This is a genomic window from Desulfovibrio sp. SGI.169 (genome assembly GCF_050313595.1).
Taxonomy (GTDB): Bacteria; Desulfobacterota; Desulfovibrionia; order Desulfovibrionales; family Desulfovibrionaceae; genus Desulfovibrio.
The window spans coordinates 1-56,461 of record NZ_JBNPLS010000005.1 but is presented as its reverse complement, the minus strand read 5'-3'; the positions used below and the strand labels follow the sequence as shown (position 1 = coordinate 56,461).

At 62.5% G+C, this 56,461-nt stretch carries 48 protein-coding genes, 1 CRISPR repeat array and 1 riboswitch (1 of these 50 cut by a window edge); of the genes, 21 read left to right on the top strand and 27 right to left on the bottom strand.

The features are described from left to right. Both ACQRA4_RS04075 and ACQRA4_RS04070 read right to left on the bottom strand, forming a co-directional pair. Window positions 1–25, bottom strand: partial view of a translation initiation factor 2 gene (locus ACQRA4_RS04075; protein ID WP_427821810.1) — the beginning only. Its footprint begins 728 nt before the window's first position; 25 of the gene's 753 nt are visible here — the first part of the coding sequence; it begins with the start codon at window positions 23–25; its stop codon lies off the left edge, out of view. A 225-nt stretch (window positions 26–250) separates the two neighbouring features. Then, on the bottom strand, window positions 251–1,489 hold the full coding sequence (locus ACQRA4_RS04070) for an HD domain-containing protein (RefSeq protein ID WP_427821809.1): 1,239 nt from the start codon (window positions 1,487–1,489) through the stop codon (window positions 251–253). A gap of 301 nt (window positions 1,490–1,790) precedes the next feature. Between ACQRA4_RS04070 and rplM the strand changes: the two genes are divergently transcribed. The 9 genes from rplM to ACQRA4_RS04025 all read left to right on the top strand — a co-directional run bounded on the left by rplM (window position 1,791) and on the right by ACQRA4_RS04025 (window position 12,342). Then, the gene (gene rplM, locus ACQRA4_RS04065; protein WP_427821808.1) at window positions 1,791–2,225 is read left to right on the top strand and encodes a 50S ribosomal protein L13; all 435 of its coding nucleotides are present in this window, start codon (window positions 1,791–1,793) and stop codon (window positions 2,223–2,225) included. Between the two features lie 12 nt (window positions 2,226–2,237). Further along, entirely contained in the window at window positions 2,238–2,630 is a 393-nt protein-coding gene (gene rpsI, locus ACQRA4_RS04060; RefSeq protein ID WP_297849390.1) for a 30S ribosomal protein S9, read from the top strand. A gap of 110 nt (window positions 2,631–2,740) precedes the next feature. Further along, window positions 2,741–4,555 carry a YcaO-like family protein gene (locus ACQRA4_RS04055; protein WP_427821807.1) on the top strand — a complete coding sequence of 605 codons (1,815 nt, stop codon included), beginning with the start codon at window positions 2,741–2,743 and terminating at the stop codon, window positions 4,553–4,555. Window positions 4,556–4,720: 165 nt separating this feature from the next. Beyond that, window positions 4,721–5,869, top strand: coding sequence for an ABC transporter substrate-binding protein (locus ACQRA4_RS04050; RefSeq protein ID WP_427821806.1), 1,149 nt, complete (start codon window positions 4,721–4,723; stop codon window positions 5,867–5,869). Window positions 5,870–6,002: 133 nt separating this feature from the next. Next, window positions 6,003–6,896 carry a branched-chain amino acid ABC transporter permease gene (locus tag ACQRA4_RS04045; protein WP_427821805.1) on the top strand — a complete coding sequence of 298 codons (894 nt, stop codon included), beginning with the start codon at window positions 6,003–6,005 and terminating at the stop codon, window positions 6,894–6,896. Beyond that, on the top strand, window positions 6,896–7,933 hold the full coding sequence (locus ACQRA4_RS04040) for a branched-chain amino acid ABC transporter permease (protein WP_427821804.1): 1,038 nt from the start codon (window positions 6,896–6,898) through the stop codon (window positions 7,931–7,933). Before ACQRA4_RS04045 ends, ACQRA4_RS04040 begins: the two co-directional genes overlap by 1 nt. Beyond that, window positions 7,930–8,748: an ABC transporter ATP-binding protein gene (locus tag ACQRA4_RS04035; RefSeq protein ID WP_427821803.1), complete on the top strand. Its 819-nt coding sequence runs from the start codon at window positions 7,930–7,932 to the stop codon at window positions 8,746–8,748. The genes ACQRA4_RS04040 and ACQRA4_RS04035 overlap by 4 nt, the downstream gene beginning before the upstream one ends. Beyond that, window positions 8,741–9,463: an ABC transporter ATP-binding protein gene (locus ACQRA4_RS04030; protein ID WP_427821802.1), complete on the top strand. Its 723-nt coding sequence runs from the start codon at window positions 8,741–8,743 to the stop codon at window positions 9,461–9,463. Before ACQRA4_RS04035 ends, ACQRA4_RS04030 begins: the two co-directional genes overlap by 8 nt. Window positions 9,464–9,702: 239 nt before the next feature. Then, window positions 9,703–12,342 carry a M16 family metallopeptidase gene (locus ACQRA4_RS04025; RefSeq protein WP_427821801.1) on the top strand — a complete coding sequence of 880 codons (2,640 nt, stop codon included), beginning with the start codon at window positions 9,703–9,705 and terminating at the stop codon, window positions 12,340–12,342. A 243-nt stretch (window positions 12,343–12,585) separates the two neighbouring features. On the opposite strand, the gene ACQRA4_RS04020 is transcribed toward ACQRA4_RS04025, so the two are convergent. Both ACQRA4_RS04020 and ACQRA4_RS04015 read right to left on the bottom strand, forming a co-directional pair. Beyond that, window positions 12,586–12,756 carry a hypothetical protein gene (locus ACQRA4_RS04020; protein WP_427821800.1) on the bottom strand — a complete coding sequence of 57 codons (171 nt, stop codon included), beginning with the start codon at window positions 12,754–12,756 and terminating at the stop codon, window positions 12,586–12,588. A 10-nt stretch (window positions 12,757–12,766) separates the two neighbouring features. Continuing rightward, complete coding sequence (locus ACQRA4_RS04015; RefSeq protein ID WP_427821799.1) at window positions 12,767–13,663, bottom strand: ornithine carbamoyltransferase; 897 nt, start codon at window positions 13,661–13,663, stop codon at window positions 12,767–12,769. A 210-nt stretch (window positions 13,664–13,873) separates the two neighbouring features. Here ACQRA4_RS04015 and ACQRA4_RS04010 point away from each other — a divergent pair, with 210 nt between their 5' ends. The 6 genes from ACQRA4_RS04010 (at window position 13,874) to nifS (ending at window position 18,823) form a co-directional block, all read left to right on the top strand. Next, the gene (locus ACQRA4_RS04010; RefSeq protein ID WP_427821798.1) at window positions 13,874–14,527 is read left to right on the top strand and encodes an HAD family hydrolase; all 654 of its coding nucleotides are present in this window, start codon (window positions 13,874–13,876) and stop codon (window positions 14,525–14,527) included. A 21-nt stretch (window positions 14,528–14,548) separates the two neighbouring features. After that, complete coding sequence (locus ACQRA4_RS04005; RefSeq protein WP_427821797.1) at window positions 14,549–15,265, top strand: ATP-binding protein; 717 nt, start codon at window positions 14,549–14,551, stop codon at window positions 15,263–15,265. A gap of 155 nt (window positions 15,266–15,420) precedes the next feature. Then, window positions 15,421–16,362 (top strand): homoserine O-acetyltransferase MetA, encoded by a 942-nt coding sequence (gene metA / locus ACQRA4_RS04000; protein WP_427821796.1) that lies wholly within the window; start codon window positions 15,421–15,423, stop codon window positions 16,360–16,362. A gap of 39 nt (window positions 16,363–16,401) precedes the next feature. Beyond that, entirely contained in the window at window positions 16,402–16,842 is a 441-nt protein-coding gene (locus ACQRA4_RS03995; RefSeq protein WP_427821795.1) for an RrF2 family transcriptional regulator, read from the top strand. Further along, window positions 16,829–17,665 carry a Fe-S cluster assembly protein NifU gene (gene nifU / locus ACQRA4_RS03990; protein WP_427821794.1) on the top strand — a complete coding sequence of 279 codons (837 nt, stop codon included), beginning with the start codon at window positions 16,829–16,831 and terminating at the stop codon, window positions 17,663–17,665. Before ACQRA4_RS03995 ends, nifU begins: the two co-directional genes overlap by 14 nt. A 3-nt stretch (window positions 17,666–17,668) precedes the next feature. Next, a complete protein-coding gene (gene nifS, locus ACQRA4_RS03985; protein ID WP_427821793.1) occupies window positions 17,669–18,823 on the top strand; it encodes a cysteine desulfurase NifS in 1,155 nt (384 codons plus the stop codon). 195 nt (window positions 18,824–19,018) lie between these two features. On the opposite strand, the gene nrdG is transcribed toward nifS, so the two are convergent. The 18 genes from nrdG to ACQRA4_RS03895 all read right to left on the bottom strand — a co-directional run bounded on the left by nrdG (window position 19,019) and on the right by ACQRA4_RS03895 (window position 45,075). Beyond that, window positions 19,019–19,558 (bottom strand): anaerobic ribonucleoside-triphosphate reductase activating protein, encoded by a 540-nt coding sequence (gene nrdG, locus ACQRA4_RS03980; RefSeq protein ID WP_427821792.1) that lies wholly within the window; start codon window positions 19,556–19,558, stop codon window positions 19,019–19,021. Beyond that, complete coding sequence (gene nrdD, locus ACQRA4_RS03975) at window positions 19,551–19,721, bottom strand: anaerobic ribonucleoside-triphosphate reductase (protein ID WP_427821791.1); 171 nt, start codon at window positions 19,719–19,721, stop codon at window positions 19,551–19,553. The genes nrdG and nrdD overlap by 8 nt, the downstream gene beginning before the upstream one ends. Window positions 19,722–19,926: 205 nt before the next feature. Next, window positions 19,927–22,194 carry an anaerobic ribonucleoside triphosphate reductase gene (locus ACQRA4_RS03970; RefSeq protein ID WP_427821790.1) on the bottom strand — a complete coding sequence of 756 codons (2,268 nt, stop codon included), beginning with the start codon at window positions 22,192–22,194 and terminating at the stop codon, window positions 19,927–19,929. A 124-nt stretch (window positions 22,195–22,318) separates the two neighbouring features. After that, window positions 22,319–22,500: riboswitch (cobalamin riboswitch) on the bottom strand. A 437-nt stretch (window positions 22,501–22,937) separates the two neighbouring features. Beyond that, complete coding sequence (locus tag ACQRA4_RS03965; RefSeq protein WP_427821900.1) at window positions 22,938–23,210, bottom strand: HU family DNA-binding protein; 273 nt, start codon at window positions 23,208–23,210, stop codon at window positions 22,938–22,940. Window positions 23,211–23,520: 310 nt separating this feature from the next. Further along, window positions 23,521–24,360, bottom strand: a complete 840-nt coding sequence (gene rsmA, locus ACQRA4_RS03960) for a 16S rRNA (adenine(1518)-N(6)/adenine(1519)-N(6))-dimethyltransferase RsmA (protein ID WP_427821789.1) — start codon at window positions 24,358–24,360, stop codon at window positions 23,521–23,523. A gap of 5 nt (window positions 24,361–24,365) precedes the next feature. After that, a complete protein-coding gene (gene fusA / locus ACQRA4_RS03955; RefSeq protein ID WP_427821788.1) occupies window positions 24,366–26,408 on the bottom strand; it encodes an elongation factor G in 2,043 nt (680 codons plus the stop codon). A gap of 103 nt (window positions 26,409–26,511) precedes the next feature. Continuing rightward, window positions 26,512–27,372, bottom strand: coding sequence for a hypothetical protein (locus tag ACQRA4_RS03950; protein ID WP_427821787.1), 861 nt, complete (start codon window positions 27,370–27,372; stop codon window positions 26,512–26,514). Window positions 27,373–27,634: 262 nt separating this feature from the next. Further along, the gene (gene argH / locus ACQRA4_RS03945; protein ID WP_427821899.1) at window positions 27,635–29,029 is read right to left on the bottom strand and encodes an argininosuccinate lyase; all 1,395 of its coding nucleotides are present in this window, start codon (window positions 29,027–29,029) and stop codon (window positions 27,635–27,637) included. Between the two features lie 79 nt (window positions 29,030–29,108). After that, the gene (locus tag ACQRA4_RS03940) at window positions 29,109–30,314 is read right to left on the bottom strand and encodes an argininosuccinate synthase (protein ID WP_427821786.1); all 1,206 of its coding nucleotides are present in this window, start codon (window positions 30,312–30,314) and stop codon (window positions 29,109–29,111) included. Window positions 30,315–30,406: 92 nt separating this feature from the next. Beyond that, entirely contained in the window at window positions 30,407–30,757 is a 351-nt protein-coding gene (locus tag ACQRA4_RS03935; protein ID WP_427821785.1) for an ISAs1 family transposase, read from the bottom strand. Then, complete coding sequence (locus ACQRA4_RS03930; RefSeq protein ID WP_427821784.1) at window positions 30,714–31,502, bottom strand: ISAs1 family transposase; 789 nt, start codon at window positions 31,500–31,502, stop codon at window positions 30,714–30,716. The genes ACQRA4_RS03935 and ACQRA4_RS03930 overlap by 44 nt, the downstream gene beginning before the upstream one ends. Before the next feature lie 98 nt (window positions 31,503–31,600). After that, a CRISPR array of direct repeats spans window positions 31,601–37,052; the repeat unit is 32 nt; unit sequence GTTTCAATCCACGCCTCCGCGCGGGAGGCGAC. Window positions 37,053–37,229: 177 nt separating this feature from the next. Next, window positions 37,230–37,520, bottom strand: coding sequence for a CRISPR-associated endonuclease Cas2 (cas2, locus tag ACQRA4_RS03925; protein WP_427821783.1), 291 nt, complete (start codon window positions 37,518–37,520; stop codon window positions 37,230–37,232). A gap of 3 nt (window positions 37,521–37,523) precedes the next feature. Next, window positions 37,524–38,555, bottom strand: coding sequence for a type I-C CRISPR-associated endonuclease Cas1c (gene cas1c / locus ACQRA4_RS03920; protein ID WP_427821782.1), 1,032 nt, complete (start codon window positions 38,553–38,555; stop codon window positions 37,524–37,526). Next, entirely contained in the window at window positions 38,552–39,181 is a 630-nt protein-coding gene (gene cas4, locus ACQRA4_RS03915; protein WP_427821781.1) for a CRISPR-associated protein Cas4, read from the bottom strand. Before cas4 ends, cas1c begins: the two co-directional genes overlap by 4 nt. Before the next feature lie 17 nt (window positions 39,182–39,198). Next, entirely contained in the window at window positions 39,199–40,068 is an 870-nt protein-coding gene (gene cas7c, locus ACQRA4_RS03910; RefSeq protein WP_427821780.1) for a type I-C CRISPR-associated protein Cas7/Csd2, read from the bottom strand. Window positions 40,069–40,071: 3 nt separating this feature from the next. Next, window positions 40,072–41,805 (bottom strand): type I-C CRISPR-associated protein Cas8c/Csd1, encoded by a 1,734-nt coding sequence (cas8c, locus tag ACQRA4_RS03905; protein WP_427821779.1) that lies wholly within the window; start codon window positions 41,803–41,805, stop codon window positions 40,072–40,074. Then, the gene (gene cas5c, locus ACQRA4_RS03900) at window positions 41,802–42,470 is read right to left on the bottom strand and encodes a type I-C CRISPR-associated protein Cas5c (RefSeq protein ID WP_427821778.1); all 669 of its coding nucleotides are present in this window, start codon (window positions 42,468–42,470) and stop codon (window positions 41,802–41,804) included. The genes cas8c and cas5c overlap by 4 nt, the downstream gene beginning before the upstream one ends. A 292-nt stretch (window positions 42,471–42,762) precedes the next feature. Further along, window positions 42,763–45,075 carry a CRISPR-associated endonuclease Cas3'' gene (locus ACQRA4_RS03895; RefSeq protein ID WP_427821777.1) on the bottom strand — a complete coding sequence of 771 codons (2,313 nt, stop codon included), beginning with the start codon at window positions 45,073–45,075 and terminating at the stop codon, window positions 42,763–42,765. Between the two features lie 112 nt (window positions 45,076–45,187). Here ACQRA4_RS03895 and ACQRA4_RS03890 point away from each other — a divergent pair, with 112 nt between their 5' ends. Beyond that, window positions 45,188–45,973 (top strand): HD domain-containing protein, encoded by a 786-nt coding sequence (locus tag ACQRA4_RS03890; RefSeq protein WP_427821776.1) that lies wholly within the window; start codon window positions 45,188–45,190, stop codon window positions 45,971–45,973. After that, on the top strand, window positions 45,966–46,472 hold the full coding sequence (locus ACQRA4_RS03885; protein ID WP_427821775.1) for a hypothetical protein: 507 nt from the start codon (window positions 45,966–45,968) through the stop codon (window positions 46,470–46,472). Before ACQRA4_RS03890 ends, ACQRA4_RS03885 begins: the two co-directional genes overlap by 8 nt. A gap of 19 nt (window positions 46,473–46,491) precedes the next feature. On the opposite strand, the gene ACQRA4_RS03880 is transcribed toward ACQRA4_RS03885, so the two are convergent. Together ACQRA4_RS03880 and rfbD are read right to left on the bottom strand one after the other, a co-directional pair. After that, on the bottom strand, window positions 46,492–47,760 hold the full coding sequence (locus ACQRA4_RS03880) for a DUF3179 domain-containing protein (protein WP_427821774.1): 1,269 nt from the start codon (window positions 47,758–47,760) through the stop codon (window positions 46,492–46,494). Continuing rightward, on the bottom strand, window positions 47,757–48,647 hold the full coding sequence (rfbD, locus tag ACQRA4_RS03875) for a dTDP-4-dehydrorhamnose reductase (protein ID WP_427821773.1): 891 nt from the start codon (window positions 48,645–48,647) through the stop codon (window positions 47,757–47,759). The genes ACQRA4_RS03880 and rfbD overlap by 4 nt, the downstream gene beginning before the upstream one ends. A gap of 255 nt (window positions 48,648–48,902) precedes the next feature. Here rfbD and ACQRA4_RS03870 point away from each other — a divergent pair, with 255 nt between their 5' ends. Then, on the top strand, window positions 48,903–49,700 hold the full coding sequence (locus tag ACQRA4_RS03870; protein WP_427821772.1) for a sirohydrochlorin cobaltochelatase: 798 nt from the start codon (window positions 48,903–48,905) through the stop codon (window positions 49,698–49,700). Window positions 49,701–49,783: 83 nt separating this feature from the next. After that, complete coding sequence (locus tag ACQRA4_RS03865) at window positions 49,784–50,632, top strand: hypothetical protein (protein WP_427821771.1); 849 nt, start codon at window positions 49,784–49,786, stop codon at window positions 50,630–50,632. Between the two features lie 126 nt (window positions 50,633–50,758). Here the strand turns inward: ACQRA4_RS03865 and ACQRA4_RS03860 are convergent, their stop codons facing one another. The 3 genes from ACQRA4_RS03860 to mqnE are packed head-to-tail and all read right to left on the bottom strand — an operon-like array spanning window position 50,759 to window position 53,893. After that, the gene (locus ACQRA4_RS03860; protein ID WP_427821898.1) at window positions 50,759–51,598 is read right to left on the bottom strand and encodes a menaquinone biosynthetic enzyme MqnA/MqnD family protein; all 840 of its coding nucleotides are present in this window, start codon (window positions 51,596–51,598) and stop codon (window positions 50,759–50,761) included. A gap of 13 nt (window positions 51,599–51,611) precedes the next feature. Further along, window positions 51,612–52,739 carry a cyclic dehypoxanthinyl futalosine synthase gene (mqnC, locus tag ACQRA4_RS03855; RefSeq protein WP_427821770.1) on the bottom strand — a complete coding sequence of 376 codons (1,128 nt, stop codon included), beginning with the start codon at window positions 52,737–52,739 and terminating at the stop codon, window positions 51,612–51,614. Continuing rightward, a complete protein-coding gene (gene mqnE, locus ACQRA4_RS03850; protein WP_427821769.1) occupies window positions 52,736–53,893 on the bottom strand; it encodes an aminofutalosine synthase MqnE in 1,158 nt (385 codons plus the stop codon). The genes mqnC and mqnE overlap by 4 nt, the downstream gene beginning before the upstream one ends. Before the next feature lie 89 nt (window positions 53,894–53,982). Between mqnE and ACQRA4_RS03845 the strand changes: the two genes are divergently transcribed. After that, the gene (locus tag ACQRA4_RS03845; RefSeq protein ID WP_427821768.1) at window positions 53,983–54,837 is read left to right on the top strand and encodes a 1,4-dihydroxy-6-naphthoate synthase; all 855 of its coding nucleotides are present in this window, start codon (window positions 53,983–53,985) and stop codon (window positions 54,835–54,837) included. A gap of 60 nt (window positions 54,838–54,897) precedes the next feature. Continuing rightward, window positions 54,898–56,301 carry an MATE family efflux transporter gene (locus ACQRA4_RS03840; protein ID WP_427821767.1) on the top strand — a complete coding sequence of 468 codons (1,404 nt, stop codon included), beginning with the start codon at window positions 54,898–54,900 and terminating at the stop codon, window positions 56,299–56,301. The last annotated feature ends 160 nt before the right edge of the window (window positions 56,302–56,461 follow it).

The window sequence follows — 56,461 nt, the reverse complement described above, 5'->3', positions numbered from 1 at the left end:
ACGTGGTGGCGATGCTTCTGTTCATGGATGGAAAACCTTACGCTCTTTGCAAGTTCGCACGGGTTTTGTGACGCGCAGCCGGGCTCATGGGTGAAAGAGCCTGGAGTGTCTTGCTTTTGAAAGTCACAGTTTCAAACGCGCCGCCGCTGTCACTTTTATCTGAAAAAAACGCGATGTTCAGGCCCGGCGGGCGCGGGCGTCCGCTCTTGCCGCCGCCGAGAGTGCCCGCCTTTTTCAGGGGCAATTCGCTTTAATCGAAGTCAGCCAGCAGGGCGCCCAGATGCAGACATTCCAGCGGGCTTTCGCAGAGTTTGGCCTTGAGCCGGGCCTGGGCTTCCAGCAGGTGCGGCGAGGAAACCCCGTTGCGTATGGAGCTGTGCGCCTCCAGAAAGGCGGCCAGCCAGTCGCAGATTTTGAGCATCTGGCCGTCCTTGGGGTCCAGGGCGTCGCGGTTGGCGTCGCGCTGAAGCGCTTCAAAGCCGTCCACCTTGACAATGCTTGCCCCTTCCCGCCGGCATTCCTGAAATTCCGAGCCGACGCCCAGACCCAGATAGTAGGAAATGCGCTCCACCAGAGGGCCGAAGCCCTGTTGGCGCAAAGGGCGGAAAATGCGCCGTTCCAGCTCCGCCTCTTCGTATTCTTTGATGATCAGGGGCAGACTGGCCACGGACTGCTTGACCGGGGAAATGATGTCGCGGGTCAGCAACTCCGGCAGATCGTGAAACAGGCCGCAAAAAAAGTTGTTGTTGGCCCTGGCCGTGCATGCGTTCACCGAAAGGCTGAAAAAGTAGGCGAAGGCGGCCACAATGAACATATGCCCCAGAACCGAGGTGGCCGGAATGCGCGGAGCCTGGGTCCAGCGAATCTGGAAACGCAGCTGGCCGCAGAGGTTGGCCAGCCTGGCCAGGGCCGTGCTGGGCGTAAGAATGGCCTCCATGCCCTTGAGGTCGCGCAAGGCATCCAGACGTTCCACAAAGGAAAGATCAATGTCGCTCATTTCATCGTCAAAACCGTTGAGCGGCTTGATGAGGTGAAATTCCCACTGCGAGGCGTACAGGTGGGCCGCCGTGAGAATGCGCCGGTCCAGCCCGTTCTCGCCGTCATCCAGATGCCATGCCCGCATGCGCCCCCAGAAATCCCCCAGCGGGGCGAGCACCGGCTCCAGCCGGGCCAGAACATGCTCGGTAAGCTGGCGGTAATGGACGGGATTTTCCTTGATTTTGTAAAAGACCGGCGGCTTGATGTCAGTGATGATCAGGCGGTAGAAGTAGTCGAACAGGCCGCCCTCAATGATGCCGCGAGCCAGGGCCAGACGCCGGCTTTCCGGCAGGCCAAGCGAATTTTCGTGCCAGAGTACGCAGGCCAGCAGCATTTTATGCGCCTGCTTGTCGATTTCCAGCAACTCCACGGGGCGCAGCTTGTCGTTCCAGCGCAGCATGTACGCGCCGGAAAAGATGAATTGAAGCAGGCTCTTGCGAATGAGCGGCATAGTCTGTCCTTAGAAAAAAAGAAGGGGCGCGTGCCGGGGCATGCGCCCGCGCTGTGAAAGCCCGGCAGCCCAAGTATACGGTTCTGGCGCATAAAGCTCAAGTGGCGCGGCCCGGTCGGAAAATCCCTGTCGTGCGCGGATGGAGCTTGACACCTTTCAGCCTTTGGCGTATCAAATCAACCTTTGCAGTGATCCTGCCGCCATCCCGTTAGACGGCGCGACGCTGGACGAATTTTTCCCAGCCTGACGGCTGCCGTATATTTTTGCTGCTCATTCCAGCAGATGTGAGGAGTTCTTTCTGATGAAGACGTTCAGCCCTACCCCCAAAGACATCAACCGCCAGTGGTTTGTGGTTGACGCCCAGGATCAGGTTCTCGGCCGTCTGGCCAGCCAGATCGCCCATCGCCTGCGCGGCAAGCACAAGCCTGAGTTTGCCCCGCATATGGATAATGGGGATTTTATCGTGGTCGTCAACTGCGAAAAACTCAAGGTGACCGGCGCGAAAATGACTGACAAAAAATATTACCGGCACTCCGGCTGGGTGGGTGGCCTCAAGGCCACAACCCTCGGCGATGTGCTGGCCGACAAGCCTTCGCGCGTTCTGATGGCCGCCGTGCGCGGCATGCTGCCCAAGAACCGCCTGGGCCGCGCCATGTTGAAGAAACTCAAGATTTATGCCGGGTCCGAGCATCCGCACACGGCCCAGAATCCTCAGCCGCTGACCCTGCCTTACTAAGGAGTGCACGCCATGAGCGAAAAATTTGAATACGGCACCGGCCGCCGCAAGACCGCTACGGCCCGTACCCGCATTTACGCCGGTTCGGGCGGCATCACGGTTAACGGGCGCTCCTTTGAGGAGTATTTTCCCCGTAAGACCCTCCAGATGATCATCCGCCAGCCTCTGGTGCTGGCCAAGCTGGCCGAAAAGCTGGATGTGCGCGTCAATGTGGCGGGCGGCGGCGTGAGCGGCCAGGCCGAAGCCGTGCGGCACGGCATTTCCCGCGCGCTGCTGCTGGTGGATCCGGCGTTGCGCCCGGTGCTGAAAAAAGCGGGCTTTCTGACCCGCGACGCCCGCAAGAAGGAACGCAAAAAGTACGGTCTGCGCGCGGCCCGCGCCCGGTACCAGTATTCCAAGCGTTAATCCGCCTTGTATCCGGGGAAATCCTTCAGGGTTCCCCGGTTTGGTTCTTGCGCCATGTGCGGGCCTCGCGGCCCGCTTTTTGTTTACAGCTTTTGCCAGCGCGAGGAAGCATGTCGTCCGGCCATTCCCGATTTTCGGATTTTTCTTCGGCAACGCCCGCCGTGCCTCATACGGATTACGCCTACATCCACGCTGAAACCCTGGCCACTACCGGATATTTTTCCTGTGAGCCGCCGTCCTCCCTCAGTCTGGACGATGCGCTGGCGCAACTGGAAGAGACGCCGCTGGACGACTTTCTGCATCAGCATCTGCTGCGGGCGCTGAGCAAAAAGCGGCCGGAGGAACTGCGTGACCTGGCCGCGACCTGTTACGATGCCGCGGTCGACGTCTTTACGCGTCCTGCCCTGGCTGGCCTGCTGCTGGAATGCGCCTTGCTGCTGCCCGCATGGCGGGAAGCGTATGACGCCTTTGCTCCCTTCCCGGCTGACGCCATGACGCGCCTGGCGCCTGCCAGCCCGGCCATTTATCTGCGCGCCGCGCTCCAGCCGGAGCGCGGGGCCGTCGCCGTCTGGAGCGCGGCCTTTCGCGGCAATATCTGCGGGCACCATGTTCTGCCCCGGCCTGACGAGACGGATATGCCCCCGCTGTTCAGCCGGGAGGCGCTGGAAAAAACAGCGGAGGAAATGAGCGCGCGCGCCGGCGTTCTGGCCCGTGAGCACGCCCGCATGGCGGCTGAACACTGGACGCCGCGTGAGCGCCCCCCGGCCGGGGAGACGTTTCTGCGCGCCGTGGATGCCCTGATGGAAGCGGGTTTTATTGACGGGCCGGAAATGCGGCACGAGGCTTCGCTTTCGCCCATTGCCCTGCTGCGCTCCTGGCGGGTGGACGTGAGCGTGCGCAACGGCCGCCTGTCGCATACGCTGCGCGGCCAGGCCACGGCTTACGGGCGGGGGCTTTCGCTGGCCCAGGCGCGCGCTTCTTACGCCATGGAAATTGTGGAGCGGGCCAGCGCGTATGTCAGCGTGGGGCCGGGTGAAGAGGGCAGCGGCGGGCTGGTGCTGGACCGCAAGCTGCCCCTGCCGCTGGTCAGAGCCCGTTATGCTGAGTTGACGGCGCGGGGCAGGCCGGCGCTGAATCCTGATCTGCTGCCTCTGGAAGCCCCCTGCCCGGACGCTCCCCTGCACTGGCTGACGGCCCGATCCGTGGACGGCGGGGAAGTGCTGGTTCCGGCCCAGGCGGTCTTTCTGTTCTGCAATCTGGATGAACCGGGGCTTTTTCTGGCCGGCGGCTCCACGGGGCTGGCGTCGGGCAACAGCCTGGATGAAGCAAAGGTGGCGGCGCTTACGGAAATTATGGAGCGCGACGCCGAGGCCACCACGCCTTTCAGCCGGGCGCGCTGCTTTACCCTCAGAAGCCGCGACCCGCGCATCCAGAGCCTGCTTGAAGACTACGCGGCCCGCGGCATTCGCGTCCAGTTTCAGGATATTACCACCGAGTTGGGGCTGCCTGCGTATCAGTGCTTTGTCACCGCCCATGACGGCGTTGTGGCGCGGGCCACCGGGGCCGGTCTGAACGGCGCGCGCGCCGCCCTGGCGGCGCTGACCGAAACGCCCTGGCCCTATGTCTGGGCGCAACCGGCACCCTTCGGCAGGGCGTCCGGCCCCGGTCTGGCCGGGCTGCCCGAACGTGTGCTGGAAGACCTGCCGGACTACAGCCTGCCGTCGGCCGAGGCCAACCGCCGCCTTCTGGAATGCGTTCTGGCCGCGCACGGCAGAAGCCCGCTCTATGTGGAACTGAGCCGCGCGGATCTGGCTCTGCCCGTGGTTCGCGCCCTGATTCCCGGCCTGGAGCTCAATGCCGAATGGGACGGCTTTTCACGGCCGAGTCTCCGCCTTTTCGCGCGCTACACGGGCATGTTCGGATAGCCCGGTTCGGAGTGAGCGCTGTTTTTGTGAATTGCGGCAAAAGCCCAAGTGGTCTATACTAAATGGCGCATGCCTGTCACAGCGGCGGGAGGACCGCCGTCGCGGGCCGCTTCGGCGGCCGGCGCGGGCCTGTCGTGTCGAAAACCGCACAACCTGGAGGGGGAGATGAAACTGGGCAAATATCTCGCGGCGCTGGCCGCGCTGACGCTTTCGCTGGGCCTTGGGGCGCAGGCCGCGCCCGCCGCGGACAAAGATCCCATCAAAATCGGCGTGTATCTGCCGCTGACCGGTCAGAACGCCTTCGGCGGCCAGCTGGAGCTGGAAGGCGTGCGCCTGGCCCAGAAAGAAATGCCCACAGTGCTGGATCGTCCCGTGGAGCTTGTGGTTGTGGACAACAAGTCAGACAAGGTGGAAGCGGCCAATGCCGTGAAACGCCTTGTGGAACGCGACAAGGTCGTGGCGCTTATCGGCACCTACGGTTCCTCTCTGGCCATGGCCGGCGCTGAAGTGGCCGAAAAGGCCAAAGTGCCTGGCGTGGGCACCTCCTGCACCAATCCTCTGGTGACCCAGGGCAAGAACTACTATTTCCGCGCTTGTTTCATTGATCCTTACCAGGGCGCGGCCGCGGCCACCTATGCCTTTGAAAACCTTGGCTTCAAAAAGGCCGCCGTGCTCATGGACATGACCAACGACTACGCCGTGGGCCTGTCCAGCTTCTTCTCGCGTTCCTTCAAAAAACTGGGCGGCGAAGTGGTTGCCAACCTCAAGTACAGCTCCGGCGACCAGGACTTCACGGCGCAGCTCACCGAGCTGATCTCCAAAAAGCCCGATATCGTCTTCATGCCCGCCTATTTCGCCGAAGGGGCCATCATCATGAAGCAGGCCCGCGAACTGGGCGCCACCTTCCGCCTGATGGGCGCGGACGCCATGGATAACCCGGATACCGTCAAGCTGGGCGGCAAGGCCGTGGAAGGCTTTTTGCACACCACCTTCCCCTATGACCCCAAAATGACCAACATGAGCCCTGAGGCCGCACGCTTCACCGAAGCCTGGAAAGCCGCCTACCCCGACAAAGAAACCAACGTCAACGGCGCGCTGGGCTATAACTGCTACTTCCTGATCGTGGACGCCATCAAGCGCGCCGGCTCGGCCGAGCCCCAGGCCATCACCAGGGCGCTGGCCGAAACCCAGGGGCTGCCCACCGCTCTGGGCAAGCTCTCCATCAACAAAAGCCACGACGCTGAAATGCCCGTGGGCATCATCGAATACAAGAACGGCCAGCGTGTCTATGTGGGCGAGGTAACGCCCAAGTAAACCGGTCGCTCATCATGGCCCCGCGGCGTATCCTCGCCGCGGGGCGTTGTCCGTTTACTGTTCCGCGTGAGTGACGCTGTCCGCAGGCCGGTTCCAGGCCGCTTGCCGGAAAGCGGGCGCGCAGAGGTGGTTCATGAGCCTTGACATGTTTCTGCAGCACTGTTTCAACGCCCTGACCCTGGGCTCGCTCTACGCGCTGATCGCCATCGGCTATACCATGGTTTACGGCATTTTGCGCCTGATCAACTTCGCGCACGGCGACATTCTTATGGTGGGCGCGTATTTCGTCTTTTTCGGCACGTTCGCCTTTGGCTGGCCCTGGGGCGTTGCCGCCATCATGGCCATCGCCGGGGCCAGTCTGCTGGGCGTGGTCGTGGAGCGGGTGGCCTACCGGCCCTTGCGCGACGCCCCGCGCATTTCGGCCCTGATCAGCGCCATCGCGGTGTCGTTTTTTATTGAAAGTCTTGCCGTGGTGGTCTTTACCGGCCAGCCCCGGCCCGTGCTTCAGCCGGAATGGCTGGTTTCGGAATGGCAGGTGGGCGGCCTGCGCATCCTGCGCCTGACGGCCTTTGTTCCGGCCATGACCGCCGTTCTGGTGGGCATTTTGCTCTACATCGTCTACCGCACCAAACCCGGCCTGGCCATGCGGGCCATCTCGAAAGATATTGAAACCACGCGCCTGCTGGGCGTGCGGGTGGATAACATCATCGCCTTCACCTTTTGCATAGGCTCGGCCCTGGCGGCGGCTTCAGGCATCATGTGGGCCTTGCGCTATCCGCAGGTGCATCCTTACATGGGCATCATGCCCGGCCTGAAAGCCTTTATCGCCGCGGTGTTCGGCGGCATAGGCTCCATTCAGGGCGCGGTGATTGGCGGCGTGGCCCTGGGCTTTGTGGAAATCATGACCGTGGCTTTCATGCCCGAACTTTCCGGCTACCGCGACGCCTTCGCTTTTGTGTTGCTGGTGCTGGTTCTGCTGTTCAAGCCCACAGGTCTGTTGGGCGAACGCATGGAGGAAAAAATCTGATGCGTCTGAACCGCGGCGCCATCCTGAACATTGCGGCCATGTTTCTGCTGGGCTGCGCGCTCTGGCAGGCGGAAAGCTTTCTGGGCGACTACCAGATATACATCGCCAAGCTGATTTTCATCAACATCATTCTGGCTCTTTCCCTGAACCTGATTTACGGTTTTACGGGGCTGTTCTCTCTGGGGCACGCCGGCTTTATCGCCGTGGGGGCCTATGTTTCGGCCCTGTGCATCCTTTCGCCGGAGCAAAAGGAGATGATGTGGATTCTGGAGCCCATCATCTGGCCTTTCGCAGAGCTGTTCACGCCCTTCTGGGCATCCGTGCTGGCCGGGGGCGTGGTGTCCACCGTCTTTGCCTTTTTCATCGCCGTGCCCGTGCTGCGCCTGGGCGACGATTATCTGGGCATTGCCACGCTGGGTTTCGCCGAGATTATCCGCGTGCTCATCGTCAACGCCACGGCTGTGACCAACGGCTCTCTGGGCATCAAGGGCATCCCGGCTCATGCCACTCTGCTGGCCTGCTACGGCTGGGCGCTGTTCACGCTCATCGTTCTGGCGCGTCTGGTGTTCAGCAATTTCGGCAATGTGCTGCGCTGCATCCGCGACAATGAAATCGCCGCCAGCGTCATGGGCATCAACGTCTTTCGCTACAAGGTGCTTTCTTTCTGCATCGGCGCTTTTTTTGCCGGGGTGGGCGGGGCGCTGCTGGGCAGTCATCTTTCCACCATTGACCCCAAGATGTTCAACTTTCTGCTGACCTTCAACGTGCTCATGTTCGTGGTGGCGGGCGGGCTGGGTTCGCTGACCGGCAGCATTCTCGGCGCCACGGTGATCACCATCCTGCTGGAATGGCTGCGGGCCATTGAGGAGCCCATGAACCTGGGCTTTGTGGAGCTGCCGGGCATTCCGGGCATGCGTATGGTGGTTTTTTCTCTGGTGCTGCTGGCGATTATCCTTTACCGGCGTGAAGGCATCATGGGCACGCGCGAGCTGACCTGGACGAGAATTTTCGCCTTCCTGAGGGGGCATAAGGCATGAGCGGCTTTGTATTGCCCACGGCGTCCGACTATGCGGACGCGCTGCTGCTGGCCAGGGATGTGACCATGCGCTTCGGCGGGGTGACGGCCGTGAGCGAGCTGAGCCTTGCCGTTCCGCGGGGGAGCATCGTGGGCGTCATTGGCCCCAACGGCGCCGGCAAGACTACGGTATTCAACGTGCTGAGCGGCTTTTACACCCCCCAGGAAGGGGAGGTCATTTTCGCGGGCAAGAGCATCAAGGGCCGCAAACCCTATGACATCTGCCGTCTGGGCATGGCGCGCACCTTTCAGAATATCCGCCTTTCGCAGCAGATGAGCGTGCTGGAAAACATCATGGTGGGCTGTCATGTGCGCCGCCACTGCCCCTGGTGGATGGCCCCGCTGGGGCTGCCGGCCTATTGCCGGGAAGAGGCGGACATCGCCCGCAAGGGGCGTCGGTTGGCCGAGCGCGTGAATCTGGGCGATCAGTTGCATGAAAAGGCGGGCAGCCTGCCCTACGGGGCGCAGCGCCGTCTGGAAATCGCCCGCGCCCTGGCCACCGAACCGCGCCTGCTTCTGCTGGACGAACCGGCGGCGGGCATGAACCCCCAGGAAAGTCTGGAGCTGATGCATTTCATCCGGCATATCCGGGATGAGTTTGATCTGACCATTCTGCTTATCGAGCACGACATGAAGGTGGTCATGGGCGTATGCCAGTATATCTGGGTCATGGAGTACGGCGCGCTGATCGCTGAGGGCGATCCAGAGGCCGTGCGCAACAATCCTGTGGTCATCCGCGCCTATCTGGGCGAGGATGTGGCGGTGCAGCATGCTTGAAATACGCGATCTTCATGTGCGCTACGGCGGCATTCAGGCCGTGCAGGGCGTCAGCCTTTCCATTGCGCGCGGCAGCATAGTGACCCTGATCGGGGCCAACGGGGCCGGCAAGAGCAGCATCATCCGTTCCATCGCCGGGCTGAACAAAACCATCAGCGGAGAGCTTTTCCTCACCCGGCATGAGGGCGAAAAGCCGGTATCGCTCATGGGCCTGAAACCTGAAGACATGGTGCGCAAGGGCATTTCCCTGTCGCCCGAGGGGCGTCGCATCCTGCCCCACCTCAGCGTGGAGGAAAACCTTTATCTGGGCGCGTATTCCCGCAAGGACAGTGACGGAATAGCGACGGATCTGGAGTGGGTATACAGCCTTTTCCCCCGCCTCAGGGAGCGGAGCTGGCAGAAGGGCGGCACGCTGTCCGGCGGCGAACAGCAGATGCTGGCCGTGGGCCGGGCGCTGATGAGCCGCCCGGATCTGCTCATGCTCGACGAGCCTTCACTGGGCCTGGCCCCGTTGCTGGTGCGTGAAATTTTCGAGATCGTCAAGCGAATCAACGCCGAGGGCAAAACCGTGCTTCTGGTGGAACAAAATGCCTTTGCCGCGCTTTCCGTGGCCCATTACGCCTATATTCTGGAGGTGGGCCGGGTGGTGCTGGAAGGGCCGGGCCGGGAATTGCTGGAAAACCCCAAGGTCAAAGAAGCCTACCTGGGCGGCTGATTCCCATTATCCCTTCCGCGGCGCGCCATGTCGCGGGGAAGCCGGGCAAGCACAAAAAACGGCTCCGCGGAGAGGTTTTCACCGCTTGCCTTGCATGGCGGCAGTCACTATTATTATCGGATGGAATGCGCAAAACGCCTTCCATCCGTTTTTCATATGCACTGAACGGCTGTTTCCGGCGGGCCTGCGCGCCATGCGCCCCTGCCGGAAGGCTGAAAACCGCTTTTTCGGGAGTTTTAATGCGACGCATTGTTTCCTTGTTTGTTCTGACGCTGTTCATGGCCATAAGCGCCTCGGCGGTCGTGGCGGCAACGCCGGCGGAGGAGGCTTCCGCCGCCGGTCATCTGATCCGGCTGCCCAACGGGTTCAGCGTGTATATCCTTAAGGATACGCGCTTTCCCCTGGTCTGCACCCGTCTGTATGTGCGCACGGGTTCGGCCAATGAAGAGCCGGGCCAGGCGGGCATCAGCCATCTGCTGGAGCACATGGTTTTCAAGGGCACGGAACACCGGCCCAAGGGGCAGGTGGCCCGCGATGTGGAGGCGCTGGGCGGCTACCTCAACGCGGCCACCAGCTTCGACAAGACCTGGTACATGACCGATATGCCCGCCGCCCATTGGCGCACGGGCATGGACGTGGTCAAGGATATGGCCTTTCAGGCCCGGCTGGACCCCAGGGAACTGGAGGCCGAAAAAAATGTGGTCATTTCCGAGCTTCAGCGCGGCGAGGATTCGCCCATGCGCAAGCTCTATGAAAATCTTCAAACGGCAGGGCTTAAAAATACGCCTTACGGCCGCCCCATCATCGGCTATGTGGACACCATCAAGTCCGTCACCGCCCAGAACCTGCGAGATTATGTCAAACGCTGGTATCAGCCCCGGAATATGCTCTTGCTGGTGGCTGGCGACATTGAGCCGGACGCGGTGCTCTCCCATGCCCGAAAGCTTTTCGGCGGCCTGAAGAACAGCGGAGATCTGCCCGCGCCCCCGCCTCTGGATCTGACTGACGCGGCGGGCGGCCCGCGTGTGGAAGTGAGCCGCGGCCCCTGGAGCAAGGTTTATCTGGGCATAGCCCTTCCCGCGCCCGGTCTGCGCGACCTGCGCGCGGTGGAACTGGACGTGCTCAGCTATCTGCTGGGCGGCGACGGCGCCTCGGCCTTTTACCGCAAGTACAAATATGAAAAGCAACTGGTGGACAGCATCAGTGTGGACAATATGAGCCTGGCTCGCGCGGGCCTGCTGACCATCACCGCCCAGCTTGACCCCGGCAAGGTGGAAAGCTTCTGGCGGGAACTGACTGAAGACCTGGCCGCTCTCAAAGCCGGCGACTTCAGCGCCGACGCCGTGCGCCGGGCCAAGTTCAATCTGGAGGACGGCATGAACCGGGCCGGGGAAACCCTCAACGGGCTTGCCGCCTGGAAGGGCGTCGTTCAGTTTGATCTGGGCGGGGAGCAGGCGGAGCGCAATCTGCGTTTCACCCAGCGCAATGTGGATGAAAAACAGCTGCAGAGCGCCATTGCCCTCTGGCTTGCGCCAGAGCGGGCGCGGGTGCGTGTGCTTGCGCCGGAAGGCGCGGCCCTGCCGGATATGGAAGCCATACTGCAAAAGAACTGGCCCGCCGGAAGCGGCGCGCAAAAAGCCGCAACGGCCCGCGCAAACGCCGGAACGCGAGAAGTGATCCAGCTGGGCGAGGGCCGCACCCTGATTCTTATTCCCGACGCCACGGTGCCCTATATCTCTCTTGATTTGATGCTGCCCGGCGGCAACGCCCTGCTCAAGCCCGAGCAGCAGGGCCTGGCCGACCTGACCGCCCGTCTGCTCACCGACGGCAGCGGCAAGCTGGACGCCCAGGGCGTGGAACGCTATTTTGCGGAACGCGCGGCCGCCGTTTCAGCCAGAGCGGGCTTGCAGACCTTCGGCATTTCGCTGACCGGGCCGTCACGCTTCAATGCCGATTATTTCAGCGCCCTGGGCGACATGTTCGCCAGGCCACGCTTTGAGGCCGGGGAACTGCGGCGCGAGGTGGAGAACATGAAATCCGCCATCCGCCAGCGCGCGGACAGGCCCCTGGCCTATATGTTCGCCAGGCTGAACCCTTTCCTCTATCCCGGCGGGCAGCCCTACGGCTTTGACGGCCTGGGCGCGCCGCAAAATCTGGATGGCTTTGACCGCAAGGATGTGCGGGCTTTCTGGCGTCGGCAGACCGCCCAGCCGTGGGTGCTTTCCGTGGCGGGCAGTTTTGAGCGCGAGGCAGTGCTGGCCTTTGCCCGAAGCCTGCCCGCGCCCGAAGGGCGGGCCTTTGCCGCGACAGCGCCCGCCTGGGGCCGGGACAGAACACTGAACCTGAACCTGCCGGGCCGCCATCAGGCCCACTTGCTGCAACTCTTCAAAACAGTGCCGCCCACCCATCCAGACGCGCCGGCCCTGATGCTGTTGCAGGCCGTACTGTCGGGTCAGAGCGGTCTGTTGTTCAGCAGGCTGCGCGACGAACAGGGGCTGGGCTATACCGTGACCGCCTTCAACCGCAGCATGCCGGAGGCAGGCTTCATGGCCTTCTACATCGGCGCCACGCCGGACAAGCTGGAGCAGGCCCGCAAGGGCTTTGCCGGCATTATCGCGGACCTCAAGGCCAAACCCCTGCCCAGGGCCCTGCTGGCCGCCGCAGGCAACCGCCTGCTGGGCGAATATCTGCGTGACAGGCAGAGCCTGGCGGGCCGCTCCGGCGAAGCGGCGACGGATGCCGTGCTGCGTTATCCGCAGGATTTTCAGAAAGAGCTGCTCAACAAGGCCGCCGCCCTGACCCCGGCTGACGTGCAGGCCGTGGCCCGCAAATATCTGAACCAGGCTGGCGCTTATGAGCTGACCCTCTTGCCGCGTTAGGGCCTGCCAGCGCTCTGCCTTTTTGCCCGCCTGCGGCGCTGGTTTTTCCCTGCTTTTTCGGTCGGGGCAGAAGAGCGCATGTCCTCAAAGCGGGGCATCCGCCATGAGGGCAAGCAGAAATGAGAGCATTTCGCGCATGAAGTGCCCTGCGGGGGCGGGCGGGGCGAGACCCCGCCGCGCCACCGGAGCGAACTCGCGATTCACTAAAGCCGAAAGCCCCGGCAATGCGAGCGGCATTGCGGTTTACGCGCGCTGTTTGCGCGCCAGGCTCAACAATGCGGCGCAGAAGACCCGCAGAAAGTCATTGACCTCTCCCGCGCCGGGGCTGAACCGTCGCGGCCCCTTGGCCGGAACTGCGGCGGCGCACATGGCAAAGCGCGACCGGGGCCGCGCTTTGCTGAAAAATTCCGGCATGACTGATCCGTTAGGCAGGGTTTTCTCCATCCTGGAACACCCAGTGCAGAATGCGCTTGTGCACCCGCAAGCGGAACTCTGATTGGCGCACCAGTTGGGATGCCGGGCTGGAAAGCACCTTCTGATCCACAGGAATGGCCTGCACCGGCGAGGCGCTGAGCAAAAGGCGCGCGTCTGGAGCGGCTTTGCTCATCAAGGCGGCGTCGAGCCGCCAGGGGGCGATGTCTTCACGGCTCATGCCGCCCCGGCAGCCGGCCAGCACAAAATTGGCGTTTTTCACCGCTTCTTCGGGCGTATCCACAAAGGTCACCGGGGTTTGCAGGCGGTTTGCCTCAGCCTGAAGCGGGGCAGGGTCCAGATGCGGGGGCAGGGCCACGCGCAGACTGAAGGGGAACCAGGCCGTGGCCGCAATGAGCGAATGGAGCGTGCCGTTGGCGCAGCCCAGCCAACCGGCGGTGACGCCTTGCAGATAGCGCGACGACCGCAGCATGCAGGCGATGTCGGCCAGGGCGTGGGCGGGATGCGCGTCAGGGCTGCCCGCGTTGATCACCGGAAAATCCACATCAGCGGCGCGCATGTCCCAAGTGCTCACCGGCAGGCCATAGGTATACAGGCAATCCATATAGTAGCCGAAAATCGGCATCAGGTGTTCCTGATAGTCGTTCAGCTCCGCACGCCAGGCGCCTTGCTGCTCGCCCTCGTACACCGTAAAGCCGCCCATCTGCCGCACGGCCGCCGTCACGCAGAGCCGTTCAGGCAGGGAAAGCTGGGCGAAAATCAGCACCGCCACCCGTTCGGTCATGAAGTCGCTGCGCGATTTGGCATCCGGAATGCCGATGGCCTGCTGCACCAGCAGCCAGCATGTGTTCTCGCCCAGATCCTTGATGGTCAGTACATGTCTTGGCATGGGTTCCTCCAGTGAGGGTCGGTACGGGCGGTATGCCGCGACCGGACATGAATGAACTGTAACAAGGCGTCCCGGCCCTGTCCAGAAGACCAGAAGGGGCGATAGGCCCAAAGCCGGGCCAGCCCCGAATGCGGGCTTGGGTTTATGCCGTTTTTCGGCTATGCTGCGACCATATCCCATGAGCGGTTTTCGCCGCTCCGGAGCGGGCATATGAAGGCTTTTATTTTTGATCTGGACGGCACCCTGCTGAACACGCTTGAAGACATAGGCCGGGCCTGCAACGCTGTGCTGGCGGCCCACGGTCATCCCGCCCATCCCTTGGCGGCCTACCGCCGTATGGTAGGCAACGGGTTCAGCCGCCTGGTGCGCAGCGCTCTGCCCCCGACGGCCCTGCGCGATCTCGCGCCCGAAGCGCTCGACGCCCTGGTGGACGAGGCCCGCCTCTGGTACGGGCAGCACATGCGTGAGCGCACCCGCCCCTATGAGGGCATGCCCGACGCCCTGACGGCGCTGGCCCGGCGGGGCCTGACCCTTGCCGTACTTTCCAACAAGCCCGATGAACTCACGCGGGAGCTGGTCAGTCATTATTTTCCGCACGTTCCTTTTGCCGACGTGCGCGGCGGACGGCCCGGAACGCCGCTCAAGCCCGATCCCGCCGCTCCCGGGGCCATGCTCGCCCAACTGCATCTGGAGGCCGGACAATGCTTTTATGTGGGCGACAGCGATGTGGACATGCTTACGGCGCGCAATGCGGGCATGGTCTCCGTGGGCGTGGCATGGGGGTTTCGCGGTCTGGAAGAAGTGCGCGCCGCGGGCGCGCGGCATCTGGTGAACACGCCGGCGCAATTGCCGGAACTGATATGACAGTTGACATAAGGAAGTCACATGAAACGACCCGTTATTGAAATCGACGAAGCGAAATGCAACGGCTGCGGCCAATGCGTGCTGGATTGCGCCGAGGGCGCTCTGGCTGTCATTGACGGCAAGGCCCGCCTGATCAGCGAAGTGTTCTGCGACGGCCTGGGCGCCTGCCTGAACTGCCCTCAGGGCGCGCTGAGCCTGACCACGCGCGAGGCGCCGGAATTTGACGAAAAAGCGGCCCTGGCGGCCAAGGCCCGGCGTCAGGCATCGGACGGCGCGGCGTCGTCGGCGCGACATACGGCTGGCGGCTGCCCCGGCAGCGCCCCGCGCGATCTGCGTGACCCGCGCTTCCTGGGCGCGCCAGCCGCCATGGTTGCCAGTGAGGCGTTGCGGGTTGAGCTGCCCACCTGGCCCATCCAGTTGCGGCTGGCGTCGCCCCGGGCCCCCTTTCTGGACGGCGCGCGCCTGTTGCTGGCCGCCCATTGCGCGGGCTTCGCCTTGCCCCGCCTGCATCAGGACTGGCTGCCGGGGCGCGTGCCGCTCATCGCCTGCCCCAAGCTGGAAGACAGCGCGACGCTGCTGGAAAAGCTGACCGACATCCTGCGCGGCGGGCGCATAGCCAGGCTTACGGTGCTTCGCATGAGCGTGCCCTGCTGCGGCGGCCTGGACCGTCTGGCCCGGGAGGCCATGAAGGGGGCCGGCTGCGACCTGCCTCTGGAAAGCCATGTGGCGCGCCTGTGAAGCGCCGGAAACCTCGCGCCGCTGAAAAATTTTTGCCATGCCTTGACAAATCATAGCGAATTACTATGATTTTAATGCGGCGCGCCACCGCCGCGTGACGCATCTGAGATAAGCAGGCACTGCTTTTTTGCAAGACCATGTAAAGGATTTTGGCCATGCCCATCAAGATTCCCGCCGATCTGCCGGCCCGCGCCGCTCTGGAGGGCGAAAACATTTTCGTGATGACCGAGGAGCGCGCCCGGCAGCAGGACATCCGCCCTCTGGAAATAGTGATCGTCAATCTGATGCCCACCAAGATCGCCACAGAAACGCAATTGTTGCGCCTGCTGGGCAATTCGCCCATTCAGGTCAACATCACCCTGCTGCGCACGGCGGCGCATGAGTCCAAAAACACGCCGTTGCGCCATCTGGAGCGTTTTTACAAGACATTCGCCGAAATCCGCCACCGCAGCTTCGACGGCATGATCGTTACCGGCGCGCCGGTGGAGCATCTGCCTTTCGAGGATGTGGACTACTGGCAGGAACTGCTGGAAATCATGACCTACGCCCAGGGGCATGTCTATTCCACGCTCTACCTTTGCTGGGCGGCCCAGGCCGCCCTGTACCACTTCTACGGGGCGCCCAAGTACATTCTGCCGGCCAAGATATCGGGCATATTCCGCCATGAGGTGCTGCACCCGGAGTGCCGCCTGTTCCGGGGTTTTGACGATGAATTTCTGGCCCCGCACTCGCGTCACACCGAAGTGCGCGCCGAGGATGTGCTCAAGGCGGCCAACCTGCGCATTCTGGCGCGATCCGCCGAGGCCGGGCTGACCCTGGTGGAGAGCCTGGATCACAGCCAGGTGTTCATGACCGGCCATCTGGAATATGACCGCGGCACGCTGGACGCCGAATACCGGCGCGACCTGGCCAAAGGGCTGAACCCCGCGATGCCCCGGCACTATTACCCCGGCGACAATTCCTCGGCCATGCCGCTGATGACCTGGCGGGCGCACGCCCATCTGTTCTACAGCAACTGGCTCAACTATTACGTTTATCAGGAAACTCCCTTCAGTCTTACGGCCATCTCCCGACGGCGCGAGCCGCAAGAGAGATAATCTGCCGGGCTCCTGCCCCGGCGCAATGAGGTGCTGTTTATGCGTTTTTCCACCAGAACCCGCTACGGTTTGCGTTTTCTGCTGCGGCTGGCGGCCCAGCCCAGGGACAGTCTGCTGCAACTGGGCCAGGTGGCCCGTGAGGAAAACATCTCCTCCGGCTATCTGGAACAGATTGTCCGGGCCTTGAAGCCTCTGCATATCTTGCGCGCCGTGCGCGGTTCGGGCGGCGGCTACGCGCTGGCCAAGGCCCCGTCCGAAATCAATATGGAAGACGTTTTTTTGCATCTGGAGGGTGAAATAGCGCCGGTGCGCTGTCTGACCAAGGGGCGACCCTGCCAGCGTGAGGGCCAGTGCTCCACGCGCGGCTTCTGGAAAGAACTGGACAGCCACATTCGTGGTTTTTTGCACCAGCGCACCCTTCAGGAAATCATAGAATCTGAAAAGCGTTCCGCTTCAGGAGGCAATCATGTGGAATTATAGCGAAGCCGTGCATGATCATTTTCTGCACCCGCACAACGCCGGCCCTCTGGCCGACGCCAACGCCGTGGGCGAAGTGGGCAGCCTGGCCTGCGGCGACGCCCTCAAGCTCTATCTGAAAATCAGCGCTGACGGCGTCATCGAAAAGGCCGGCTTTGAGACCTTCGGCTGCGCCAGCGCCATCGCTTCCAGCTCCGTGCTCACCGACATGATCAAGGGCATGAAGGTGGACGACGCGCTCAAGCTGACCAACAAGGACATTGCCAACGCCCTGGGCGGCCTGCCCAAGCAGAAGATGCACTGTTCCGTCATGGGTCAGGAAGCCCTGGAGGCGGCCATCCGCCAGTGGAAAGGCGAACCGCCCGTGCCCCACGCCCACGAAGAGGGCAAGCTGGTGTGCAAATGCTTCGGCGTCACGGACGCCCAGATTATCCGCGCCATCCGCGAAAACAATCTGAAAACCGTGGAAGAGGTCACCAACTACACCAAGGCCGGCGGCGCGTGTGGCGAATGCCTGAACGAGATTTCAGAGATTCTCGCCGCCGAGCTCAAGCAGAAGCCGCTGACCGAGCTGAGGCCCGAGCCGCGCATGACCAATGTGCAGCGCATGCAGCAGGTGCTCAAGACCATTGACGAGGAAATTCGGCCCCAGCTCGCGGCCGACGGCGGCGACATAGAACTGGTGGATGTGGACGGCAAGCGGGTGACCGTTTCCCTGCGCGGGCGCTGTTCGCGGTGCCGCTCCAGCGAGGTGACCATCCGCAATCTGGTGGAGCGTCTGTTGCGCGAACATGTGGAGTCCGACATCGTGGTGGAGGAGGCGTAAACCATGAAAACCATCTATCTCGACAATAACGCCACCACAGCCGTGGCCCCGGAAGTGCTCGCGGCCATGCTGCCCTATCTGGGCGAACTGTACGGCAACCCCTCCAGCATGCACAGCTTCGGCGGCCAGGTGGGCGAAGCCGTGGACACGGCCCGCGAGCGCATGGCCGCCCTGCTGGGCGCGCATCCAGATGAGATTATTTTTACCTCTTGCGGCTCGGAAAGCGACAATACGGCCATCTGGTCCGCCATCCAGACCCAGCCGGAAAAGCGTCACCTGATCACCACCCGCGTGGAGCATCCGGCGGTGCTCAATGTGGTTCAGTACTGGGAGCGCCAAGGCTATCATGTGACCCTGCTCGGCGTGGACGGCAAAGGCCGCCTGGATATGGACGAATACGCCGCGGCCCTGTCCGACGACACGGCGCTGGTGTCCATCATGTTCGCCAACAACGAGGTGGGCGACATCTATCCCATCCAGACCATGGCTGAAATGGCCAGGGAACGCGGCGTGCTCTTTCATACCGACGCGGTGCAGGCCGTGGGCAAAACGCCCATCGACCTGCGCCATCTGCCGGTGGACATGCTGTCCCTGTCCGGTCACAAGATTCACGCGCCCAAGGGCATCGGCGTGCTCTATGTGCGCAAGGGCGTGCGCTTCCGTCCGTTCATGCGCGGCGGCCATCAGGAACGTGGCCGGCGGGCGGGCACGGAAAACGTGCCCTATATTGTGGGGCTGGGCATGGCCGCCCAACTGGCCAGCGAACACATGCAGGAAGAACGCGTCAATGTGGCCCGGCTGCGCGACAAGCTGGAAAACGGCCTGCTGGAACGCATTCCTGACTGTATGGTCAACGGCGACATGGAAAACCGCCTGCCCAACACCAGCAATATCGCATTCAAGAATGTGGAGGGCGAGGCCATCCTGCTGATGCTCGACCGCCTGGGCGTCTGCGCCAGCTCCGGTTCGGCCTGCACTTCAGGCAGTCTCGAGCCTTCGCATGTGCTCAGGGCCATGGGTCTGCCCTTCAACTACGCCCATGGCTCGGTGCGCCTTTCTCTCTCCCGTTACACCACGGAAGAGGATGTGGAGTATGTGATTGAAAACTTCCCCGGCGTCATTGAAACCCTGCGGGCCATTTCACCCTTCAAGAACTAGGGCTAGCGTCTGCTTGCAAAAGTAGACGCAACAAAACCCGCAAGGGTTTTGCGGCGGCGTAGCCGCCGTGAGTGAGCGAAAACCACGTTTTTTCGCGAACGATCCTGCAAAAATTCCGCGCAGAATCTTTGCGATTAGACACTGGCTGGACGGCCCGCTTCCCGACGCCGGAGGGCATTGCCTCTCCGGCGTTTTTTATGCCTTTGCGGCGGCCAGCGCGCGCCGCTGCTTTCTGTCCAGCAGGCGCTGATTGGAACTGCCCCGGAAAGGCAATTCCAAATCCCGCAATGCCTCCACATACGGCCCGTCGACAAGCAGATCGGTCAGTTCCAGCAGGCGGGCCGCGTCCGGTTCAGCGCCGCGTTCTGTCCGCGCCAGCAGAGCCTCATAGGTATAGCCGGTATAGGTGATCACATCGCCGCCCCTGGCGCGGACTTTCTCGGCCACGGCACAGAGCGCCCCGGCCTGGAGAAAGGGCTCGCCGCCGGAAAACGTGACGCCGTCCAAAAGCGGATTTTCGTCGTATTGCGCGAGAATTTCTTCCACATGGCGGACAAAACCGCCCTCCGGGTCGTGCGTTTCTGGATTATGGCAGCCCTTGCAGCCGTGTGGACAGCCCTGGGTAAAAAGCACAAGGCGCAGGCCCGGCCCATCCACAATGGATTCTTCCACAATGCCGGACAAACGCAGGCGCGCCCGCTCCGGCATTGCGGAAACAAGGTCGCGTTCAGGCATGCCGAACCCGGTCGTGCTCCTCCGCGCGCTTGGCGTTGTTGAAGCGATCCAGGGTGCCCACCAGATAGCCGGTAATCCGGCGGATGCGCTCAAAGCCCACACCCTGGCCCACCATTTTCTGTTTCAGTTTCGTCTCCTCAAACAGACGCGATTCCATCAGCATTGCCGTAGTCTCCTTTTCAGTCTCAACACAGATGAATATCAGAAACGCTTACAGCGTTCGCGGCCTTGCCTCGCAAGACCGTCCGCAAAGCGCAAACGGGAAAACCCGCTTTTTCCCGTTCAATGCGCGGGTTGGCGTGCCTTGTTCCACTCTCTGACAGCAGAAGTGTTTTCCGTGTATGAAGAAGCCGCCGCGCCCCGTCCGCTCATTCCCATTTAGGGGTCTGGGGAAATTTTCTGCGCAGTTCCCGCAGCTTTTCCAGACTCACCCCCTCGCCCTCGCGGCGGCCGCAACGCGGGCAGACATCGCCGATGACGCCCGTATAGCCGCAGATGGGGTCACGATCCAGGGGGTGATTGATGGAGCCGTAGCCCACGCCCTGGTCATGCATGTAACGGATGATCCGCTCAAAGGCCTGAAGATTTCTGCAGGTGTCGCCGTCCAGCTCCACATAAGTGATGTGCCCGGCATTGGTCATGGCATGGTAGGGCGCTTCCAGCTGAATTTTTTTAAAAGCCTTGATGGGATAGTAGACCGGCACATGGAAAGAATTGGTGTAGTAGTCGCGGTCCGTGACGCCGGCAATGCTGCCGTAGCGCTCACGGTCCAGCGCCACGAAGCGTCCGCTCAGGCTTTCCGCCGGGGTGGCGATAAGCGAGAAATTCAGGCCGGTCTTTTTCGCCTCTTCATCGGCGCGGCGGCGCATGTGCCCGACAATTTCCAGGCCCAGCTTCTGCGCCTCCCCGCTCTCGCCGTGGTGCGCGCCCAGCAGGGCCTTGAGCGTCTCGGCCAGGCCGATAAAGCCCACGGTCAGGGTGCCGTGCTTGAGCACCTCGCCGATGCTGTCATCCCAGTCCAGCTTGCCGGAATCCAGCCAGATGCCGTTGCCCATGAGGAAGGGATAATTGCGCACCTTTTTGGCGCTCTGAATTTTGAGCCGGTGCAGCAACTGGCGGAACACCAGATCAATCTTGTCATCCAGCAGGGCGTAAAATTTTTCCACATCGCCCCGCGCCTCCAGACCCAGGCGCGGCAGGTTCACGGAGGTGAAGCTCAGATTTCCGCGTCCGCAGGTCACCTGGCGTTCCGGGTCATGCACGTTGCCCAGCACGCGCGTGCGGCAGCCCATATAGGCCACTTCACTGTTGTAGTCGCCGCTCTTGTAATACTGGAGGTTGAACGGCGCATCAATGAAGCTGAAATTGGGGAAAAGACGCTTGGCCGAAGTTTCCATGGCCAGTTTGAACAAATCGTAATTGGGATCGCCGGGGTTGTAGTTGACCCCTTCCTTGACCTTGAAAATCTGCACCGGAAAAATGGAGGTTTCGCCGTTGCCCAGGCCAGCCTGGGTGGCATGGAGCAGGTTTTTCACCACCATGCGGCCCTCGACGGAAACATCCGTGCCATAATTGATGGAGCTGAACGGCACCTGTGCTCCTGCCCTGGAATTCATGGTGTTCAGATTGTGAATCAGGGCTTCCATAGCCTGATACACGCGGCGGTCTGTATTGCCCAGAGCTTCCTCCGCGGCATAGGCATGGGCGCGTCCGGCCAGCTCCCGCCACTCCGCGGGCGCGCGCTCGTCCAGTGCGCGGGCCAGAGCCTCCGCCCCGGCCCGGTCTATGGCGACGGTCGGGCGCAGGCCGGCGGCCTTCAGCAGTTCCTCCGTCAGCGTTGCGGCCGAGGCGGCGTCCAGGCCGCCCGCGATGCGCAGGCAGGCGCAGAAAGCCTTGCGGTATTCCTTGGCGTAGGTTTTGGCCACGCCGGGCGCCATGGCAAAATCAAAATGCGGCACGCTCTGGCCGCCGTGCATTTCATTCTGGTTGGCCTGAATGGCGATGCAGGCCAGGGCTGAATAGCTTTCAATGGAATTGGGCTCGCGCAGATAGCCATGCCCGGTGGAAAAACCGTTTTTGAACAGCGGGATCAGGTCGATCTGGCAGCAGGTTTCCGTGAGCATGTAGAAATCTTTGTCATGAATGTGAATATCGCCGTTGGCATGCGCGGCCGAGGCGTCCTTGGGCAGAATGTAGTTGTCGATAAAAAACTTGGACCCCTCGGAACCGTATTTGAGCATGGTGCCCATTGCCGTGTCGCCGTCGATATTGGCGTTTTCCCGCTTGATGTCCTCCCGGATGGCCGGGGAGTACGTCAGCTTTTTGTAAATGTCCATGAGATAGGATTCCGCGTTGCGTATCTTGGCGTGCTCGGCGCGGTAGAGAATATACGCCTTGGCGGTTTTGGCGTAATCGTACTGAATCAGGCTTTCCTCCACCACATCCTGAATTTCTTCCACATGGCGGAGGTTGCGTTCTTCCAGCTTTTTGCAGACTTTTTCCGTGACGAAGAGCAGATCGGTGGGGGACATGTCCTCGCCGCCCACGGCCTGATTGGCCTTGGTGATGGCGTTGAGAATCTTGACGGAATCAAAGGGCGCGGACGCGCCGTCCCGTTTAATGATGGTGGCGGGCATGAAATACTCCGGGCATGGGGGCTGGTACGGTAAAAATACCTCCCCCAAAGAGGAGGGCGGAGGAGGAGTCTGATCCTCATTGTCGGATCTGTCGGCAAAAGCCCCGTTGCCGATGATCCATCCTCGGAAACGATGTGCGAAAGCAGGTCTTCCGGCTTGCCGGCTCGCTTTTCGGCCTTCCCGGCACAAGTCCAGTGGCGCGCGGGGAAAAGCGGCATCAGTTCGGCGTACGGCGGCGGGTCCGCTCCCGATTTGAACGGGATTCCCTATGAAGCCCCGAAGGGCGCTTCCGCGAGTCTAGAAATAGTCAAAACACTCCCCTTCTGTCAATGAGGGGCGCAAAAAAAGCCTTCCTTGCTTTGTAGCAACATATTGAAATATAATGTATTTTTTATCACGCGAGCACAACCCGGCAAATTCCCTCATTAAAAAATACGCCATGCTTTTTGCTTGTCGGTAGAAGGGGAGATTTTTCCGCAGGGCATTTCATGCGCGAAATGCCCTGATGCGGGCTGAATCCGAAGCATGCTCAGCTTGAAAGGGGTCTGCCGACCAAGCGTGAGCTGCCGGCAGACCCCTTTCAAGCTGAAACTATCTGGAAGTCATTTCGCAATTCGGCCAAGAGCCGGATTATGGAGCGCATTCGTCCCAAAATGCGGTTTTTGGCTCAGTTACGGCGTTTTTCACGCCGCGCCGGGCTCCCGCCCGGCGGAAGTCATTTCATGCGAACCGTGGACTGACTTCTAATTCAGGGCGTCTTTGAGCATTTTGCCGGGACGGAACTTGACCATCTTGCAGGCGGGGATGGTCAGGGTGGCGCCGGTGCGCGGGTTGCGGCCCTGGCGGGCGTTGCGGCTTTCCACGGCGAAAGTGCCGAAGCCGGTGAGGGTCAGTTTGGCTTCCTTGCACAGCGCATCTTCCACGGACGCCAGAAAAGCGTTGAGCGCGCGTTCGGCGGCGGCCTTGGTCAGATTGGCCTTGGCGGCAATTTTTTCAACCAGATCAGCTTTAGTCATCATATCCTCCTGAAGATTTGCCAAAAGATATCACACGCCAGATTTCCCGGTATCCGCCCGCAAAGGCGCGCGGCAGGCCCGTGGCGCGAACTCTCGATACAATAGCGTTATGGCGGCGGGCTTAACTCAACCTTTTTGGGTTCGGCTTGTCAAGATTTGGCGGCAAAAAAGCGGCAAGACGCCGAAAATCCTCCTTGCTCAGAGCTTCCGGCCGCAGATGGGAAGCCAGCCCCGTCTGTTCCAGAGCCGCTTCCAGCTTCGGCAGGCCCGTGGCGCGAACTCTCGATACAATAGCGTTATGGCGGCGGGCTTAACTCAACCTTTTTTGGTTCGGCTTGTCAAGATTTGGCGGCAAAAAAGCGGCAAGACGCCGAAAATCCTCCTTGCTCAGAGCTTCCGGCCGCAGATGGGAAGCCAGCCCCGTCTGTTCCAGAGCCGCTTCCAGCTTCGGCAGACCCGCGCGGCGAAAGATGCCGCCCAACTGTTTGCGGCGCTGTTGAAAGCAAATTCGCAGCAGGCGGGACAGGGCGTCGGGCCGGTCGGGCAGAGAGTGGGCCGGCAGCGGCTCAAAGGACAGCACGGCGGAATCCACTTTGGGCGGCGGACTGAACGCGCCGGGCCCCACCACAAATTCCAGGCGCGGCCGGGTGTAGCTTTGCACCCAGACCGAGAGCGCGCCGTAATGACCGCTGCCGGGCGCGGCGGCCAGCCGTTGCCCCACTTCCTTCTGAACCATGAACACGGCCCGGCTCAGGCCCCTGGATCGGGAGACAATGTCCCAGATCAGGGGCGAGGCCACATTGTAGGGCAGGTTGCCGATGATTTTCCAGGGGCGCTCCGGTTCGATGCGTCTCCAGTCAAAGCGCAGGGCGTCGGTCAGCACGGCCTGGGTGCGCGGCCCGGCCATGCGTTGCCGCTCGGCCGCCCAATGGCGGTCTTTTTCCAGCAGCAGCAGGCAGGCGTGCGGCCCGCCCTCCAGTGCCCTGGTCAGCGCGCCGGGGCCGGGGCCGATTTCCAGCACGCGATCCTCAGGCCGGGGCAGCAGCAGGGCGGCGATGCGCGCGCAAATCTCTTCCCGGCGCAGAAAGTGCTGCCCCAGGCTTTTCTTGGCGCGCGGCGCGGGCAGGCTGTTTTTCAGAGATGCGGGCATGGGCCTCAGGGCAGGTCAAAGCGGTCAAAGGCCAGCATCAGCCCGGCCCGGCCCTGCGTGGCCGAGCGCAAGGACGTGGAAAAGCCGAACAGGCGGCGCAGAGGCGCCGTGCCGCGCAGCAGCTTGCGTCCGGCATGGTCCTCCAGGTCTTCCACCTTGCCGCCGGCGGTGTTGAACAGGCTGATGGCCGGCCCCAGAAAGTCGTCGGGCACATTGATTTCCACTTTCATGATGGGTTCCAGAGCCACGGGCGCGGCCCTGGCCAGAGCCTCGCGCAAAGCCTGGCCGGCGGCCATGTGGCAGCCCGGCGCTGTGGTCAGGCCCTCGCGCCGCTCCACACTGGTCAGGGTCACGGCCACATCCGCCACCGGCCAGCCGGTCAGCCCGCCGCTTTGCAGACCGTCGCGCACGCCATCCAGCGCGGCCTGAAGCAGGTGCGGGGGCAGAAGCTTGCGGGCCTCTTGCGGGTCCGCGGGCAGAAAGTCGCCCACATTCACCTGATTGCCCGCATGCCGGGGCAGGGGCGTCACACGCAGGGAGACGGCGCCCTGGTGGCGCTCCTTGCCCAGCTCCCTGTCAAAAAGGGCCTCGGCCCCGGCCTCTTTGCGCACCGTCTCGCGCAGCACCACCTGCGGCTGACCGGCGCGCGGGCTGATGCCGTATTCACGGCGCATGCGCTCCAGCAGCACATCCAGGTGCAGTTCTCCCATGCCGGAAAGCATGCGCGTGCCCGAATCGTCATCCAGGCTGACCTGAATGGTGGGGTCTTCCTCCACATAGCGGGCCAGAGCTTCGTCCAGGGTTTTGCCCTCATCGGCGTTGCGCGGTTCCAGAGCCAGGGTGAGCACTGGCGCGTACGCCTCGATGGATTCCAGCGCAAGCTCGCGGCCCCGCGCGGTATAGGTTTCGCCGGTATGAGCCGCGCGCAGGCCCACCACAGCCGCTATTTCTCCAGCCGAGGCCGATTCGAGCTGTTCGCGGCGGTCGGCGTGCAGGCGGAAGATGCGGCCCACGCGGTCGTCGCTTCTTTGCGCCACGTTGCGCAGAGAGTCGCCCTCCTTGATCCTCCCGGCGTAAAGGCGCAAAAAGGACAGTTTGCGCCCGTTTTCCACCAGCACCTTGAAAACCAGGGCCACGGGCGGCGCTTCCGGATCCGGCTTGACCGTTTCTTCCCGTCCTTCGGCGTCGCGCCCCACGGGCGCGGCCACATCCAGAGGCGAAGGCAGATAGTCGCAGACCGCGTCCAGCACGGGCTGCACGCCCATGTTGCGCAGGGCCGAACCGCAGAGCACGGGCGTCAGCGCGCGGGAAAGCGTGGCCCGGCGCAGGGCGGCGCGAATGTCCTCCTGACTGAAAGAGCCGTCCATCCAGAGTTCCAGAAAGGTATCGTCGGCTTCGGCCAGCTTTTCCAGCAGGGTATCGCGCCAGGGCGCGGCCAGAGCGGCTTCGCGCGGGCTGAAAGGCACGCGCAGCACGGTGCGCCCCTGATCCGCCGGGTCAAAGGTCAGGCTTTCGCAGCTGATCAGATCCAGCACGCCGGAAAATGCCTCGCCCTGATCCAGGGGGGCGGTCACGGCCACGGCGTTGGCCTGGAGGCGACGGCGCATGGCCTCCAGCACGGCCCCGAAGTCCGCGCCCGGTCGATCCATCTTGTTCACAAAGGCGATCTTGGGCACGCCGAAATGCTCGGATTGCCGCCAGACCGTTTCGGACTGCGGCTCCACTCCACCCACGGCGCAGAACACGCCCACGGCTCCGTCCAGCACGCGCAGGGAGCGTTCCACCTCAATGGTGAAATCCACATGGCCGGGCGTATCGATAAGGTTGATCGTCCGTTCCCGCCACTGGCAGGAGGTGCAGGCCGAAGTGATGGTGATGCCGCGCTCCTGCTCTTCGGGCAAATAGTCCATCGTGGCCGCGCCGTCGTGCACCTCGCCCATGCGGTGGATTTTACGGCTGTAAAAAAGCATGCGCTCGGAAAGGGTGGTCTTGCCCGCATCAATATGGGCGATAATGCCAATGTTGCGGATGTCGCTGACTGGGGGCATGTCTGGCTCCGGCTGGCTGACGTTATCACTGAGTGGTACGGCTTTTTGCGAACTCCCGCAAGGGCGGACGCGCGGAAGCGCGTGGGCCGCGCCCGCCGCGCGTTTAACGCGAAAGGGGCTGAAGCGGGCCAAAAGCCAGACGCGAAACCATAAAAAAGCCCGGCGTCAGGCCGGCATGCAGCCAGAAGCCTTCGCAGCCGGGCGAAAGAACCAGAGCTTCCACATGGCTGAAAGAGCCGTGGCCGCGCGCGGCCTCCGGCCTGAGATAGATGGCCGCCGGCGGGGCGGGTCGCGCGGCTTCCAGGGCCTGTTTCAGCGCGTCGCCCTGGGCAAAGGCCAGAATGTCCAGATCAAAGGCGTCGGGTTCGGGCAGAACCAGAACCGGGGCGCGGCGTTCTTCATAACAGGGCAGGCCCAGCGCGCGGGCCGCGCGCGCCACGTTGTCCAGCTCTCCTCCGTGCAGCAGAACAAGCCGGCCCGGACCGGGCTGGCACTCTTCAAGCAGGGCGCAGAGGCCGGCTTCATCCAGGGTGAAAATGTCCTCCACGCCGCTGAGTTCCAGACTGACCAGAGCGGCGCGGTGGGGCGCGCCGCCCACACAGACCGCGCCCACCAGCGGCACGCCGGCCAGAAGGGCGGGGGCGCAGGCCGCCGTCAGCCGAGCCGCCGCCGCGTATTCTGGCGTAAAGGCCAGCACGCTCCAGGGCGCGGGAAAAGAGGCCGTGTGCCGCCAGAAGCCCAGGTGGGAATCCCGGCGGTCTTCGCGCAGACAGCCGGGGCTCTGGCCGAAATGCATATGCGCCAGAGCCAGACCGGTTTTCAGCGCCGCCCGGCAGGAAGGCGGCGTGCCCTCATAGGCCGAGGCCGCCAGGTCGTCGTCCAGGCGCGCGTCTTCCGCCCATTCCGGCCAGCATGCCGGGGAAGGGGCGTCCAGGGTCAGTTCCGGCAGTTGGGGATCAGGCATGGCGTTTCCTCATGCTTTGCTTGGGCGGAACATTCGCGCCAACGCGCGTTGAGCGGCCAATGGGCGTCGGCCTTCGCTTTCGAGCCGCGCATGCCCCCGGCGGCAAACCCATGTCCGCCGGCGGGCCGTCGCGCCTGCGGCCATTATAAACAAGAGCGCAAGCCGCGCAAGCGGCGTCGAAGCGGCCCGAATTCATGGATTTCCGCCTGGCCTATTCGCTTTGGGGAGTGCCCGGCCCGCGGTCTTGCGGGGAGGGCCGCGCTCACGCCTCCTCCCAATTCTCCAGCCATTGTCCGAGCTGTTCCATCTGGCGCGCCACCGAGCGCGGGCCTGTGCCGCCCGGCGTTTCACGCCGCCGCACGGCGGCGGCATAGTCAAGCACCTCGTAAACCCCTCCGTCGATGCGCGGTTCCAGGGCCCGCAATTCCGGCAGGGAGAGGTCTTCCAGCCCCTTGCCTTCACGTTCGGCGGCGGCCACGGCCTGGCCGGTAACGTGATGGGCCTCGCGGAAGGGCAAACCCTTGCCCACCAGATAATCCGCCAGCTCCGTAGCGTTGAGAAAGCCCGCCTTGCAGGCCTCGCGCATGCGATCCGTGCGGAAGGTCAGCTCTTCCAGCATGCCCGTCATGAGCCGCAGGGAAGACTCCACCGTACGGTCGGCATCCAGAAAGCCTTCCTTGTCTTCCTGCATGTCGCGGTTATAGGCCAGGGGCAGGCCCTTCATGGTCGTGAGCAGGCCCGTGAGGGCCCCGTAAACCCGACCGGTCTTGCCGCGCATCAGTTCGGCCACATCCGGGTTTTTTTTCTGCGGCATGATGGAAGAGCCTGTGGCATAGCCATCGGGCAGCCTCACAAAGCCGAAGGCCGGATTGGCCCAGAGAATGATTTCTTCACAAAGGCGGGAGAGATGCATCATAATTGTGGAAGCGCCGAACAGGGCTTCCAGAACGAAATCACGATCCGACACGGCGTCCATGGAATTGCCGTAAATTTCGGAAAAGCCCACCTCACGGGCCACGCCCTGCGGGTCCAGCGGATAGGTTGTGCCGGCCAGGGCCGCCGCGCCCAGCGGCGAGACGCGCACCCGCTTGAGGGTATCTTTCAGGCGCAGGGCGTCGCGCCGGAACATCCAGGCGTAGGCCAGCAGATGGTGGGCCAGGCTCACGGGTTGGGCGGGCTGCAAATGGGTGCAGCCGGGCAGGATGTCCGCCTGATGCCCGGCCGCGCGTCTGAGCAGAGCGGCGCAGAGCCCGGCGGCGCATTGACGCCAGACCTCCAGCCTGTCAGCCACAAAGAGGCGGAAGCTCAGCCCCACCTGATCATTGCGGCTGCGGCCTGTGTGCAGTTTTTTGCCCACGTCGCCGGTCAGCTCGGTAAGGCGGGCTTCGATGTTCATGTGCACGTCTTCCAGCTCGGGCTTCCAGACAAAAGAGCCGGATTCGATCTCCGCGCGCACCGTGTCCAGCCCTTCAACCAGAATCCGGGCCTCGTCGGACGTGATGACGCCCTGACGGCCCAGCATGCGGGCGTGGGCCTGGGAGGCGCGAATATCCTGGGCAAAGAGCGCCCGGTCATAGCTCTGAGAGTCCGTATAACGGGCCACGGCTTCTCTGGGGCCTTCGGCAAAGCGACCGCCCCAGCTCTGATTTGTTTTCATCATCTCTTCCTCATGGTTATAAAAAGGCCCCGCCCTTGCCGAAGCGGGAGCGGGGCCTTGGATGCGCGTTCGGGCGGGGCTATTTTTTGAGTCTGTCCCTGATGGCGGCGTACATGCCCAGGCGCAGGCCGTTGAGGCGGATGAAGCCCGCCGCGTCCTTGTGGTCGTAGTCTCCGCCCTCGAACGTGGCCAGATCTTCGGAGAAGAGCGAGCAGGGAGAGGTGCGGGCCAGAGGCCAGACGCCGCCCTTGTAGAGCTTGGCGCGCACGACGCCGGTGACGGTTTCTTGCGACTTGTCAAAAAATGCCTGCATGGCCTCGCGTTCGGGCGAGAACCAGTAGCCGTTGTAAACGGCGTGGGAATAGGGCACGGCCAGCATGTCGCGAATGGCGAGCAGCTCGCGGTCCATGCAGATGCCCTCCAGGTCGCGGTGCAGGGCGAAGAGCAGGGCGCCCGCCGGGTTTTCGTACACGCCGCGGCACTTCATGCCCACATAGCGGTTTTCAACCATGTCGTCGCGACCGATGCCGTGCCTGCCCGCCAGGTCGGCCAGGGTTTTGATGACGGCGTAGGGCGACATTTTTTCGCCATTGACGGCAACGGGGTTGCCGGCCTCAAAGCCCACCTCAATGGTTTGCGGCTCGTTCGGGGCCTGTTCCACGGGCGTGCAGCGGTCGTGGCAGCTTTCATGCGGCGCGTTGCCGGGGTTTTCCAGTTCGCTGCCCTCAAAGGAGGTGTGCAGCATGTTGGCGTCCATGCTGTAGCGCTTGGCCTCACTGGAAATGAAGATGCCGTGTTTTTCGGCAAAGGCGGTCAGCGCCGTGCGGGACATGAGATCCCACTCGCGCCAGGGCGCAATGACCCGGATATCCGGGGCCAGGGCCTTGGCGGAAAATTCAAAACGCACCTGATCGTTGCCCTTGCCCGTGGCGCCGTGCGCGATGGCGTCCGCGCCCTCTTTGCGGGCTATGTCGATGAGGGCCTTGGTGATGCAGGGGCGGGCGATGGAGGTGCCCAGCATGTAACGGTTTTCATAGCGGGCCGCGCCGCGCATCATGGGAAAAACGAAGTCGCGGGCCATTTCTTCGCGCAGATCCAGCACATAGGCTTTGGAGGCGCCGGTTTTCAGCGCTTTTTCTTCCACGCCGGAAAGATCTTCGGGCTGGCCCAGATCAGCGGTGACGGTGATCACTTCGCACTGGTAGGCGGTGATCAGCCATTTGAGAATAACGGAAGTATCCAGCCCGCCGGAGTAGGCGAGCACGACTTTTTTGACCTTCTGCATGGTAGAGCCCCCTTGTGGATTCGGGGGGACAGTATTGCCCAAAAAGCGCGGGGGCGCAAGCCTGAAGCCGCTGGCCGCCAGGGCTGACGCATCTAGATTTTAAGCAATTTTTTAAGATAAGATAGAGACATGGAAGCCTGATACATTTTTCCTTTTAAGCTTGTTTTCTCTGGATTATTTTTTAACAAATTCATTGCGACCCCACGTAAAATACCTAAATTTTTCGCTGCATTACGTGTACGCGCACGACTTTTATCTTCATCAAAAACTACATCCAGACACCAATGAAATTCATTCTCAACTCCCCAATGACCGCGTATCGCTTCAGCAGCTTTGCCAATCTCACAAAGGCTGCTTATGTAATAACGTCGTGTTATACTCTGGGCGCCTCCCCTCGCCTTATCTCTCCACCATGCAAAAGCTTTTGAGGTCACGCCACTCATCTTTAGTTTCAAGCCAGTCAATTTCTGTGCTTAACAAAAATCTTCTTTGCTCTATGCGTCCATGAGCCTTTTCATAATCTGTTTCAATAGCCGGAGCCGTGTTTCGTGCTAAATTATCCATAAAAAGTTTGACTTCATCGTATATTTCTGAATGGTTGCCTTTTATGGCAAGTACATAATCGGCTTTTTTTTCGATTGCCTTTCCGGCAATATTCTTTTGGCAATTTAGCGCGTCCGAAGTCACAATACAGTCTTGAAAGTCAAGAATGTCCATTAGTTGTGGCATTGCCGTAATTTCATTGCTTTTTTCAGGCACTGCCAGCTGCCCAAGCACAAGGCGATTTTGTACGGCCCAGGCATTGAGCATATGCAAGGGTGTGATATTTTCAGAAGCCGTCCCACAATGCGTCTTTCCATCAAACGCCACTATCTCCCCGCTAATTTCTTTGCGCAGCCGTTTAGTGATATTGATCAGGAAATCAGTGAAATTTTCAGGAGTTATTGACTGGAAAATGCGGTTAAATGTGTCGTGACTGGGTATGCTGGTCATATGGATCATCTTTTTTAACCAGTTCCTGCGTGTTTTTGCAAACAGTTCCATTTCATAAAAACTCCTCCCGCCTGTGAGAAAAGTACAGAGGGCAATAAATAAAATGAGTTCAATAGGATATATTTTTGTCCTGTCACGCCTGGGATCTGGGATCTCGCCTAAAGCCGAGAATATTTCATGGCAAATATTTTTCATCCCATAAAGGTAAGACTTTTTTTAGATGCGTCAGCCCTGCGCCTCCGCGCGGGAGGCGACGCCATGGCGTATACCTATACCGTGGGTATCTGGACTCAGTTTCAATCCACGCCTCCGCGCGGGAGGCGACGATGCGGGCTTACGGCGCGGCCAGCCCGGAGGAGGCCGTTTCAATCCACGCCTCCGCGCGGGAGGCGACCGGCAAGGCTTGACGACAAAGCCCGCCCGCCGCATGTTTCAATCCACGCCTCCGCGCGGGAGGCGACCAAACGGCGAATGATTCATTTGCAATTTTGCCAGGTTTCAATCCACGCCTCCGCGCGGGAGGCGACCGTGGCCCTCATCCGATATTGTGGACCCTGCGGGTTTCAATCCACGCCTCCGCGCGGGAGGCGACCCAGAACTACCGCAAAGTCTTTCTGTTCATCCTTAGTTTCAATCCACGCCTCCGCGCGGGAGGCGACGCTTTCCGCCAAATTTTGATATATCCTCTATCCATGTTTCAATCCACGCCTCCGCGCGGGAGGCGACCCGCCGACCAAGCCACAAAGGCCGCCGTTTTGCAGTTTCAATCCACGCCTCCGCGCGGGAGGCGACTCCAGATATCCCTTGGCCAGGGCGTCGGTATCCAGTTTCAATCCACGCCTCCGCGCGGGAGGCGACCCTGATGGCTCGACCATTTATGGCAAGGATGGCAAGGTTTCAATCCACGCCTCCGCGCGGGAGGCGACAATCACAGCCACGGAAATACAGGCCAAGCAGCAGGTTTCAATCCACGCCTCCGCGCGGGAGGCGACCCTGGCAACTGATGCGGTCAGTGCTGCCATGGGCGTTTCAATCCACGCCTCCGCGCGGGAGGCGACGCCTCGGCTGCGTGGTCTGCCCCTTCCTTCTGGGGTTTCAATCCACGCCTCCGCGCGGGAGGCGACGAAGGTTTACCCTAGCGACCCAAGCCCGTACATGCGTTTCAATCCACGCCTCCGCGCGGGAGGCGACCAAGAGCGTCATGGAGGCACCCATTGCCCAGGCGTTTCAATCCACGCCTCCGCGCGGGAGGCGACGTCGGTGATGTGGCCGATGACGGGCAACCGCAAGTTTCAATCCACGCCTCCGCGCGGGAGGCGACACCAGCACCGTCTTGCCAAAACGCCGGTGAGCAAGTTTCAATCCACGCCTCCGCGCGGGAGGCGACCCTTGTGCAGATAGCCGCTGTCCCGCAACCAGTCGTTTCAATCCACGCCTCCGCGCGGGAGGCGACTCTTCAAATCCTCGGCAAACAGTCGCGGCATAGCCGTTTCAATCCACGCCTCCGCGCGGGAGGCGACAACGCCATCCCAGGTCACAAAATACCAGTCAGCAGTTTCAATCCACGCCTCCGCGCGGGAGGCGACTACCAGCACATGCCAGGCACGCGGCCCAACTCCCTGTTTCAATCCACGCCTCCGCGCGGGAGGCGACGTCCTCCCGCTCCTGCCAGGATTTTGCTTGCGGCGTTTCAATCCACGCCTCCGCGCGGGAGGCGACTGGTCATCTGGCTTTCCCACGGGCCGCCCTTGGGATCGTTTCAATCCACGCCTCCGCGCGGGAGGCGACCGATCAGGGCGTCCTCGCCGCACTCCGGGCAGCACGTTTCAATCCACGCCTCCGCGCGGGAGGCGACGGCTGGTTTTCCAGACGCTCCAGCGCATAATCCATGTTTCAATCCACGCCTCCGCGCGGGAGGCGACGCGTCCGAACAGGTGACCTGACCGGCGTAGAGCGCCTCGTTTCAATCCACGCCTCCGCGCGGGAGGCGACCCGCGCGGCCTGCCACAAGCGCATGACCTCATGGGTTTCAATCCACGCCTCCGCGCGGGAGGCGACGACAGCGTGCGACGGCTGCAAACGGTCGCGGGACGGTTTCAATCCACGCCTCCGCGCGGGAGGCGACGCTTATTCGCCGTAAGTGGCGTTCCAACGGATGAGCCGTTTCAATCCACGCCTCCGCGCGGGAGGCGACACGAGGCCCACGGGCCGGAGTAGCCACAAACCGCGTTTCAATCCACGCCTCCGCGCGGGAGGCGACCTCTCGCCAGTGTCAAGGATGCATATAGCATCCGCGTTTCAATCCACGCCTCCGCGCGGGAGGCGACTGCTGGAACCGAGTGCCGGAAAGGGCGACTTGGCTGTTTCAATCCACGCCTCCGCGCGGGAGGCGACCGGGGTATTTTCTGGCTGATTTATTTTCAGGTCGAGTTTCAATCCACGCCTCCGCGCGGGAGGCGACGAGCGGAAACCATCTGGTGAATACGCCATCAAATACGTTTCAATCCACGCCTCCGCGCGGGAGGCGACATGACGGAAAAGGCCGCGTAGTCCGCTCATGGCTGTTTCAATCCACGCCTCCGCGCGGGAGGCGACCCCAGAGCTGCCCATTCAAAATGCCCGGATGCACTTGTTTCAATCCACGCCTCCGCGCGGGAGGCGACGGGCAGCGCCTTGGGCTTGTCGCTACGGCCAAAGAAGTTTCAATCCACGCCTCCGCGCGGGAGGCGACCTCTCGCCAGTGTCAAGGATGCATATAGCATCCGCGTTTCAATCCACGCCTCCGCGCGGGAGGCGACCATATGCTCCCACGCCCGTCCCCTTTGAAGGCTATGTTTCAATCCACGCCTCCGCGCGGGAGGCGACGCACGGCACGGTGGATCAGTAGGAAACCGCGAGAGTTTCAATCCACGCCTCCGCGCGGGAGGCGACGCCAGGCGTGTAATCTTTGCGCGGAAATACGCCGTGTTTCAATCCACGCCTCCGCGCGGGAGGCGACGCCCTGAGCTGCCCCAATAAGACTGCACACTGATCTGTTTCAATCCACGCCTCCGCGCGGGAGGCGACGACATGTCCCTTTTTGGTTAGCCGGAGCCGGAGCCGTTTCAATCCACGCCTCCGCGCGGGAGGCGACAATGGCGCTGTCCGCGAAATTCTGCTGGTCAAAAGTTTCAATCCACGCCTCCGCGCGGGAGGCGACAAGGGCTGGAAGGGTATTCTCCCCAAGACTGCTGTTTCAATCCACGCCTCCGCGCGGGAGGCGACTGGCAAGCATTTTATAGCTAGCACTGACCTGCATGTTTCAATCCACGCCTCCGCGCGGGAGGCGACGCGCTGGGTACGCAACAAGGCGCTTATCACCTCGTGTTTCAATCCACGCCTCCGCGCGGGAGGCGACACAATTCGCCAGCATGGCGACACTGAAGTATGCAGGTTTCAATCCACGCCTCCGCGCGGGAGGCGACAGATCCAGCTCCAGCGCCAGCTACAAGCGTATTCTTGTTTCAATCCACGCCTCCGCGCGGGAGGCGACGATTGCGTATGCGGCTGTCGGCGCAGAAGTTACCAACGTTTCAATCCACGCCTCCGCGCGGGAGGCGACATTTCTGAGGCTCGCCCGTAGTACCAGATCCAGGTTGTTTCAATCCACGCCTCCGCGCGGGAGGCGACTTGGCAAGCGAACTGCGTTATGCGCTTGAAAGTGCGTTTCAATCCACGCCTCCGCGCGGGAGGCGACTTACGCAGTATAAAGGCACTTGACGGCGGCGCTGAAGTTTCAATCCACGCCTCCGCGCGGGAGGCGACCCTTATGACGACAAGCCTTATGTTACCATATACTGGTTTCAATCCACGCCTCCGCGCGGGAGGCGACGCTCAAAAAGCGATTGAGGCCATGAGAGCCGCAAAAGTTTCAATCCACGCCTCCGCGCGGGAGGCGACACGAGTCTATCTTCGTCACATTGACATATGCAGATGTTTCAATCCACGCCTCCGCGCGGGAGGCGACTAGTGCTATTGCGTTGCTGAATAACAAAGTGTTCGGTTTCAATCCACGCCTCCGCGCGGGAGGCGACTTGCTGATGGTGGGATTGATATTGCCATTGATAATGTTTCAATCCACGCCTCCGCGCGGGAGGCGACATGGAGGCCGAAGGTGCTGAGGCTCCCAAGGGCTGGTTTCAATCCACGCCTCCGCGCGGGAGGCGACTTTGGCAAGCATTTTATAGCTAGCACTGACCTGCACGTTTCAATCCACGCCTCCGCGCGGGAGGCGACACTAGCGATGATCCTTTTACAGCAGATCTTTCTAGTTTCAATCCACGCCTCCGCGCGGGAGGCGACACTATGGCACTGACCGCATACCTAGCCGACCTTTCATGTTTCAATCCACGCCTCCGCGCGGGAGGCGACTACAACTTGGCTAGCGAATTACGTTACGCGTTGGTTTCAATCCACGCCTCCGCGCGGGAGGCGACAGGGTGGCGGAAACAATGGTGTCGGTCTGATGTTGTTTCAATCCACGCCTCCGCGCGGGAGGCGACAAGGACCATGTGTAACGAACATAGTGGCCTCAGTGTTTCAATCCACGCCTCCGCGCGGGAGGCGACTGTGGCGTACACTGCTCCGCCTGCCGTAGTGCGGTTTCAATCCACGCCTCCGCGCGGGAGGCGACGGCGGATCCGTACTCCTTGCCATTATGCAATTACAGTTTCAATCCACGCCTCCGCGCGGGAGGCGACATGTCCCCATCTTTAAGGACCAATACGATACCTCTAAGTTTCAATCCACGCCTCCGCGCGGGAGGCGACTACAGCTTACGAAGCAGGCGCATTCCACAGAGTGTTTCAATCCACGCCTCCGCGCGGGAGGCGACTCGTTAATGTTACACCAGGAGCGGCGGCTCTTATGGTTTCAATCCACGCCTCCGCGCGGGAGGCGACAGCCCATTGCACGGCTCGTTTCACGGTCAGGGGCGTTTCAATCCACGCCTCCGCGCGGGAGGCGACTTTGTTTGGCAAACTATGCAAAATACCCTACAATTGTTTCAATCCACGCCTCCGCGCGGGAGGCGACGTTTTGTACGACACTGCAATGGGCCAGTCGGTATGGTTTCAATCCACGCCTCCGCGCGGGAGGCGACGATGTGATCAGTTGATTCCCACAGATCAGCCTTGTTTCAATCCACGCCTCCGCGCGGGAGGCGACAACTTGTGGGATGATTATGTGTACACATATAGCAAGTTTCAATCCACGCCTCCGCGCGGGAGGCGACAACTTGTGGGATGATTATGTGTACACATATAGCAAGTTTCAATCCACGCCTCCGCGCGGGAGGCGACGCGGTGCTGGTGTAACAGCAGTCATACGTACTGGTGTGTTTCAATCCACGCCTCCGCGCGGGAGGCGACGTTCATGTTACACCAGGAGCGGCGGCTCTTATGGTTTCAATCCACGCCTCCGCGCGGGAGGCGACAAATCCACGAGACCATTATACAGCACCGAATAGAAGTTTCAATCCACGCCTCCGCGCGGGAGGCGACTACTGGCCGACGCTGAGGCATACTTGCGTGGAGCAGGTTTCAATCCACGCCTCCGCGCGGGAGGCGACAGCTTGGCGTATCAACGCGTGGATTGGGCAGCGTACACGTTTCAATCCACGCCTCCGCGCGGGAGGCGACATGACGTCGAGACCCTCGAGGACGCCAACGATTTTGTTTCAATCCACGCCTCCGCGCGGGAGGCGACTGTGGCAGGCCGCAGCCTGCGCGCGTAAATATTTTACGGGGGCTATTGCGGGAACAGGGCTTTTGGCGCGTCCGAATCTCCCTATTTTTTGTGTTGATATAATTATCATCTGATATTTCAGGATATTAATACTGCGCGGATATCCCCGCAAAAAGCCGCCAGCTAGAGGCGCCCGCTTCAGAAAATCAGCGGGCCTTCAGGGTCATAGCCTGGTTTGGCGCCCCAGTGCTCTACTTTGCTTCGCCAGGAACTGCCGAGAAAGTAAAAGCGCAGGCTGTCCTTTTCACGATCCATTTCACTGAGCAGCGCCGCGCGCAGGTGCTTCCACTGCGCCGGGTCCACAACGCATTCAAAAACAGAGAACTGCACGCGCTGCCCCCAGCTCTGGCAATGCCGGGCAATGCGCCGCAGGCGTCGCCGTCCTGCCGCGTCTTCCGTATTAACGTCGTAACTCACCAGGACAAGCATGCGTTACCTGATGACAAAGGGCGGGTAGGCATCCATCTCGCCCCGGATATGGCGAGCCAGCAGGCGGGCCTGCATATGCCAGAGCAGGCCCGTGGTCATGCGCTCATTCAGGAAAGGATGCAGCATTTCTTCACGCTTGCGTTCCTGGTAGGCCACAAGCACTTCCTTGCGGGCTTTTTCCTTCAAAAGAACCGCCCCGGACGCGGTTTGCTCAAAATCCTTCGCCCCGATCTGCCCCCGGTTGACCAGCGTCAGCGCCAGCCTGTCCGCCAGGACGGGGCGGAACTCCTCCATCATATCCAGGGCCAGACTCGGCCTGCCCGGTCTGTCCCGATGCAGAAAGCCCACGGCGGGGTCAAGTCCGACGCTTTCAATGGCGCCGCGCAGGTCCGCCGCCAGCAATGTGTACAAGAAAGAGAGCAGGCAGTTGATTTCATCCAGCGGCGGGCGGCGGCTGCGGCCGGTGAAGCGTATGCCTTTGGCCCTGGCGGAGATGAGGCGGTCAAAGACGCTGAAGTATGTTCCGGCCGCCTCTCCCTCCAGACCGCGAAGCGCATCAAGCGACCGCGCCCGGGGCAGGCGCTGCAGACAGGATGTAAGACTTTCACAGGCCCGGGCCAGCCCGCCGTCGGCATGCTCTTCAGGATGTTCTCTGGCCGTCCGCCGCAATACCGTGCGGCAATTGACAATCTTGCCGGTGATAAAGGCGCGGGCCAAAGGGAGCGCCCCTTCCGCGCTGTCCGTTCTGCGGTACTGTTCGCGCCGCAACAGCACATTGCCTGTGGTGGGGCCGTGCATGGCGGCCATGAAGCGTCCGTTTTCCGTAAGCCAGGATACGGTCACGCCGTTCCGGGCGCAATGCCCGAGCAGAAAGGAGCTGCAACTGACCTGTCCGAAGCAAACCAGAGAGCCGATGGTATGGATGGGAACCTTGCCCAGTTCCCGGCCTTCCGCGCGCAGGCTGACGCATTCGCCGTCCTTGGACAGCCATGTGTTTTGCGTGGTTACAAAAAGCGTGTTCAGGTGGCGCTTCATGGTTCGCTCCACAGCGTTTCAAGGTAGCGCGAGGCCCGCGCGGATTTTTCCACCACAGCGGGCATGCAGGCGTTTTGAAGAGAGCAGGCCGCGCAATGGCCCCGTTTTTCCGGCAACGGCGTTTTGCCGCTGCGGAAAAGCTGGTGCACGGCCAGAGCGATGTCCGCGCTTTTTCGACGCAGGTCTTCTGTAAGCGGCACAACGCTTCTGCGCCGCTGGGCCCCGTAAAATATCGCCGCTTCGGGGATGGATGTTCCGAGCATTTCCTCAAGGCAGATGGCCTGCGCGCAGACCTGTACGGCGTCGGCCTCGGCATGCCCGTGCGGCGATCCTTTCTTGTACTCCACGGGATAGGGCAGCCATGCGCCGTCGCAAAGCCTGAATTCCACCACGTCCGCCTTGCCGCTGACGCCCAGACGAAGAGAGCGCAACGGCAGGTTCGTCACAAGACGAACCTGGCCGCGCGCTGTGCTCTCTCCACTGTGGGCGTGCTCGTGCATGAGCCGCCCCTCGGCTGTATGGCTGTTTTCCTCCCAGATCTGCTCCAGGTGAATCAGCGCGCACTGCCGGGGGCAATAGGCATAGTGCTGCAATGCGGAAAGGGGCACAAGGTCCGCTTCATCCATGCACAGAACTCTTCGGTTTACAGTTTTTCCTGAATTTCAACGGATTCCAGGCCGTCGCGCCGCACCTGAACGTCATAGTCGCTGAAGGCTCTGGCCGGGCCGGCCCCGGCGTCCTTGCGCGCCACGGTGACGCGCTCGAACAGGGCGTGCGCGGGCATGCTGCCCAGGCGGTTGGCATGTTTGAAGACAATCAGTTTCCGCGCGCTCATCTTGCCGCGCGCCGCGGAATGATCATGCTCGAACATGTTGATCAGCGATTCCCACAGCAGGTCAAGGTCTTCTTCGCTGAATCCGGTTTTTTCCGCAAAGGGCGCGGATATATAGCCCTCGGCCCGATAGAGACCGTAGGGTACGATGGCTTTGCGGCCCATAGTGCGTTCTTTTTCCAGGTCTTTCTCATTGGTGACGGCCATGCGGGTAATGCTGACCTCCTGCGGCACAATGGGTTCCACGCTGCGGGCAAAGGCCAACTGGACAGGGCCGCGCACCTGGCCGCAGTTGATTTCTGTACTCATGACGGCCCCGAAGGCGCGCACATCGTAAAAATTGGCGCACATCCAGGCCGTGATGCGGGCGGCGTCCTCCGCTTTTTTGGGCAGGCGCTTGTCTTTTTTGTCCGGTTCCAGGCCGCAGGCCTTGTAGGCCAGTTCATGGCGCTGGTTGAGCACGGCTTTTTCCTGAATATAAATCTTGCATCCTTCCGCGCCGTTGTGCGCCAGCTCCACATAATTGCGAATCTTGCGCTTCAGGCAGACATCCGTAACCAGGCCGCGGCCGGTTTCCGGATCAAGGCGGGGCAGGTTGCCCGCGTCCGGGTCGCCGTTGGGGTTGCCGTTTTCCACATCAAACAGCAGAACAAATTCATAACGGTTGGCAAGAGCGGACATGGCTTACTCCTTTTCCTTTTTCTGATAATTGGCGACGCGCTGATGGTAATAGCCGATGAAGAAATCCCCTTGCTCCTGCAAGCTCAGATGGGGAGGAAAGGCGTTAATGTGCCGCATGACGTCGGCTATTTTGTCTTCATCATAGTTGCCGTAGTCCGCCTTGCTGATATGATGCTGAGCCAGGCGCAAAAGTTGCGGAAAGACCAGAAGCGGCGTGGCGGATGCGGCGCCGATGTAGCGATCCTTGATGGAGGCCCCCACGGAGCCCACGGCGTCGTTTTGCGTTTTTTCCAGCAGGGCGAAAAGCCTGCCCAGCAGATAGGGGCGATCTTTGCGGTTGTCGTCAAGAGTCATGGTTCGCACTCCTTGTGAAGGGTGGTTGCGCAGCAAAAATGCCTTGAGCAGCGCCGCGCGCAAATAGGAAATATCTTTGTCCGCACGGATGCGCTGCACGACAACGGCCAGCAGATTTTCAGGGTAGCGACCGCCTGAAAGCACGGCGCGGGACAGGGCTTCGCCCAGATCTGCCGGAATATTATCCGTTTTGCCCTGCGGGGCCAGCTCGCGCAGCAGCATCCAGAGCGGCGGCAATGGAGGGTCATTGGCATACTGTGGCGCAAGCGCCAGGTCGTGGTAATGGCGGCCGAGGTTTTCCAGCAGTTGCCCCAATGAGGAGATTTGCCACAGGCTGACGCCCAAGCGGGCCTGATTGGGCTTCAGGCCCAGCAGAAAGAAACGCGTTTCCGCCGCGCGCAGGGCCGCCAGATCAGCGTCCGCCGGTTTTTTCCCGTCACGCGCGGCGCGCAGGACGGCGCGCGTCCTGCCCAGCAACTCCCGGTCTTCAGCCGTTCCCGCGTCGCATGGCAGGGCTTCGCCATCCTCATAAGACAGGAAGGAGAGAAAGACTTTTTCCGCCGGGCCGGGCTGCTCGGTCCAGAAAACAAGGCTGGTGGAGCCCAGGCGCAGACAGTGACCGCTCTCCTTTCGCAGCAGAAAGTTCAGGGCCGAGGTATAGGCTTCGGCGGCCTCTCTGCTCACCGGCGCGTTGAAGCTCTGGCTTTTCCCGTAGGATTCAAAGGCGTCGCAGTTGAAGGACACCAGGGCCGCGCCGGTGGGATTGGCCCCGCTGACGCCCTTGACAGGCGGATGGGTGCGGGCGATGGGCGCGGTTTTTCCCGTCGCCAGACAGATGCCGCTCGGCTCTTGCTCCCCGGCGCGGCGTTGCTCCTCCCAGATGTGGCGGATGTCAGGCTGCTCGTGCAGAAAGCCCTGATCGCCTTCAATCTGAAAGACGCCGTTTTTGTCCAGAATAAGCGGGCCGACTTCCTGATCCGCAAACATTTCGGGCCGCCAGGCTTCCAGAAAGGCGGCCACAGCCTCAAGCCGGGCGTTGCCCGTGTCGCGGGCCAGCGCTGCGTGGGCTTGCCGGAAAGCGGCGAATGTTTTGGCGCTGCGTTCTGGCTTGTCCTTGCCGTCCACGCCCAGCAGATAGCCGGTGTTGTCCCAGAAGAGATTGGGGCTGATGCCGGAACCGGACTGCTTGCGCGGCGCGGGAACCAGCAGGGGCCGGGCCTTGCCCTTGTCGTCCAGGCGGGGCAGAATACGGCGCAGAACGCCCTGGCGCGTCAGCACCAGAACAAAACCGATCAGTTCCCGGCTGTAGCCGGGCGGGGGCAACTCCACATTCGGTTCTTTCAGCATGCGCTGGTAAAAGGCCGTCAGTTCGCTCAGAATCATGCGCGCGCCTCCTTGGACCGGCGCAGGCAGTCCGCCACGTCGATGACGCCGCCTTCCAGGCGGGGCCGGTAAAAGATGGGCCGCATGCCGTGGGCGAAATCCAGATCATAGAGCATCCAGCCCAGATCGCGGGGCGCGTCGTGGGCCAGTTGGGATGGCGGCAGGCTGTCTTCCGGCAATGCGAAATGGGCGGGAAACTCCCGGCAGCCCAGGCAGGGGCGATGAAAGCATTGCCCTGCTCTGGCCCGGCGGGTGAAAATGTCCAGATGTTTTCCCGCGTTATCGCCCGGCCCGGCCTTGTCCGTCAGTTCAAAGTGGGCCTCGATTACATAGGCCACCTTGCGCAGCACCAGCGAGGCCCGCTGCTGCCGCGCATCCTCCACGCGGATGTGCAGCGGTGTCGCATGTTTCATGGCCTGGGCCGCATTCTTCGCCGAACCCTTGCAGTCCAGCTCGTTACGGCGTATGGAATCAAAGCGGATGGGATTCAGAATATGCAGTTTGTCAATTACCCAGCGTATGGCCGGCTTCCAGTGCAGCGCTTCAAGAATGCCGCGCGCCGCTGATGGGGTTATAACTTCATAAGACATGCGTTCAGATTTTGTTTCCGGTCGTGTGAATAAGGCATATTCACCCCAGACGTGCAGTGCTGTGCCATAGGCCATGCGAACCTCCTGAACATGCCGGTTCCGGCGTCGTCCGTTTCGGAAATGCCCGCGCGGCGGAAGCGCGGGCGGCCGCTGTCTAAGCCCAATAATTATTTCAATCCACGGCGCATGCGTATGCGCCGACCAAGGTGGCGCGCTCCTGTATCCCTCCTTTGCTGTGGATGCGGCCTGCGCGCAGGCCACATCCAGTCTGAGGGAGTTTTTGCCATGCCCCTCTCAGGTCGAGTAATAGCGCGGACTACATATTAAAGCAATAAGTTTTTTCAATTAATGAGCAAAGACAATAAAGCTAAAACAGGCAATCCTCCGGAGACTGGCGGGTGGGATCGTCCACCAGCAGGCCCAGCTTCGGGTCATAGCCCGCGCCGTTGCGCAGCACGTCGAAACAGCCGTGCAGGGTTTCCACATTGCCGGCCGCGCGCAGCTTTTGCAGTTCATGCGGATAAATCTGCACGCTGTACCCCTGCAGCAGGCGCAGGGTCAGGCGGCTGGGCGGGCATTCCTCTTCCAGACGGCGGACAAGGGCATGGCTTTTTTCCGCCAGATCGCCGCCGTCCTGCGAGCCGTGCGCGATGATCACCGGCTCCGTGCCGTCCGTGATGAAACGGTAGCGGGCGTCCATCTGCCGGAAGTCAAAGGCGTAAGGAGCGGCGGGATTTTTTTTGCGCAGCCCTGCCAGCAGGCCCTCCCTGTCCAGATCGGTGAAGCCGTAAAGCGCTTTGAAATAGGCTTCCACCGCCGCCGGGGCGAAAATGTCCGCATGTTTTTCCGCTATCTGGCTGAAAAAGCAGGCGCGCAGATAAAGATCAGACTGTGCGGGGGAAAGGGGCTGCTCCGGCGTGTAAATATGCAGGCTGCCGGCGGGTAGTTCGCCCGAACGGTTGCAGCGGCCCGCGGCCTGCGCCGCGGAATCCAGCCCGCATTGGGCCCGGTAGACGCAGGGAAAGCTGATATCCACCCCGCACTCAATGAGGGAGGTGCTGATGACCCGACAGGGCAGCCCCCGGCGCAGGCGTTGGCGCACGGCATCCAGCACAAGCAGGCGATGGCGCGGGGTCATGCGCGCGCTCAGATGAAAGTGGGCCTCGTCGCTTCCCAGAGTTTCATACGCCGAGCGGGCCTGGGCGCGGCTGTTGACGATGCAGAGCGCCTGATGCTCCCGCAGCAGACGGCGGGCCAGTTCGTCATTGCTGAGTTTGCCCGGCTGGGAAACTTGGATGCGCCGCTGCTCTGTGAATATGTTGAAAAGCGTCTCCAGCCGTTCAGCGGGGATCAGTTCGCGCAGGCCGTCCTGTGCGAAGCCGTTTTTCAGGGGGCCGTCCCGGCGCAGGGCCGGCTGGGTGGCGGTGCAGAGCACAAGGCTGGTTCCATAATGCTCCGTCAGTTCCCGCAGCGCCAGCACCGAAGGTTCCAGCAAGGGAACGGGCAGCATCTGCGCTTCGTCCAGAACAACCACGCTGCGGGCCATGTGGTGCAGTTTGCGGCAGCGCGAGGGGCGGCTGGAAAACAGGGATTCAAAGAACTGCACCGCCGTGGTGATGATGACCGGCGCATCCCAGTTTTCGGCGGCCAGCCTGAAGGGCAGCGCCGCCCGCCCCTGGCTGGTTTCGCTTTCTCCGTTCTGAGCCTCTGGCTGTTCGCTGGGATGGACATAACTGTTGTGGTGCTCAAGAACGGCGTCATCTCCGAGGGCTTCGCGCAGCACCCGCGCATTCTGTTCAATGATGCTGGTGTAGGGCGCCACCAGAATGATTCTGTCCAGTTGATGCCGCCGGGCGTGCTCCAGCGCGAAGGCCAGCGATGAGAGCGTTTTGCCGCCGCCGGTGGGCACCGTGAGGGTGAACGCGCCGGGCGGCAGCGCGGCCGCGTTCAGGCAGTGGCCGAGAATTTCTTTTCTGGCCGCTATGATGGGGCTGTCGCCAGACGTCACGCGCAGAAAGCCTTTGGCGGACAAAAAATCCCGCAAGCGCCTCTGAAGCGTATCCAGGGAAGGCCAGCGGTCGCGCTGCCGGCAATTCTCCGGGGCGTAAAAGTGTTCCGTGTCCAGAAAATCCGCGTCTGTGAGGCAGGAGAAGAGCATGCGCACGAAAAAACTGACGCTGAACGCGGCATGTTCTCTGGACAGGCGAAAAGGAAAGGGCAGGGCGTCCGGCTGGGGGATGTCGGCCAGTGCCGCCAGGCCCAGCCCGGCGCTGTAGTCGGGGATGACATGCTCCGGGGCCAGACGGGCCCGCAGGCTGCCGGCGTCAGAGACGCCCTCCCCCAGGTCCGGCAGGCCGCCATGATGCCCGGCTATGCAGTAGGCCAGCCAGAGGGCGCTGCACTCTCCCGCTTTGCCCCAGGGCTTCCAGCGCTGCAAAAGCAGGCGCGCTCCGGCGGTGGAGTGGTCAATGCGGCGGCCTGTGCGCCGGCCGCTGATATAGGCCTGGAATTGCGGCGAGGCCTTGCCCAGATCGTGCAGCCGGGCGGCCAGCGCGGCCCACTTGCCCGCGCCGAACGCGTCGCCGAATGCTTCGGCCCGTCGGGCGCTCTCCCGCAGGTGGGCTTCAAGGCTCTGCCAGTGGGAAACATCCTGATCCGGAAGGCTGTGGGCGTAGAGCATGGCCCTCTCCTCGTCATATTTACGATGCTATGCTAAACACTAAATATATTCTCGGGGCGGGTCAATGCGCGCGGGCTTGCCTTGCGCGCCGCTCCGGCGTACATCCAGAACCATGAATCTGGATATTGCCCGGCATGTGGAATGGTTCGCGGCCTATGCCGCGCGGGAACGCGCCAGGGAGCAGGGCGACCCCGCGCCCCTGGATCTGAAGCTCAGGCACACGATGGCCGTGCTGGACAATGCCCGGCGCATGACGGAGAGCGAACCGTTCGCGCCCGCCCTGGCGCGGGCCTGTCTTTTGGCCGCGCTGTATCACGATGTGGCCCGTTTCGAGCAGTATTTGCGCTACCACACTTTTCGCGACCGCGAGTCCTGCAATCATGGTCTGCTGGGCGTGAAAATTCTCAAGCGCGAGGCTCGCCTGGCGGGGGAGGACGCCGCCACGCGCGGAATTGTCCTGGCCGCCGTGGGGCTGCATAACCGCTTCGCCCTGCCGGCCCGCTTGCCGCGTGAAACGGAACTGGCCGCGCATGTGACGCGCGATGCGGACAAGCTGGATATTCTGCGGGTCATGGACGAGCATCTGGCCGGTTCCGGCCCGTACAGCCCCACTGTGGTTCTGAATTTGCCGGACGACCCCACCCTGGCGGGGCAGGCCGTGTTAGATGCGGCCCTGGAAGGGCGGGTGGCGGCCTATGCCGATCTGCGCAGCGTCAATGATTTTCGTGTGCTGCTGAATACCTGGTTTTTCGATATGCACTTCGCGGCCAGCCGCCGCCAGTTTGTGGCGGACGGCCATGCCCGTCGTCTTTTGGAGGGCCTGCCGCCAAACACGGTGTACGGCCCCGTGCGGGCGGCATTGCTGGCCCGGCTTGACGGAGCCGCCGCGCGTGCCTGAAGCGTCGCTCGCGCCGCGTTTTTTCCCGCGGGCGCTTTTGGCCCGGCGCGTGCCCTGGCCGGCGGCGGCTCTGGACGCGCCGCTCAATCCCGCTCGGGAGCGGCTGCAGACCGCGCAAGCGGGGGGCGCGGCGCATATCCGCCTAGCATACGCCCTGTTTTGCCTGCCGCCAAACGAGGGCATGACCGTGTTGCGCCTGGCCGCCAGGGCGGGGCGGGAAGTGCTGGCGGCGGACTTCAGGCCGCCGGAGCGCAATCTGGAACTGCCAGCCTGTCTGTTGGCGCGCGCCCTGTTGCGGGGCTGGCCGGGGCTTTGGCCAGGCAGCCGCGGCGGGGCGGCCCTGGCTGCATTCTGGGCGTGGGGCGGCCTTGAAGGTCTTGCCTGCCGAGCGGGGCTGCGCGTGTCGTCGCGCCGCCCGCTTCTCGGGGGCGCGGCGGTGCTGCTGGGCTTGCGGCGGGGGGAACGCGCCCGGATGGCGGGCGCGTCAGAGCGGGCATGAGCGTCGCGGCCGGCGGCGTTTACAGGCCCGATGCGGGCATGACGCCGGGCGCAGCCGGCGCAGGCTTTGCCGGAGCGGCGGAGGCCGGTGGGGAGGCCGCCTTGCTTTCGTTTTCGGCGGGGCCGTCCACGCCGGGCGGATTGAGTGAAAGCAGGTCGGCCGACACTTCGCCGGGGCCGGGGATGACAAAGGTTTCCGGGTTCAGGCTGTACCAGGCGAACCACATGGAGTAGACGCCGAAAGCCTGCTTCATGGAGGCGCCCCGCATGTTGCCTTCCAGGGCTTCTCCCGTGGCGGGGTCCCAGAGGCTGCGCGTATTGAGGTCTGTGAGACGTCCGTACTGGCTCACGAACAGAAAGGGTTCGGCCCAGAGCTGACGGTTGTACACGCGCACCACGTCAAGTCGGGGATCGTGCACGGCCAGAAGAGCCGAGGGGCCCAGAAAAAAATTCACCGCGCCTTTCTTTTTGACGTAGGCGACATCAATGGCCAGCAGAAATTCCCCGTATTCCAGGCAGAGCATGACGGTCTTGCGCGGAAACCGCCGATCCATGTGCTGCACGGGGTAAACCAGAGTGTCATTGTCGTAATAGGTGCCTTTTTTGAGATAGCTGCCGTAAGGGTCTCGCCCGTAGGGGCGGCTGCCGCGCGGCTGGGCCAGCACGGGGGCGTCTGGATAGACCCGGCGCGCCGCGCCCCAGGTGGTCCAGAAGACGGGAATGGTGGGCATGCCCCGGCCGAGCAGGGGGCCGTCAAAGGCCATGCCCGTTTCCTGCAGCCAGAGGCTGCCGGAATTGCGGTCAACAAGCACGCTGTTGCCGTCGTACAGGCGGCCCTCAAGATCAAAAATCAGGTTCAGGCCGTTCATGGAGGCGTTGTAGGCCGACAGCGTGCCGGTGATGGGGCAGTAGGTGACGGCGTAGGCCATGTCGTCAATAAGTTCGTTGACCACCTGATGCCAGACCATGAAGCGCTGCGGGTAAAGGCGCGGGCCGCCCGGCAGCATGACCACAAAGACCACCTCGTTCTGGCTCATGCTCAGATCCGCGTCCTGTACGCGGTCATAACGCGGGCGGTAAAGCGAGGGAATGGCCCCGTAGCCGATGCTGGTTTCCGTCAGCTTTTTTGTCATATCGGCCAGTTGCTGCAAATTTTGTGGGCGGGCCGCGAGGGGCGCGGGCCACAGGCTCCAGACCAGGCAGAACAGCGCGCCCGCAAACCCGGCCAGCCGGACGGCGATATGCCGTCCGCGCTCGGCGCATCTGCCAGAAGCGGGCCGGAGGTTCACTGCGCGCCTTCCTTGTTGGTCTGCGCGGCGGGCGTGTATTCGCTGAACAGATATTCGCGCAGGGCCTGCGGCCAGGGGCGGGGCTTCTTGCCCAGAAATTCGCTGAGCCTGCTGTTGTCCAGTACGGAATAGGCCGGGCGCTGCGCCTTCTGGGGCCATTGAGAGCTGGGGATAGGCTCCAGCCGGCAGGGGCCGGAGGTCAGGGCTATGGCTTCGCAGGCCAGTTCACACCAGCTGGCCTGACCGCTGTTGACGGCGTGCCAGATGCCGGTAGCGTTTTTTTCAGCCAGCTCCGCGCTCCATTGGGCCAGGTCAAGGCTGTAGGTGGGCGAACCAAGCTGGTCGTGAACCACGCTGATGGCGTCGCGCTTGCGGCAGGCCGCCAGAATGACGTCCACAAAGTTTTTGCGGCCCGGCCCGAACAGCCAGGCAGTGCGCAACACGCAGCTTCGTTCCGGCAACACGCGAAGCACGGCTTCCTCGCCGGCCAGTTTGGTGCGGCCGTAAACGCTGACGGGCTTCGGGGCGTCGTCCTCGCGCCAGGGGCGCTGGTGCGGGCCTGAAAAGACAAAATCGGTGCTGAAATGCACCAGATGGCCCCGCCCCAGAGCCTTGAGCACGCGGGCCAGGGCGTCGGGCAGGGTGCGGTTGATCAGCAGGGCGTCTTCAGGGTGGTCTTCGGCGTCGTCCACCTGCGTCCAGGCCACGGCGTTGAATACCGCATCCGCGTCCGCCCCGGCCAGGCGATTTTCAAGAAAAGACAGTTCCAGCAGATTGCCGTCCGTACGGCTCAGCGTTTCCACCTGCCAGCCGCGTTCCGTAAGCACGCGTGTGAGCGCCTGCCCCAAAAGCCCGGTAACGCCCCCCAGAACCAAGGCCTTAGCCATCTGAACCTCCCCGGCCTCTCCCGCCCGCGCGCCTTGCGGCATGCCGGAGCGGGCGGATCGCCATGTTGCTGGCACTGTAGCCCCGTTGGGGGAGCGGGGTCAATGTCTGAAAGAAGGCCGCCGCCGGCAATGGAATCCTTTTTATTCTTTTTTCAAGTAAGTTTGTCAATAAATAAAGTGTGTTAAGTATGCCTTTTCAGTCGCGTGCCGGCCTCGCCTTGCCTCGTCGGGGCAAGTGACGTACAACACTGCGGTATGAAGCGCGCAATTCTTCTGGTGGCTTTTGGCGCGAGCAGCCCTCAGGGCCAGAGCGCCCTGAAAAGTTTTGACGCCCGTGTGCGCGCGCGGTTTCCGGGCTTGCCGGTGCGCTGGGCCTACACCTCGCTGCTGCTGCGCGAGCGCCTGGCCAGGGCGCGGCAGAAAAGCGACTCCGTTCTCAAGGCATTGCGCCGCCTGTGTTTTGAAAAATTTGGCGAAGTGGCGGTGCAGCCTCTCCAGACCATTCCGGGGCGCGAGCATGCCGAGGTCTGCGCCGCCGTTGAAGTGGCCGCGCGGGAGGGCCTTGTCTGCCATGTGGGCGCGCCCCTGCTGGCCGGCCCGGAGGATGTGGCCGAGGCGGCTCTGGCTCTCATCCGCCATTTGCCGCCGGAGCGCGGCCCTCATGAGGATGTGGTGCTCATGGGGCACGGGGCCCGGCATGCGGCGGTGGCCCGGTACGGAGAGCTGGCGCGGGCCGTGAACGGCCTGGACGCGCGTGTGCATGTGGGCGCCATGAACGGCGCGGTGACGCTGGAGGATATTCTGCCGCGCCTTTCGTCAGAGCGGGTCTGGCTGATGCCCCTGCTTTCGGTGGTGGGGCGGCATGCGTTGCGGGACATGGCCGGGGAGCAGGCGTGCTCCTGGCGCTCGCGTATTGAAGCCCTTGGCCGCCACTGTGTGCCCGTGCTCAGGGGAACGGCTGAATACGCCGGCATTGCCGGGATATGGCTGCGCCATCTGGAGGCCGCGGCCATATCCTTTGACGTTGCGAACCCTGAGGCGGGCTCTGCCTGAGACCGCGGAAGCGCCTCCCCGGCGGGGCCGGGCGGGCGATGGCGGAGTTGACGTCATAATTGTTTCATACAATGAGGTGAATCATGCGCGGACTTCTTGTGTCCACAATATTGCTGGGGGTGCTGCTCTCCGGCTGCGGCGCGGCCGGAACCGGCGGAAGCGCCGATGCCGTTGATCGGGGCGTGCCCGCTGCCTCCTCTTCAGTGTCGGACGGCGGGGCCAATGCCTTTAATCCCTATCTGCGCGAGAGCCTGCCCAATACCCGGCTGATGTCCGCGGAAGCCGTGCAAATGCTTGGAAAGCTAGGCGCGCGCAAGCAGAGCATTGAAGGCGAGGCCGCGTATCGGAGTCACTGGCGCGAGGAAATTTATCCCGTGGTGTTCGGCGACCCCAGAGCCCCCCGTGAGATTCTGGTTCTGCTTGATTTTGCCGCGCCCCAGAGTGAAAAGGTCTGGAAGGCTGTGGTTGAGGCCAGCCGTTCCCTTTCGCCCCGCCAATGCAAAATTGCGGTCTTCGGCAACAGCCGGGAGAACTACGGAACGGATCTGCTGGGCCTTGCCGTCTGGATTTCCTATTCCCGGCCCGGCCAGGCCATGCCCTATCTGAGCTACGCCCTGGAGCGCTGGAACGCGGTCAAGGCCGAGCAGAAGCGTTCCGGCGGCGCGAAACCCTTTACCAATGAATATGACGCCACGGCCAAGGCCACGGATTTTCCCATCCATTACGGCTATCTGACAAGGTTGCGCCCGCCCGTGCCGGCCAGGGACGAACTGGCTGTGGCCAGATACTGTTATGATGCCGGCAATGTGAATATGTATCAGACGGTTCAGCTCTGCCGGTATTACGGCGTCCAGAGGCTGCCCGCCGTGGTGGTGGACGGCAAGGCGCTGGGGCGGGTCAGCGCCGGAGCTATTGTGAACGCGGTGAAATAGCGCCTTGCCTGTGAGGCTGGTCAAAAGTGGGATTTTGGGGCCTGCCCACGGGTCGCTAGGGGCCGCGATACAGACAAAAGCCGGGGGCTTGCGCTCCCGGCTTTCTGTCATGCTTTGGGGCCGCTGTCACATACGGAAAAAACGCAGGGGCGGCGCGGCGGGGATCATGCCGGCCTTTGCCAGTTTTTCGTAGAAGAGCTTCAGCCCCCGCAATTCCTCTTCACCCAGGCTGTACACCAGGCCGTCGCGGTAGTAGGCCCGCAGCTCTTCACGCGAAAGCGGGCAGCCCAGGCCCGTGAGATCCAGAATCACGTTCATGTGGGCCAGGCCCCAGTCCCGTCCCTGGCGCAGCAGGGTGCCGGGGTCGCTGTTGAACAGGCCCTGTTCCGCCGCATCCCGGCTGACGACCCAAAGCCCGAAAATGAAGGGCAGCCCCGTCCATTCCCGCCATGCCTCGGCCAAATCCAGACGGTAGGGGTAGTCCGGGTGATTGCGCAGCCGCAGGGCTTCATCGCCGATGGCCAGAAAGGCCGTGGGCGGCGTGTTCGAGCGCAGGGCCGGCGTGACCGGGCCGGTGGAAAAGCGCGCGTCGAGCTGATAGCGGTCTCGCAGAAGCAGACGCAGCAGGGCGACTGAGGTATGGCTTTCGCCGCTGATCAGAATTTCGCGCCCGCCGAGCTGCTCCACGGGCAGGCGCGAAAGCAGCAGTACGCTCATGACCGGGCCGCGCGAACCGATGGAAAGATCCTCCACCAGATAATAGCGTTCGGGACGTCGCGCGTATTCAAAGCAGGAGCAGGAGGAAACATGCAGCTCGCCTCTTGACATCATTTCGTTGAGCAGGGCAGGCGGCCCGGAAACCAGCTCAAAGTCGTGCGGCAGGATGCCCGCTTCCAGTGGATGATAAATGGGCAGCACATTCAGATAGCTGATGCGGCCCATGCGCAGGACGGCGGGGGTGCTCATCATGGTTCTCCCGTCATGCTTCGGGCTGCGGCCGCACGGGGGTGTAGTTCATGGTGCGCTGCACGGGCGTGAAGCCCGCAGCGCGAATGATTTTATGAATCTCCCTGCGGCTCAGACGGTAGGAGACGCCCGCCGCGGCCACCACGTTTTCTTCGATCATGAGAGAGCCGAAGTCGTTAGCCCCGTAAAAGAGCGCCAGTTGCGCCACCTGCGGTCCCATTGTCACCCAGGAGGATTGAATGTTGGGCACATTGTCCAGCACCAGGCGCGAGACGGCCAGCAACCGCAGATAGGCCGGCGCTGGCAGGGCCGCGCAGTGAATGCGGGTGTGCGCGGGCTGGAAGGTCCAGGGGATGAAGGCCGTGAAGCCGCGGGTGCGATCCTGCACGGCGCGCACGGCGAAAAGGTGATCCAGACGGTGGGAGGGGGCCTCCTCATGCCCGAACATCATGGTTGCCGTGGTGCGCATGCCCAGTTTGTGGGCTTCTTCCATGACCATCAGCCACTGATCCGCCGTGCATTTGTTGGGCGAAACCCGCGCCCGCACCTCGTTGTGCAGAATTTCCGCGCCGCCGCCCGGCAGTGAATGCAGGCCGGCCTCCTTGAGCCGGCGGAGCACCTCGGGCACGGGCAGGCCGAATTTTTCGGACCAGAAGAAGATTTCCGGCGGAGAAAAGGCGTGGATGTGCAGGGCGGGCCAGGTTTCACGCAGCCAGCGCAGCAACTCTTCGTACCATTCCAGGGGCAGGTCTGGATGATGGCCGCCCTGAAGCAGTATCTGGGTGCCGCCCAGACGCAGGGTTTCCTCCACCTTCCGGGCCATTTCCTCGCGGCTGATGACGTAGCCCTCGCTGCTGTCCGGCGGGCGGAAAAAGGCGCAGAAGCGGCAGCCGCAGACGCAAATGTTGGAGTAGTTTATGTTGCGGTCGCCCACATAGGTCACCACGGGTTCCGGGTGCAGACGCATGCGCATGGCATGAGCCAGGAAGGCCAGGGTGTGCAGGCTGGCCTTGCGGTAGAGGGTTTCGGCGGCGGCGCGGTCCAGACGCCGCCCGGCGGCGGCCAGTGCGGCGGCCTCGCGCACATCGGCGAATTGGGGGGCGCTTTCCTCAAAAGGGCTGTGAGCCGGTGCGAAATTCATGAGCGCGCCTCCGCGGGTTTGCACTCGCCGGGGGCGTCCGGCGGCATGGTTTCAAAAACGGCGTTGCGCCGCACCGGCCTGAAGCCGGACTGGCGGATCATGTTTTCCAGTTCCGGAATGGTCATGCCCTGGGCGGAGGCGGCGCCGGCCATATGCCCGATGCGTTCCTCCACAATGGTGCCGTCCAAATCGTCGGCCCCGTACCAGAGCGCGGTCTGGGCCAGCTTGGGCCCCAGCATGATCCAGTAGGCCTTGATATGCGGGATATTGTCCAGCATCAGCCGGGAGACGGCCACGGTGCGCAGCCGATCCAGGCCGTTCTGGGGGCCGAGCCGTTCTTCGGGCAGCTTGAGGCGGCTGTTTTCGGTAAGGAACGGCAGCGGGATGAAGCAGGTGAAGCCGCCGCTTTTGTCCTGCTGTTCGCGCAACCGGCAGAGATGATCCACGCGCTGCGCGTAATCTTCCAGATGACCGAACAGCATGGTGCAATTGGTCTTGATGCCCAGAGAGTGCGCCTCGCCGGAAATGCGCAGCCAGGTCGCGGCGTCGGCCTTGTGCGGGCAGATTTGCCGACGCAGTTTTTCATCGAAAATCTCCGCGCCGCCGCCGGGCATCATCACCAGGCCGGCGGCCTGGAGACGCCGAAGCGCTTCCAGACTGCTGATGCCCTCCAGCCTGGCGAAATGGTCGATTTCCACGGGCGTGAAGGCCTTGAGCGGCAGGTCGGGATACAGCCCGCGCACGCTGCGCAGCACATCCTCAAACCAGGCCAGACGCAGCCCGGGGTGACAGCCGCCCACGATATGCAGTTCGTCCAGGCGCGGAGAGCTTTGCCGAGCCGCGCGCAGGCGTTCGAGGATGTCTTCCTTGCTCAGGCGGAAAGCGCCCGGCTCGTCATCCCCGTCGCGGCGGAAGGCGCAGAAGGTGCAGCCGTTGACGCAGACATTCGTGTAGTTGACCTGCCGGTTGACCACATAAAAGGCCGCGTCGCCGTGCAGGCGACAGCGCGCGTGCAGGGCAAGCGCGCCCACGGCGGTGATGTCGGGGCAGTTGAACAGGGCAAGGCCGTCGTCAAAGCTCAGGCGCTGGCCGGACAGCGCTTTTTCATGGATGGACGAAAGGCCCAGTGCGGCGTAGTATGGGGCGTCAAACATGTCTCATTCCTGTACGCTGGGGTGGCGGCCGGGATGACCGCCGTCAAGACTAAGCCCGCCCGGTGTGCGCTGTCAACGTGAGGGAAAAAATGTCCGCTTCTTTGCCTGCGTCTCTCTCTCTGGGGCTTTCGCCCTGCCCCAACGACACCTATATTTTTCATGCCCTGCTGCACGGCCTGACGCCCGCGCCTGTGGCCTTACGGCCGCATCTGGCCGATGTGGAGCAGCTCAACGGCATGGCCCGGCGCGGAGAGCTGGACGTGACCAAAATATCTCTGGGCGCGGTCGCGCAAATTATGCAGGATTATGCCCTGCTGACCTCGGGCGCGGCGCTGGGCTGGGGCTGCGGGCCGCTGGTGGTGGCCCGCGAGGCCCTGCCGCCCGATGCCTGGGCCACGGCGCGGGTGGCCGTGCCCGGCCTGCTGACCACGGCCAATCTGCTTCTGACTCTGCACGGCGGCTTTCAGGGGCCGCGTCGCGAGATGCTCTTCAGCGACGTCATGCCCGCCGTGGCGCGCGGCGACGCGGATCTGGGCGTGATCATCCACGAAGGGCGCTTCACCTACCAGCGTCTGGGCCTGACCAAACTGCTGGATCTGGGAGAGTGGTGGGAAGGCGCGTTTCATGTGCCCCTGCCCCTGGGGGCCATTGCCGTGCGCCGCGATGTGCCTCTGGAAACCGCCAGAGGCGTGCAGGCGGCCATTGCCGCCAGCCTGACTTACGCCCGCACCCATCCTCAGGCCTCTGAGAGCTTTGTGCGCGCTCATGCCCAGGAACTTGAGGAAAGCGTCATCAGGGCCCACATTGAAACCTTTGTCACCAGGTACAGCCTTGATCTGGGCGAGGCCGGCCGGACGGCCATAGAGCAATTGGCAGGCCGCGCCGCCGCCCTGGAAGGTCTGCGCATTCCCCCGCAAGGTCTGTTTTTGGAAAGCGCCTCATGATTTTCTGGCAATGATTTTCATTATGCGGCCCGGGGCTGCATGATGCGACAGGATAAATTCATGCCCCGATTTTTTTCCTGGACAGAGGCCAGGCGCTTCTATGCCATTGGCCTGCCCATTTTTATTGCCCAGCTTTCCCAGGTGGGCATGAACTTCGCGGACACGGCCATGACCGGTCAGGCCAGCGCCGAAGATATGGCCGCCGTGGCCGTGGCCGGCTCCATCTGGGCGCCGCTTTCCCTGCTGGGGCTGGGCAGCCTGCTGGCCCTGCCGCCCCTGACCGCCCAGATGGCGGGCGGGGGCGACCGCCACGGCGCGGCGCATCTGCTGCGCCAGGGCATCTGGCTGACCTGCGGCATCAGCGTACTGTTCATGAGCCTGTTTTACGCCATCTCCTGGCGCATGGAGGCCTTTGGCCTTGAGCCGAATCTGGCCCGCCTGGCGGGGGGCTATCTGCGGGCCATTCTCTGGGGCCTGCCGGGCTTCATGCTTTTTGTCAATCAGCGCAGCTTTCTGGAGGGCTTTTCGCGCACGCGCCCGGCCATGATCATCGGCATGCTGGGCCTGGCCTTCAACGTGCCCTGCAACTATGTGCTGATATACGGCAAGTTCGGCTTGCCCGCTCTGGGCGCGGTGGGCTGCGGCGTGGCCACGGCTCTCTGTTACTGGTTCATGGCCCTGGCCATGTGTTACTATCTGCGGCGCGACCCGCAGTACCGCGACCTGCACCCCCTCTATGCGCCCCTGTTTTCCCGGCGGGCCTTTCGCCGTCCGCGCTTTGACCTTGCGCTGATATGGCGCGTTCTGCGCATCGGCCTGCCCAGCGCCCTGGCGCTTTTTTTTGAGGTCTCACTCTTCGCCGTGACCGCCCTGCTGCTGGCCCCATTGGGCACGGTGGCCGTGGCCGGGCATCAGGTCGCCACCAATTTCGGCACTCTGATGTTCATGTTTCCCCTGGCGCTGGGCATGACGGCAACCATCCGGGTGGGGCACAGCCTGGGGGCGGCCAGAATGGGGCAGGCTCGCGTGGCGGCGCGCACGGCTCTGGGGTTGAGCGTCATGTTCGCGCTGGTCATCGCCGTCTGTACGGTTGCGTTCCGTTACGGCATTGTACGGATTTACAATGACGATCCCGCGGTCACGGCCCTGGCCGCGCATCTGCTGTTCTACGCGGCCTGCTATCAGGTGGTGGACGGCCTGCAAACCGTGGCGCTGGGCGTTTTGCGCGGCTACAACGACACGCGGATCATCAGCGTGATCTGCTTTGTGGCCTACTGGCTCATTGGGCTGCCCCTGGGCTTCGCTCTGGCCCGCACGGACTGGATTGTCCCGGCCCTGGGCCCGGCGGGCTTCTGGATCGCCTATATCACGGCGCTGAGTTTCGGGGCCTGCTGCTATCTCTGGCGGGTGCGCTTTCTGCACCGTCTGGATGATGCGGCCATCCGGGCGCGTGTCGGGCGCTGAACCCCGGCATTCGGGCGTAAAACCGGCGGAAGGCTTCATGGGCTTTGAGGCCATGCCTTTTGCTCCGCCCGTCTCCGCGCTGTCTGGTCGCAAAAGTTTTTCGCGTGATTATGTGCGGAATCTGAGCGGGCGGGCGCTAGTGTCTGCTTTTGCAAGCAGA

Bases quoted from the DNA above. Each gene is read 5' to 3' on its own strand.
- fusA (WP_427821788.1), bottom strand. From the start codon at position 26,408: ATGCCCCCAGTCAGCGACATCCGCAACATTGGCATTATCGCCCATATT.
- cas8c (WP_427821779.1), bottom strand. From the start codon at position 41,805: ATGATTCTGAGCGAACTGACGGCCTTTTACCAGCGCATGCTGAAAGAA.
- mqnC (WP_427821770.1), bottom strand. From the start codon at position 52,739: ATGAATTTCGCACCGGCTCACAGCCCTTTTGAGGAAAGCGCCCCCCAA.
- ACQRA4_RS04020 (WP_427821800.1), bottom strand. From the start codon at position 12,756: ATGCCGGAATTTTTCAGCAAAGCGCGGCCCCGGTCGCGCTTTGCCATG.
- ACQRA4_RS04025 (WP_427821801.1), top strand. From the start codon at position 9,703: ATGCGACGCATTGTTTCCTTGTTTGTTCTGACGCTGTTCATGGCCATA.
- ACQRA4_RS04040 (WP_427821804.1), top strand. From the start codon at position 6,896: ATGCGTCTGAACCGCGGCGCCATCCTGAACATTGCGGCCATGTTTCTG.
- ACQRA4_RS03965 (WP_427821900.1), bottom strand. From the start codon at position 23,210: ATGACTAAAGCTGATCTGGTTGAAAAAATTGCCGCCAAGGCCAATCTG.
- ACQRA4_RS04035 (WP_427821803.1), top strand. From the start codon at position 7,930: ATGAGCGGCTTTGTATTGCCCACGGCGTCCGACTATGCGGACGCGCTG.
- cas2 (WP_427821783.1), bottom strand. From the start codon at position 37,520: ATGCTTGTCCTGGTGAGTTACGACGTTAATACGGAAGACGCGGCAGGA.
- nrdD (WP_427821791.1), bottom strand. From the start codon at position 19,721: ATGCTGATGGAATCGCGTCTGTTTGAGGAGACGAAACTGAAACAGAAA.
- metA (WP_427821796.1), top strand. From the start codon at position 15,421: ATGCCCATCAAGATTCCCGCCGATCTGCCGGCCCGCGCCGCTCTGGAG.
- ACQRA4_RS03860 (WP_427821898.1), bottom strand. From the start codon at position 51,598: ATGAGCACCCCCGCCGTCCTGCGCATGGGCCGCATCAGCTATCTGAAT.
- cas1c (WP_427821782.1), bottom strand. From the start codon at position 38,555: ATGAAGCGCCACCTGAACACGCTTTTTGTAACCACGCAAAACACATGG.
- ACQRA4_RS04010 (WP_427821798.1), top strand. From the start codon at position 13,874: ATGAAGGCTTTTATTTTTGATCTGGACGGCACCCTGCTGAACACGCTT.
- ACQRA4_RS03865 (WP_427821771.1), top strand. From the start codon at position 49,784: ATGCGCGGACTTCTTGTGTCCACAATATTGCTGGGGGTGCTGCTCTCC.
- rsmA (WP_427821789.1), bottom strand. From the start codon at position 24,360: ATGCCCGCATCTCTGAAAAACAGCCTGCCCGCGCCGCGCGCCAAGAAA.
- ACQRA4_RS03840 (WP_427821767.1), top strand. From the start codon at position 54,898: ATGCCCCGATTTTTTTCCTGGACAGAGGCCAGGCGCTTCTATGCCATT.
- ACQRA4_RS03890 (WP_427821776.1), top strand. From the start codon at position 45,188: ATGAATCTGGATATTGCCCGGCATGTGGAATGGTTCGCGGCCTATGCC.
- rpsI (WP_297849390.1), top strand. From the start codon at position 2,238: ATGAGCGAAAAATTTGAATACGGCACCGGCCGCCGCAAGACCGCTACG.
- ACQRA4_RS04045 (WP_427821805.1), top strand. From the start codon at position 6,003: ATGAGCCTTGACATGTTTCTGCAGCACTGTTTCAACGCCCTGACCCTG.
- ACQRA4_RS04050 (WP_427821806.1), top strand. From the start codon at position 4,721: ATGAAACTGGGCAAATATCTCGCGGCGCTGGCCGCGCTGACGCTTTCG.
- ACQRA4_RS04070 (WP_427821809.1), bottom strand. From the start codon at position 1,489: ATGCCGCTCATTCGCAAGAGCCTGCTTCAATTCATCTTTTCCGGCGCG.
- ACQRA4_RS03970 (WP_427821790.1), bottom strand. From the start codon at position 22,194: ATGCCCGCCACCATCATTAAACGGGACGGCGCGTCCGCGCCCTTTGAT.
- ACQRA4_RS03995 (WP_427821795.1), top strand. From the start codon at position 16,402: ATGCGTTTTTCCACCAGAACCCGCTACGGTTTGCGTTTTCTGCTGCGG.
- nrdG (WP_427821792.1), bottom strand. From the start codon at position 19,558: ATGCCTGAACGCGACCTTGTTTCCGCAATGCCGGAGCGGGCGCGCCTG.
- rplM (WP_427821808.1), top strand. From the start codon at position 1,791: ATGAAGACGTTCAGCCCTACCCCCAAAGACATCAACCGCCAGTGGTTT.
- ACQRA4_RS03930 (WP_427821784.1), bottom strand. From the start codon at position 31,502: ATGAAAAATATTTGCCATGAAATATTCTCGGCTTTAGGCGAGATCCCA.
- ACQRA4_RS03935 (WP_427821785.1), bottom strand. From the start codon at position 30,757: ATGAGTGGCGTGACCTCAAAAGCTTTTGCATGGTGGAGAGATAAGGCG.
- ACQRA4_RS03845 (WP_427821768.1), top strand. From the start codon at position 53,983: ATGTCCGCTTCTTTGCCTGCGTCTCTCTCTCTGGGGCTTTCGCCCTGC.
- ACQRA4_RS03870 (WP_427821772.1), top strand. From the start codon at position 48,903: ATGAAGCGCGCAATTCTTCTGGTGGCTTTTGGCGCGAGCAGCCCTCAG.
- cas4 (WP_427821781.1), bottom strand. From the start codon at position 39,181: ATGGATGAAGCGGACCTTGTGCCCCTTTCCGCATTGCAGCACTATGCC.
- cas7c (WP_427821780.1), bottom strand. From the start codon at position 40,068: ATGTCCGCTCTTGCCAACCGTTATGAATTTGTTCTGCTGTTTGATGTG.
- ACQRA4_RS04015 (WP_427821799.1), bottom strand. From the start codon at position 13,663: ATGCCAAGACATGTACTGACCATCAAGGATCTGGGCGAGAACACATGC.
- nifS (WP_427821793.1), top strand. From the start codon at position 17,669: ATGAAAACCATCTATCTCGACAATAACGCCACCACAGCCGTGGCCCCG.
- ACQRA4_RS04055 (WP_427821807.1), top strand. From the start codon at position 2,741: ATGTCGTCCGGCCATTCCCGATTTTCGGATTTTTCTTCGGCAACGCCC.
- rfbD (WP_427821773.1), bottom strand. From the start codon at position 48,647: ATGGCTAAGGCCTTGGTTCTGGGGGGCGTTACCGGGCTTTTGGGGCAG.
- mqnE (WP_427821769.1), bottom strand. From the start codon at position 53,893: ATGTTTGACGCCCCATACTACGCCGCACTGGGCCTTTCGTCCATCCAT.
- ACQRA4_RS03895 (WP_427821777.1), bottom strand. From the start codon at position 45,075: ATGCTCTACGCCCACAGCCTTCCGGATCAGGATGTTTCCCACTGGCAG.
- ACQRA4_RS04005 (WP_427821797.1), top strand. From the start codon at position 14,549: ATGAAACGACCCGTTATTGAAATCGACGAAGCGAAATGCAACGGCTGC.
- cas5c (WP_427821778.1), bottom strand. From the start codon at position 42,470: ATGGCCTATGGCACAGCACTGCACGTCTGGGGTGAATATGCCTTATTC.
- argH (WP_427821899.1), bottom strand. From the start codon at position 29,029: ATGAAAACAAATCAGAGCTGGGGCGGTCGCTTTGCCGAAGGCCCCAGA.
- ACQRA4_RS03940 (WP_427821786.1), bottom strand. From the start codon at position 30,314: ATGCAGAAGGTCAAAAAAGTCGTGCTCGCCTACTCCGGCGGGCTGGAT.
- ACQRA4_RS04030 (WP_427821802.1), top strand. From the start codon at position 8,741: ATGCTTGAAATACGCGATCTTCATGTGCGCTACGGCGGCATTCAGGCC.
- nifU (WP_427821794.1), top strand. From the start codon at position 16,829: ATGTGGAATTATAGCGAAGCCGTGCATGATCATTTTCTGCACCCGCAC.
- ACQRA4_RS03950 (WP_427821787.1), bottom strand. From the start codon at position 27,372: ATGCCTGATCCCCAACTGCCGGAACTGACCCTGGACGCCCCTTCCCCG.